Here is a 57,671-nt window from a genome sequence, read left to right as displayed (position 1 = left end):
ACTGTCATCTAAAAAGAAACTCTAGGTTAGCCAATAATTCGTATAGGGTGCAGTTTCTATTTTATTTACAATATTTATTATACTTGCTCCTCTGCAGTGTAATAAAAAAGACATTGAACAAATACGTTTAATGTCTTTTTCCCTCTAATATACTTGCCTTGTTTATCTTGTATTTATATACCAAGCAACTGCTTCTTTTTGGCGTTAAACTCATCTTCTGTAATAACGCCCATATCGTACAGCTCTTTGAACTTCTTTAATTCGTCTGCTGTTGATATTGGAGCAGATACTGCTTGTGGTTGAGTTTCATTAGGTTTGCTTTTTAAAGTATCTAGAACTTGATGAATATGATTATTAATGGATTTTGCTGAATCTTTATCTAACGCAACTTTGATCTTTTCTTGCGGAGTATCAATTGTTAGAAAGCCGAACAACATCCCTGTTTCAAAAGATATATCATTTATCTTTTCATGATCTACTGCTTTGAATTTTTCACCAGCCATTGTTTTTTGTCCAAACATAATGCGTTTATTAGTTATGGCGTAGGCATAATTACCATCATGCTTTGTTGTAGATTGATAATCATGCATTCCGATATAAGTCATATGAATTTTTTCGCCATTCATCAAGTTATCTTCTAGTACCTTGAAGTGTTTTACAGCCCACTTTTCATTAAAGCCAGAACCGAATTTATTATCTATACAGAATTGATACATTCCTTCAGCGCATGACAATGGATCCTCAGCAAGTTTTGCTATCTTTGCATCGATTGTAGCTTTCAATTCTTCGATAGTGTCCGTACTTACACTTACAACACCCAAGCCACCTGCTTTATGAAAGCAATCTGGGCATATCCATGCATCAGATTTTAGTATTTTATAACGATTTAAACCAACCTTTTTATCACAAACACCACATACTATCTTTTAAAAAAAACCATAATTCTTCCTCCAGTTATATATATCGAATAGTAGCAAACAAACCTAGCTTTCTACGAAATATTATAATTTATAAATATAAGTATAACACACCTAAAATACTATAGAATGCCAAACAAAACCTTAACCATTTGTTCCTCTATAGTTTAAAAAGAAAAAAGACATTGAAACAAACTGTTCAATGTCTTTTTTCTTTTTAAATGTTTGTATACTCAAAGTATAATTTTTCTGGTTTTCCATACATGTTAATTTCATTTTGATATACGACAGCTAATGGCTGAGACATCTCAATGCTTTCCACATAGGATAATGAAGCAGTTGCTTCTATTTTTTCTTTAATCTCATTAGGAATGTCTGAGTAAGATAAGTTATTCATTTTACTTCCTAGTTTAGTATCTGTAGCAGCTTCATAATAAATTTCGGTAATTAAGACTTCATTATCATCTGGATCATATATGTATCCTCGATTAACTGTAATCATATTATATAACTCCTCTCAAGTTTCATATTCTAATTTCTTGTGCTTTTAGCATTGCAACAAGTACTTTACATATTTAGATTCCTTTGTTCTTCTCTTTCGGATGCCATTATGAATTGATACTTATTATCTTACTTCATCGTAAACTGTTGGAATTTCCAACAGTATAAAGGAGCGATAAAGGTTTGATTTTATAGATAGTAAGTTCATAACTTTTAACGTGGTAATTAATTTTTTTCTTTTGAAAGTTTTAAATCATTTCCCCTATTGATAATGTTGACTTATCTAAAGTAATTGCATGTTCATATTTCATCATAAATATCCTCTTTTTTAAATAAAAGGCACGAAATATGTGCGTTTCATCCATATTTTTTTTATCGTTTTCCGACAGAAGACTCCTTCCTCAAAAATGTGAAGGTGTGAGATGAATGTCGGTTGGCATAAGCCAACATATTTGCTATCATTTACTTGTACAGGTTGGTTGCAGAAAAACGTTGCAACCGTAAAATCTTCAACATTCTATCGCCCCACGCTTCTCAAAATTGCGAAAACCAAGCTAAAGTAGGTAGTGTGGTGAGTCAGCGTACAAGATACTTATGTTCTCACCGTAGGGACTGCGGGTAGAGCCTGCTAAGATAACTCGTGGATGCATCGGTGTTCGCAGGAATCTCCCACTTCAAACAGTCCGTTAGGACGTTAAGTGGTGAGTAGTTCAAGCTATACTCTGTAAAAATTCATATAATCTCTCCTCTAAATTAAACAAAAAGCACAAAATATGTGTTTTCTCATTTAGCATACTTTTAGTCCTGAAGGTTTATGTATAAGTGATTCCTAACTCGAAGACAACACAAAAAGGACTTCTTCAAGTCGATTAAAATGTGCATAGCAAAATAAGCTATATATACACTAATCGGCTCAAAGAAGCCCTTTCATAATTGAAACAAGAATACAACTTGTTTCTAAAACTCAACCACAACACATAGGGTGTGGGAATAGACGGAATCAATTAAACAATAAATATAGATTTATATTAAACCATTTTTATATTATATTCAATTGTTTTCAATAGAACAGGGATAAGAAGGAAGTTTATATGCAGATCCCACATGTATTGTATAATAATGCCACTGAATCCCCTGCTATAAATCCCCTCTTATATTCAGTCCCTGGAGTTACTTCATGTACTGTATTTCAAAATATAGCTTTTCTGGCTTTTGATTTTGAACTAAATAACAAAGTATTTCCTTAATATTTTTTTCTTCTACTTCAACACTTTCCATATAGGTCATACTTTCGTTTTCCTGGACCTTTTGAAAAATAGCAACAGGTACTTTAACTGCATCAAATACACCCATTTTACTGCCTAACTTTTTTTCTGATGTACCATCATAGAAAATTTCATTTACTATTACCTCATTATCATCAGGATCGTACATGTACCCTCTTTGTATACGTAGCAATATAGTACTCCTTTCTTTTATATTCCTCCAATGAAATAACTATATTTGTATATAATGTTATTTTATTAACAGGTGTCAAAGAATATTATTTCGCAAAATCCGTGCTTTGTATAGAGGTAGATATAGGATTATTAATTTTGTTAAGTTTTTTTGAATACTCCAAGCTAATTATAAAATAAACAAGCCACCTTTAAAGCGAAAGCTTGTATGGTGGCTTAGTTTTCTATAAATAGCTTTGTATCTAATTGTTTGATCTCCCCTTCTGCAAGAGGTTGATAAAAAGCGTGTTGTAATCCTTGAAAATGTAAAGATTCCCCTATGCATAACAATACTTTACCAGGAATTAAATCAAGTAATAGTTCATTATTAATTTGCTTTGCTTGTTTTTTAGTAGAAACATAAATAACTAAGATTGTAGGGTTATTCCCTAAGTCCTGCATAATAACATCTTTTCCTGACTCTACAAAAGTCTTCCATCTAGCAATTATTCGTTTTAATCGATCCTTTTGATCAGATAATAAGGTGGAGTATACAACAAAATTAAATTTACGTTCTTTTCCTCCATTTACTATAAAACCTAAAGAAGGAGTAAAAACCCCTTTACTAATAGATGGATGCATAATATGCCCTAAAAATGAAGGAGCATAGCGTAAATGGCAAAGTAGGTCTATATCATGCCAATAACGCAGGTGAATATATTTACCATGATTGTCAAGACGCTCTGGGGCAAAGAAGAACATATTTCCTTGCCAGTATTTTAGTAGTTTAAATCCATTGTTGGATAAGGTATATGCTTCTTCAAAGATTTCCATATCAAAAATTTCTACTTGCCATTTTTCGATAAATTGATAGTAAAGTAATCCTTGAAGTGCATTATTAATTTTCTTCCGCGAAAATTTATTCTTGAATAGATATAATAAATGATTAAACCGAACGGATGTATGAACACCAATAAAATTGAGTATAGCATATTGTTCCTCTGTTAAAAGTTGCTTAAACTTAACTAATTCGTCATAAGAGTGGAATACATAGGTTTTATCCAAATCATGTATTCGATATATTTGAAGTCCTTGTGCATCCTCACTTGATAAATGAGGAATAGAAGGGATATAAGTAGACATTTGTTTCTCTATTGTATGCATAATCATCCATTAAAATTGGTAAATTGACGAATTAGATTTTTTACTTTGGCCTTGCGGATAATTTAGGATACGTACTGTTCCTCTTCTATTTTTAGCATCAATATTAAGCAGCTCACATGTAACAATTGTTTGGTTTATTGCGTCATCCATGGTTGGATTTTCCAGATTTCGACCTTTTAGTCCTTTAAACTGAATACCTGGTGCAACCTCTACGAAAATTCCAGCAATAGCATCTACACCCACAATTTTACCTACAAAGCGGTCACGTCGTTTGTTTAATTCTAATAGTTTTTCCATTGGATCCGTTTCTAGTTTCTTTTTATTTCCTCTAAACTCATAGCGCCCATCCTTTTCTACTACTTTATCGATGATAAGCTCTACAACATCACCAATAATAATATCCGCCGAGCGAACGAATGAATGAGACCATTGCGAGTATCTTACTCCTACTGTTACACCATGAACTTCAACCAGAATAGTTTGTGCAGATGGAATATGTCCAGAAACTGTTCCTGTATATACTTTATTCCCCTCTTGCTCTACTATTTCTTCATATAATTTTCTTTGTAGTGCAAGTTCTCCTGCAGTGATAGATACAACAGCAAAGTTCCCTTCCTCAGTTTTTTGGAAATGCTCAATAATAACGGGTTTTGTTTTACCTATCAGCCATTGAGGATTTTTAGGAATATTTATACCTGCCTCTGTAAGTGGACAATATGCTGTCGTATGAGTACCAATTTGCATTGTGAGCACTTGTATCCGCTCAGATGTCCCGTTTTTAGTTGGGAATAATTTTTCAGATACTATGGTAATTAAGCCTTTCCCTACAGTACGTTCACGTTTCATACGAGCTAATGCTTCTAATTCATGTTCACGTATTCTTTCAAATTGATTGAAAGTTGATTCTATAAAGATGTCCTCTAGCGTGTTATCCGGTTCAAATGCCATCCCTAGTTCTTTTGTAATATGAGTATTTACCTTATCTTCAACCATTATATTTTCCTCCTAGAACGTAAAAAAGGACACACCTGTACCGTTGGAATGGTACGTAAGGTGTGTCCTTCACGTAAGTCATGTTTTATTTATATAATTATTAATTAAAATATAACGTTTTTATGTAATTTGTGCAAGTATTATTTTTTGAAAAGGGAAAAGTTAAAATACTATATCTAACCTTTCCTCCTAATTTAAGCTAGATTTTCCCTGAAAATATAATCTTGAATAAAAAGTTATTTTAGGTTTCTATAGGTATTAATCAAAAAAATCATCTAATTCCTTACTCATTACATTAGATGTATTTTTCTTTTGGTGCTGGTTTTTATTAAGTAGTGAATTCGTATTGTTATAATTATTTTTTTGTTTGGTTTTTAAGTCCTTTTGTCGTTCTGTATAGCCCATATGTTTATATTCAGGCTGCTCTGCGTTAGTTCTAGTGTTCTCCACGATATTCTTTTGTAAGTTTTGATGAACAGTAATGCTAATAGATTCGTAAACTTTTGCAACCTCTTCATCAAGTTTATTTTCTTTAGTGGGATTAACTGTTTTTGTAGCTGGTTTCAAATTAGTTTTCATATCTATTTTTGCTTCCTCTAATACTGTAGTTATAAGTCCCTCTGTAAGAAGCTTTTTTTGCAATGGATCAGTCTCAACAGGAATTCCTAAATGAATTGGGTAATCTATATCCCTTTTTGGTTCCAACATAGTATTAGATACCTCTTTCTTCCGTTCTGCTAGCTCCATATTTTTTTTAGGACTTACAATTTCCATATGTGTCTCCTTTGTTATATTCGGCAGCTCGCCATTCCGTTGTAGGGCATCTTGTAATCTTGAAGCACGTGTATAATTGATTTTAAATGCCTTCTGTAGTGCATGTATAGAAGCATTCCCTGATTCCTTAACAAAGGCTACTACATCATCATATAGGATGTCTTTAAAGAAGCCTGTTTCTTCTTGCTTTGCCTCTGTCTCTTCGTTTGGAATGCTATTTTCTCGTGAAGTCGTATTATCTAAATCTGTATTAGATGAAAGAGTCGTATTGATTTGAGAATCCTTTGATAATATTGACGTACTATTATTTTTTGAAATTAAAACTTTACGAGGGCTATTCCCAGTGTAAGTGCTCACAACCTGATTGTGTTCTAACTTCTCAATAAATTGTACAGCCTTTATATGGCTGATTCTGAATTTTCTTTGCAAAAGAGATGGCGAGATTTGTTGTGATTCGATCACAAATGCCTTAATTTCTTCATACAACTTATTTTCAGTTTCTTCAATAACATGTCCCTGTTGACTGACAGCCGTATAATAATCAGGAAAAGTTACATTTTCTACGGTGTTTATTTCATATTCGGACTTGTGTTCTTTATAATTCTCCAACTCTACAATATGTTGGTTCTTATTGTTTGTTTCTATGGAATTGTTTTGGCCTATTTTATCACCATGCATAGGTGGAAATGATTCTATCTGTTTTATATTATTTGCATCTACATGTTTCATAGGATTTGATTTTGCGATAGATTCTTCAATGAATCGAAGACGTTCGTTTTCCCAATATTGTCCAGACTTAGTCTCTACTTGAATGATTGCTTGAGAAAATTCCTCTTTGGGTACAAAGTTACTAGTAATTTGTTGTACAGGTTGTACATGATTGTCTTGTACAATACGTGCAGCACAAATGAAGGCACCTTGTGCCATGATATCTCCTGGTGACATAACGACTTCTTTTAATTTTTGATATGTCGAACCTAAGCGACTAACGGGATTCTCTTGCATAGGAGAAATCCCTTGTTCAGATTCCGATTCTTTAAATTCCTCTGTTTCACCAAACATGTCAGAGAAAATTTTCGCATCATATGGTGTTACATCACCAAATATCATCTTGTTACGGAACGAACCTAGTAAAGTAAACATATACTGCTCTGTGAAATCCAAAGCTAATTGAGATAGTGTTTGACTTGCAATTGTCAGAATGACTTTATATTTACGAGATTGTGCAGGGAACTCTTTGAACGGGCGCACAACATAATCAGGGAATTCATCCACAATAATATGATGGTATGGTGAAATATTTGGTTCTCTTCGGAATACAGCATTTTGCATACTTAGTAATACGAATTTTCCTAGTACATTAGAAAGATCTGCAAGTTCTCCTTTGGCTGTATTTACTAGTAAAATACCACCTTGCTCTAGGTGAACATCAAAATCAAAATCTGATTTTCCAAATAAAATACGTCGTATTAAAACATTTGAGGCTAAATCTTTTAAGATGTTACGCAAACCTTTTACATATTCTTCTTCCCGGTCATAATGCATTGGTTTTCCACGATATTTTCCAGATTTATAAACGGCCGGTACCCCTTGGAAACCCATTTTTTCACGAATGGTATTATCGAACCATTCATCGATACCTTTTATAATCTTATATTCGTTTTTCTGGTCACGTGAAGCAACACCACTTTGAACAAAATCATATAATTTTTCTACCTGTACTTTTAATAGTTTGTGCATACGGTGTACACGTTCTACATCGTCGTACATATCTATTAAGTCATCAAAGGTCACATCTTTTTGTGGGTTATGTAGTTTTAATAAATAAATATGTTGCTTAAGGTGGTTCCGTTGTGCTTGTTCAAAGAATGCATTATTAGATTCCGACAAACCCTGGATAACCATTGCAAAAACCTCTGCTACCTTATCAACTGGTCCACGTAAAATATTAATGTTTTTGGTATCAGGATTTGTGGGATCGATATAATAAATTGAACTTTCAGGGATTTTGTGTGCTTGTACTAACTTAAATACCTTTTGACATAAATCATTACTCGGTTCAATAACAGTTATCCCATTTAAACATGTTCCTTTTACTTCTTCTGTATCATAATTATTCTTTTTATACGTATTTTCAAACTTATTAATAAAACGTACCATCCAGTGTAAATCTTGATTAATCATTGGAATAATTAAACTAGATGTCTTACCAGATCCAATAGGACCAATAATAATTCCATTTAGGGTTCTATCTTTCCCTTTGATTCGAATCATTTCTTTGTGCTTAATATGAGGCCCTATCTCAACATCAGGATATATTTGTTCCTCTTGGCTATTAAACCACTTTTGCAACTTATGATTTTTATATTCGTATTTTTGTACCCACTTTAAGATTTCTTCTCTGTAACGGACAATATGGCCACTATACCAAAGACTAAACAAAATTATAAATACGGTCGGTAAGAATACAAATATCATGGTGAGTGTATGGAAATTTCCTGTTAATACATCCCCTATTGCTTGATACTCACCAAAATTAACATGTTTTGCTTTATTCATGAGATAAGGAATAACTTTCGCATGGATAGGAGTAGTTGCAAACCATAAAAACTGAATATCTACTGCAATATGAGAAGCAATTAAAATTAATAACTTGCCATTTTGAAATTGTAAAGCTGGGATACGGCTGTAGAACCTAAAACTAAATTCTCCTAATAGCAAAGAGAAGAACATTAAAAATAGTGGTACATATGTAATTTCTATAGGATAAGACGGTGGTTCAAATGCATAGTAGAGTAACTGTATGTAGTTTGCTACACCAAATCCAAATGAAAGGATAAATCCGCTAATTAAGGCGATTGTAGTGTATAATGGTAATCTTTGCTTAGATGTCTCCATAAAGGTTCACCAACTTTTTAAAGACATAGTTGCGCTTTATGGTGTAATGTAAAACGATTATGAAGTTCTGGCTTGAATTGTTCCTTTGATTTTTTTAAAAAGAACTTCGCTGCATCTTCAGTTTGTTTTAAATATAAGTCAATACTATCTCCTTCACACAATTGGTTATATTCTTCTTGAGAAAGTACTGCAATATTTATCTCTAGTTTGTTATTCGTTGCAGTTTCAATTATTACATCGTACCAATAATAATTAGGCTTTCCTGGGATTTTGATATCTTGTAGGGAAACGCAAAATTTAGCTCCCCCTTCTGTAATATGTTTAAGGACTAGTTCTGGAGTTTTAAATGCTTCTCTTGCTGAGAGCACTCCCCCAGTAGTTGTTGCAAGTTGTAAGTTCATTGTCATTTTCCACTTCCACCTTTCTCCATACAAAAAAAGGCAAGCGACACCCACTGTAAAAACAGCGTGTGTCGCTTGCCTTAATTTCATATGTTCTGATTTGATTGTAGTTTTGAGTGTTTAGTTCAAATGTTATTCTATCACCTTAAATAATAAAAATCAATAAAATCATATGAAAGTATATAAAAATAAACGATTAATATAATTCTACAAGTTTACGTCTTTTCGGATTAACGTTATTTGCAGCATGTACCATGATCTGTTCATCGGTTGTTATATTTGTATTTTGAATGGATAGAAGTAGTACATTATCATAAGTATCCATCAGTAGAATATCCCTAGGATTTTCACGTTTAGGATAGATAACTACAAGCGGAACGCCTTCATCTCCATCCCTTCTTGAAAACACGACATCATCTAATCTTGCAATCATTCGGTAATCATTTTCATTTCCAAAAATAAAAAAGAAATCTTGAATAGAATCTTTATCTCTCCTGTATGTTCGTCGAAGGCCACCATCTATTGATTCTTTAAACGTTTGAATTTTTTCGACAAATGTGTAACGCCAATTGACATCTTCTACTGTACGTTGAGATAAAGGAAAAAGAATATCTTGTTCCAAGTTTTGATTATCGTCTGTTCCTAGAATGATATCTGAAATAACATCTCCAGCATCTTTCAATGAGCAAATGTGTACATTTAGATTTGGTATATTCATTAATAGTTCATGATACTTCCGCATAGAAAATAATAGATTTTTCATACGTACGTATGGCGGTTCTGCATCTTCTGCAAGGAACATTGATTTGTCGTACATAACAAAGACAACCGTTACATCTTCATTGGTTTTTTTTGTATATTCTATGTACTTCCCTACTTTTTCAACTAAGGTAGAATTGGTTTCTTTACACATATCCATCTCAATATGGATATTTTTATTTTGATATGAAATATGTTCATCAGGAATCAAGGCCAATTGGTTGTCCTCAATTTTCACATTATTTTTTTGGTAAAAAGAACGAATATCCAATTTATATAATATTTCATTGGTTTGTGTCTTCCTTGTAGTCGCTAAAAGAGTACGGATCATGACCTCACGTGAACACATTGTGTGAAAAGAAGTTGCTCTTGAATAACGTCTTTTTGAACTTTTTTCAGAAATTCTTCCTATTTCCATTAAGAATTTAATTGTCTTTTCTTTTAAGGAAAATAAAGCACGTTTCGTAATACTATCAGCCTTTTTATCTATTCTTTTAGTTAGCATAGCTCCATATTGTGAGTAGCGGTCAAGCTTTGTAAATATGCTAGCTTCAGAACATTCTCTTCCCTCAAATGCACTATATAACTGAGTGATTTGTCTTGTTGTAAGTGCTCTCTTGTAATATAAAACTGTAAAGACAAATATGTCAGCTTCTTTTAAGTGAAAATGTTTTTTGGTACCTGATCTTCTATATTTATACACTTTTCCGGACAATACATACACCTCTTATATTGAATTAAACTTAAATTAAATACTTATTATTTTTAATATACTATTACATTGATGTGATAGTTGTAAAACAAGAAAAAATGAATAAGAGATTTTTATCTTTAGAGATACCTCATTTTGTACATCGAAGTTGAGATGATAACTACTCTTATAAATCTCTTATAAATTATTGATTTATAAGGCTCTATTAAATTCTTTGTTTTGTTAGGACGAGCTACTACTAGACACCTAACAATAGTTATAATGAAATTCCATTTATAAAATAATGTTATGACGTCCTAACATTTATTAGATAGTAAAAATATTATTTTAATTGATTAAAATTATTCAAGAATTATAAAAAGGCTTATTGATACTAAAGAGTAATTTTCTCTATCTTTAACTCGAAATTCAACTTTTTATATGTGATGAAGCACTCTTTTCGAATTCTGATATTGGCTCAATTTAAAATTCCAAATTTTTCTTTTAGTTGTTTTTTTATTGTATAGAATCACAAATTCACTTAGATAAATATTATTAATTGTTTCTACCAAATCAAAAATAAGTTAGAAATATGTCTACAGGTACTTAACATATAGGTTTTAGTCACTTGAACTACTTCCCCTTTTGCTTCGTTGAAAAGGAGTAATCCTAACTGAAAGGATAATATTAACCAATTGTTAATTTTATGTAAGGTTATAATTGCTATCATCATTTCTACTACATTACAAAAGTTTTTATTGTAATGTAGTATCACTTTGATGTTAATAAGATGAGATCTCACTTTTAATAATCTAGTTTGAAGAAATGTTTCTTTTTCATAGTAGTAATGTGATTGTTAGCCTACTACTTTTAGAATGTCACAGTTGATTTATCTTAGTATTCTCTTTTTAATATGTTGAATATTGAGGGTATTGATGCTGTTTATATGAAATTAACAACCTCTTCTACTGGTTTTCAAGGAATGAATGAAATTGACAAGGAATTGAATTCAAATGAGGAACAGAGGGTGATTTTTCTTATAACATATATAATAATGTGAACGAACAAGTACTAAGTGAAGAACAGTGCATTAACATAACATTAACAATGAGCGGTCTTATAAGTAAAAAATCCTGTTAAAACAGCTAGTTAATAAAGCAAACCTTAGTGTGAATTGCTATAAGAACGTCTTGAAATCTCCCTAGTAATATAAATACACACGACCAATACAAAATGTTAGAAAATTACAAAAATTGAAGCTGGATTATGTAAGCTGTATAAATACATCTTATATAAAAGTTGTATATAAGAGACTTATATACAACTTTTATGTTAATTGGATAATAAGATTTTTGTTTTAATATTGATATAAAAGCATTTTTTTATACATCGTATATATAAAACTTATATATACGATGTATAAGTTTTTCTTGGATTTTTATATTGAAAAAATAGGCGATTTTTAATCGTTTTTTTGAAATTTTAATCTAGATTTTTTAATGATCTTTGTTGAAATGTAAATCACATGAAATTTAAGATTGATATAACATGTATACGCATTATATATACGTCGTACATTTAAACCCTTATAAAATATAGATTAATTCTAATTTTATCTTTATAAAACTTATATATAAGTCCTGTATATAAGTTTTATTTATAATGACTTGATATACGACGTGTAATGATGTACTATGTTTCTAGGAATAATTAACCAGTGTTTTAAGGGGGTGACAACTTGAACGAAGTTTTAAGTGAAAAATATCAAACAATCAAGTTTGCAGATGAAGTAGTAAACATGTTTGCTGATATACTTGAACAAGATGAGATACTCTATAGTGTATTTCTATACATAGGAAACATAGTAAATAAACAATTTCAAGAGACGAAGTACATGAGGGGCATATCTATTAATGAAATAGTGGAAAATGTAGTTATTGATAGGAGAGTAAAGAAAAAAAAGGGAAAATCCTATTCATTAGAGGTTGAACGTACGAATATATCTAGACGTTCAGCTGAAATAAGTGTAAGTACGCTATCATCAATGTCTTTAATCTATGAAAAAACCATGCACCCATATAAATTTTTGATCTCAACTTATAGAGGGCAACAAGTACTGATTGAGTTAGGGAAAAGAAAAAAGATAAATAAGGAGAGATAAAATAATGGCAAAAAACTTCTTAAAGAATGAAGTGGCAGTTAAAATGACGATGATCGGTTTTGGTCAAGCTGGTACTAGAATGGTAGATAAATTTGCGGAATATACACATACAGATGGCACAGCAGTATATAATTGCTTAGCACTAAATAGTAATGATGGAGATCTAGCTGAATTAAAAAATGTACCAAAAAGTAATCAAGTTTCACTGAAATTAGGCGGTTTAGGTAAGAACCCTGAGCGTGCAGTAAAAGTCCTTGATTCAAATGAGGAAGCAAAAGAAAAGCTAAAAGAATTTATTACTGAACGTGTAAGACCTTCGGATGAACTTGTTTTATTTTTTGCAGGTTTAGGTGGAGGAACTGGAACTTCTACCATCATTAAGGCTATTGAAGAGTTTTCGGCTTTTCATAACAAGCCAGTAATCAGACAAGAATTACAAAAGGTCGCGCAGTTATATCCAATGGCTGAAATTAAGGCGAATCAGGCAAAGTTTGCAAGAATAGCCTTTGAAAATGCTATTGAGCGCAAAGACTTTATTAAAATGGGGATTGTTGTAACTCTTCCCGTCCGAGCGGATGGGCCTGATGTATTACGACAAGTAAATAAATTTTCACAGGAAATTTGGAAATTAGCAAATGATAAATCAAAAGGTGTAGCATTTGTAGTATTTGCTGATAACCAGCATTTTTACGATGAATTTAAGGAATTAAATGAAAATGAGAAAAAGGGTGTCGCTAATTCACGAGATTATGCAAATCAACGTATTAGTGAAATTATTCATGAGTTAAATACCGCTGCTAATGGATCTGGTACATCTGTAATACTGGATTCTCAAGACTTTAAACGTATTTTACTTGAGAAAACGGGCTGTTTAGTAATTAATAAGGTTTCACGTAATATGAATCAAATAGAAAATAGCCATGCAATTATAGAAATGTTTCAAGAATCATTAAGAGGAAGCTCTTTCCATCCCCCAATTGATTTGATGAAGAAGAACGATGATGGTTCTGTTGAAGCATCAAAAGTACATCATTTTGGTATGCTTGCTATCCTAGATGAGCAAAAGAATATTAATGATTCCTTTATGGATGACGCTAAGGTAGAAGTTTCAAATAATTTACCTATAAATGGCACAGTCTTTAATGGATATTTGGTGAGTAAGAATGATTTCTTAGGAAGTGTATATACGTTCTATAAAACTGATGCATTACCATCGAGATTGTCTAAAGGTTTAGTTGAAGAATTTAATGAGTTTAAAGAAAGACAAAGCCAAATTCAGTATAAAAAGTCTCAAATTAGTACGATTGAAAGTATAGATGAGGATGAAGATTTAGGTTTTGCATTTGGAGATTTTATCGATATGGGTAGTGACGAAGAAAATAATAATGCTGGAGCAAATGAAGATGAAGATCTAGCAGATTTTTTAGATCCAGATAAGATGTTTGGTACTACAAAATAATAAAAAAGTCTGGACTAAGTTCCAGACTTTTTTATTATTCTACTGAATTCATAAGAGATTTTATATGCTCAATAATATTATCTTGTATGTACTGCTCTATGAAGAGTTGTTTTTTACTCAAATCTTCCTCTTTTTTAAACCAGCCTGCTTTTCTAGTACGCTCTTCCTCAGGTTTATTATTCCATAAGCTCTCTGCTTGTTTTCTTAATTCCTGGCGTGCTCTATGCTCAATAATAAAATTATCAAGCCTATCTTGGCGTTGGCGTAATTTTAGCGCTTCTACATCCTCAGGTTGTGGTAACTGCTTTAATATACTCTCCACCTTCTCTTCATAATGAGATTCAATATGTTTTATTTTTTCTTCTAACTGTTTAGTTACCATTTTTTCAATAATTTCTGCAGTAGCTTGAAGGTTTAATTCAGTGGATACCTCATTTGTTTGATGTTCTGGTGACACTGGTCTTAAATCAAACTGGTGTGGTAAAAGGTCAATAATTGCATCTAAAGACCATTTCTCATCCCTTTTCTGCTTTATAAATAGAGCAATTTCAAGGTCTAAAGCATTATAGAGTTTTTCATTTGTATTTTGAGTTCTTAAAGTTTCATGAAGTCCCTTTTCTTCTAGGATATTGAACCAATTATAAACTGTATTATGATGACGTCCTACTAGTTTTGAGAATTCTGTTATCCGCCATGCTTTTTCGAAAACATTATCATCTAATATATCATCATCGTTAATTTGATGGTCTTGTTTTTCATTTTTTTGCTCAATCATTGTAACTACCTCCTCAAAAATCAACTCATAAACAACTAATTATAATTAACATGTGAGCTGAAATTAACATGTTAGCTAGTATTTCGATAATATTTGTAAAAATTCCTACCAATCCAGTGAATTACATGAAATATGAAATTAACATGTAAACATATACTTGTTAACAAAACATTAACGTTTGGTATAAAATTCAGTTGAATTAGTAACTTTATTACCAATTTGAAATGTATAATTGGTAATGTTTTGTTAATGGGAATATATATATTATGTTAGTAGCACTACTGATAGTTGCTATGAGATTAACAAATTAGGCTACTTAATATTAATGATAAGGAAATAAAGCTATTTTGTAAATAAGTTATAAGGATATAATCCAGGTATATAACGGAAAATACACATAGTAACGTCCAAAATGTAATTATCATGTATAAAAACTAGTAAAAAGTAAATAATGTTAATGTAGATTTAGCATTGTTCAATAAACAAAACGGTATTTAAGGATATAGGAGCACAATCATAATACTTCGAAGAGGTTCGTTCCTACCCCCTATTTACTTGCTACGGATCTACTTATGTATATTAATTTAGTATAGAATGTACAATTTAAGCTGTATATTGCATGTCATGATAGAAATTTATGTAGTCAGTATCAACAAAACGATCTTTATCAGTATTTAAGAACAAACTGAGCCCATGAATTAACATTGATATAAAATGCGACATTGACATGAAATCAACACTAAAACAACCTTCTAACAACACACAAGCGCATATTGTTAATGTTTTGTTAACTATAATGGACATATTAACCCTATGTTTACATGTTGATCTAAAAAGATTACCTTTTAACATGAAATGTGAATCGTAAACGAAGAATTTTATGGGGAATTTTGAGGAAGTTTTTAAGATACTAAAGTTTGATTTAGAATAATCCTGATGATGTGATTGACATGTTAACCAAAATTAGATAAGTATACTTCGAATATCCATAAAGATAACATTGACATGAAATAAGAAATCGCTATGAGATTAATATAACATTAACAAAAGCCATTCAAACTAAGGACGGATCATCCTAATTGTTAATGTCATGTTGATCAGAGATAGAAACTACCATTTAGACTTAGAGATACTAGTTATTCTAATGGGTGTTTATGACTTAAACCTCTTAAAAAGTTAATAAAAGTAATTGGTAATAAAATATAGCATGCGCTGGTTTGCTAGTTGTTACATTCCATTAACTTAAATGTAGATCTACCAAATAGTTTTGCGTTGATTTATATCTGGGTATCATCAGAGTGATATAACATCTTAAATATTGATATGAAATTAACATCTACACATTTTCTTTTCGTTTCATATCAATATCAATTGATATGTCAATCTCAATCATAGGCATTAGTGTTAGTTAATTGTTTGTATAACATTAACAAAAGCTACTCAAACTAAGGACGGATCATCCTAATTGTTAATGTCATGTCGATCAGAGATAGAAACTACCATTTAGACTTAGAGATACTAGTTATTCTAATGGGTGTTTATGACTTAAACCCCTTAAAAAGTTAATAAAAGTAATTGGTAATAAAATATAGCATGTGCTGGTTTGCTAGTTGTTACATTCCATTAACTTAAATGTAGATCTACCAAATAGTTTTGCGTTGATTTATATCTGGGTATCATCAGAGTGATATAACATCTTAAATATTGATATGAAATTAACATCTACACATTTTTGTTTCATTTCATATCAATATCAATTGATATGTCAATCTCAATCATAGGTATTAGTGTTAGTTAATTGTTTATATGACATTAACACGTCTGGGTTGTGTACTTCAAATTGTGTTGAAAATTAAATGGAGATAGATTTTCTTATAAACCTTCTTGATCAAGGAGGTTTATAAAAAGAATGGTGTAGCATATTTGAAATTTAGTTATAAATAGCAGTTGTAATGTTCAGGTATAAGACTTATTTAATTGGGCATACTATAAGTATGAGTTCTTTTTTATGATAAAAAGTGCAGCTAATATCTTTATAATCTATAAATATAGATTGTAGTTTTTATAGTATTTGAGTGGAAGAAATGGTTTTGAAACTTAGCTTTAATAGAAATGATTTTGTACATCATTCAAATTTAAGTATGCGCAAACTAAAAGTCATTTTAATTCTTACGAGGAAAACATGGTATGGATGTATATTCATCATTTGCATGCTTTTTTGTCTAATAATTAAATTAGGAACTCAAAAGTTATTTTATAATCTTTGTTTGCGAAATATGTAATTAATAAGTTGGCTTAGGTATGAACTGGATGGGTTAGTTTAACTTATATTCATCTCTCAATATGTAATTTCATATCAATGTCAACTGAACGTGTTTGTACTACCTTACTGTTTACATAACATTAATATGTTTTAGTTGTTTGCTGTTAGTTATGCTATGAGTACTATAAAGATTGTTTTGTATCTAAAGTTCTCTAAGTAAGGAATATATTAAATGAATGGTTTTTTACTTTTGAAATTTAGTTGTAAATATAAATCGAAATTTTGGTATGAAAACCCTGTACTTAGATATACTAATAGTATTAGCTGAATTAGGTGATTAAATGACATATGCAAAAAAAGAAAAAGGTTAATCAATTAGAAGCATTATTTTTGTGAGTTTAATTAATAGTTGCGAAGTAGTATTGACATTTAGATATTATAGAGATAATCTTATACATAAGTTTTATTGTTTAAAATTAATATACGAATCGAGAGATATTTAATTCTTGCTAAACGGACACACCGAGGGCATATACCTGCCATTGGTGTGTCTTTTTTTATTTAATAACTAGAAAATGATAAGGAGAGTATTAAAGAATGAATGAAATTATTAGTGAAAGTAAAAGAAGATTTGATAAATATTGTAAAGATAATCAAGTTTTTGAGGAGAGAATTAATTCTCTTATTAACTACTATTTTTTACTGCTTGCTGATCGTGTAAACATTTTACAAGATAGAGAATTTAATAACGAGGTCGAAGAGAAGCAATTTAAAAGCAGTCTCAAAAGATTTGAAACATTATTCCCAGCTGCTGCTAAGAATGCATTTCTAAAAGGATATCAGCTTGGTTTAGAGTTTTTCAAACATCCAGAGACAGTGATTCCGGATTCGCTATTTACAAATCCTAATTTTGTACAAGATATTCCTTTTGCAATTGTAAATGCAGCGGAATTTAGCATTTATGAATTAGTTCGAACGGATGAAACACAAGAATTTAGTGTATTTGCTGTTCGAACGTATGAAGGCATTAAACCCATAATGGAGCAAGTGTTTTGTGAAATTGCATTGTTTGGTGCGGAAATTGCATTTGAGCATGAACGTGAGGAAAGAGGACTGAAAGTAGTAGAAGGAAAAACAACTACATTTACAAATGTTCCAGTAGATCGTTTATTTACAATTACTCCATCTGTAGCTGCTAATGTTGTGCATGCAGACGGTCGTTGTGAAATCTGGAGTCTAAACTGGAATACGAAATTAACTTTAGATAACCCTTTTATTGAATTAGCACAAGTAACCATTGTTTACAAAGACAAGACAGAAATACAAAAAAATCTTCGAGATGGATTTATATATGAACAAAGTTTATTTAGTGCGGTACCGTTAGAAGAAATCGAGGATCGTTTAGAGGTTAGAGTCAAATACAACCTTATTGATAATATGCCATGTAATTTGGAGGGATTTGAAATAGAATCACTTCTCACCGAACTATTAACAAAAATACAAAACGCAACAAAAGTGCCTTTTGAAAACATGCTATTACTTTAAAGTGATTTTCTATCAAAGAGGAGTTTTTCATAATGAAAAAGATTGTATTAGCTATTAGTGATACTGTGTATACGGCATATTTACGTGAGGATTTTGTTGGTGCAGGATTTGAAGTGGCTGATAGTGATGTCATGCACATAAAGTATTTAGATGAAATTCTAGATACGGAGCAACCTGATATTCTATGTATTAATGACAAACGATTAAATATTGATGCGGGACACGAAGATAAGCGAGAATTAATTATTTTACAGAAGTTAAGAGACATTCGCTTTCAGCGGGATATTCGCATTGTAGTATTTACAGAGCGTGAAAATAATGATGAATTTTTAGCGAAACTGATTTATCTAGGTATCTATGACATTTTTAACTCTCGTAAAATTGACATTGATAATAAAGTCATCCCGCAGCTGCTACAGGAATCGGATATTAAAAATGTAGTGGAAATTGTAGGAACAAGTCAAGCACCGCAACAAACAAAGGTGCCCAAGGTTCTTGTTGATGAGGAAGAAGAGAAAGTATCAAGTGAATTAGAGGAAGGTGGCAAAAATGAACCTTCTTCTAAATCCAATAAACTATTTAAAAACAAACAAAATCGTAAGTCTATTCAGAAGGAAACGTCAAAAGCGCCAATTATTAAAAAACAGTATAAATTGGCTTTTGAGCCAGTATATGAAAAACAAATTGGTATTGCTATTCCAAGACGAACAATTGTTGTGGCCAGCATGAACAGGAGAAGTGGTGCCACTTTTGTTTCACATCTTTTAGCCGCTTACTTAAATGAACTACAGATTGATGTGAATTATATAGAGAACTTATATGATGATGGTTATACGTATCCGTTATTAAAGGGATATACAGAAGCGCCAGAAAACTATCGTAGTGAATTTATGTTGCAGCGATATAAAGAGATGCTACAGAAGGAATCTGATATATTATTAATTCCAAAATGGAAGCAAGGAAGAATAAATTATATTGTAAAGAATCCTATAGTTGACCAAGAGCTGAAAAACGAAACAGAGCAGGACTTCGACCATTTTATTAAGGTTTTATTGGCCAACCAAGAAGCACCTATATCTATTATTGATGCAGGGAGCGATTGGGATAAAGATTTATACCATGAGATATGTGAAATGGCGGATTACATATTCTTTGTAGCGGAACCAGATCTGCATCAATTGCTAAAGATAGCGCATCCTCTTACACAAAAAGAGAGAAAGCTCGTTTCTTACTTAGGTTTAGAGAAAGTGAGGATCATTGGGAATAAGTTTTCTCCTGTACTTTTAAAGCATGAAATAGTAGAAGAATGCTTTGGAGATAAGGTATTAACTGCTTTACCACCATATGAAATAGAAGATGTGTTCGAGTCACAATTGAATAGTAGTACGTTACTATCAAGTCGCAACTATTATAAAGAGTTAGAAGGAATAATGAAGGAAATAGCAGAGTTATTGCTGCCAAATCAATTGTTGAACCCCAAAAAAAGTTCTATTTTAAGCGGATTTCGATTTCGAAAGTCTGAAAGTTAAGGAGGATGAAGAGGAATGCAAAAGTTTATTGTTGCAGCAAGTATGTTGCTGTTATTTGTAGGTTGTCTATTCTTTGTAACTGATATGGTGATTGGAGATACAACACATACTGATAATAAATCGTCTTTAGAAAGGGGAGGCGAGATAGCTGTGGCTAAGTCTGTAAAAGTTGGTACTCTGCGTGCAGAAGAAGAAATAGCTATTGATCCAGAAAAAGCGAAACAAGAGTTTGAAAAGGCGTATAACGGTAATGCGGATTTTAAAGATCCCGCTTCAAAACGTAACTTCACTGTACATGATGTACAGGAAAAACCAGCAATGATTGCTGTCGAAGGTGATGTAGAAGCTGCTAGTTATTTTAAGCAATTTGATGAAAAAAAAGAAACGATAAAGAGTAAAGCGAGAAGTATTATTATTTATGATGCGAATGAAAAAGAAAAACAATTAGGTGGAAACGTAAAATAAAGAAAAAGAGTAGGTGCATTAAAAATGCAAAATACAGTAACTACGGCTCTATTCCTTACCTTTTCTTTATTATTAATTAGCCTTTTACCCGAAGGCGTTTTGTATGGAATACAGTTAGTGAAAGCACATAACTTTGCTGCTGATATAGTAGAAATCGCAGAAAATAAGGGTGGATTTCAATATGATTATAATGGAAAAAGGGTGGATTTAGTCCCTGGGATAGAGAAAAGAATGAAAGAAGAAAAGATGGATGGATGGAAGTATGAGTATACAAAGGGACGCATCGATCATAATCAATCCCTTTCTTTTAAGGTGAAAGCAGAACACCATTTCTTCATATTTAAGCTGATTGGTGTAGATGGCATAAAAGCTCCGATATGGGCGAGTAAAGAGGGATTGGGACAAGTATATTTTAAGTAATGAAAATTCTAAGATTTGTACTATAAAAGACTATGCTGAAAAGTATAGTTTTTTTGCCAGGAAAATATACCTATATAGAACAGAAGTTATAAAAAAATTAATTAATTAATTTATATGTTAAATTATCTGGATTTTACGTTTAAATTAGGTACAATAAAAGAATCTATGAAAAACTAATATATTTGGAGGAACAAACAATGGCTAACAAATTTTTAAAAACAGCAACAGCATTAACAATTATGGGTACATCATTACTAGGAGCAGGAGCATTTACTGCTAAGGCTGATAACACAGATTCACTAAAGTTCAATGATGTTCCAGCAAATCACTGGTCTACAAAAGCAATTTATGATTTAACAAATCGTAAAGTAGTGCAAGGGTACGGAAATAATATCTTTGGCTTTGGTGACAATGTAACTCGTGGGCAAGTTGCTCGTATGATTTATATGTACGTAAAACCAGCAGATGCAGATGCTAGCTTCAAAAATCCTTTTACTGATATTAAAGGACATTTGTTTGAAAAGGAAATCTTAGCACTTGCTAAAGCAGGACTTGTAAATGGATTTGGTGATGGGAAGTATGGTCCAGATGATATTTTAACTCGTGAACAAATGGCACAAGTACTTACAAATGCTTTTAAATTTAAGGCAACGAAAACAACAAAATTTGCAGATGTTGATAAAAATTCTTGGTCTTACGGTGCAATTAGTGCATTAGAGGAAAATAGGGTTACAATTGGTACAGGAGATAATATGTATTCTCCAAAAATGTTTGTAACACGTGAAGCGTATAGTCAATTCTTATATAACTCTATTAATGCAGTTGAAAAAGAAACAAAACCAGAAGTGAAGCCAGATCCAAAGCCTGAAACAAAACCTGAAGAAAAACCAGAAGTGAAGCCAGATCCAAAGCCTGAAACAAAACCAGAGGAAAAACCAGAAGTGAAACCAGATCCAAAACCTGAAACAAAACCAGAGGAAAAACCAGAAGTGAAGCCAGATCCAAAACCTGAAACAAAACCAGAAATTAATTTACCAACGAATTTAGACAAAGGTTTAACTACAGAAGATATTACTTATAATCCAGTTGCTATGAACGATCCAATTGCTCAGAAATCTATTTCTACAGAAGCGCAAAATCTTATTAAGAGTGTGAATAGTAAACACGGCACTAATCTTAAATATGCAGATTTAAATGGAACTATTAGAATACTTGATAAGAATATGTACTTACCAGCAGGTACAATAGGTGCTCAAGTTTACATTGATGCAAATAATGAAGATGATTTTAAAATTATTTTCCTAGACAATAATGAGGCGACTATTGAATTAGCTAAAAAATGGGTTGCTATGTTAAATTCAGCTTTAGTTTTAGATAAAGAAATCCAGGAAACAGTAGATGCTCAAGCGATTAATAATTATGAAAAAGGTAAATATAAAATTCGTGTAGGTCACTCTACAGCAGAACACATGATGTATGTAGAAGTAGAGCCTAAGTAATCATTTAGTGTTTACAGTCGAAATGCATTATTGTATAATTTTATAAGATTAATATAAAGATAAATACGTAAAGGACAAACCTTACGTACCTTACCAAGGTACAGGTTTGTCCTTTTTTGCGTTTAAGGAGGAGAATTTTATGAGAATGCGAAATAGGTTGTTCTTAACTTGTACCTCTTTAATGTTAGCATTGCCGTCAGTAGCAAGTGCATCGAATAATGACATACCTTTTTTCGATGGTAGTAAAAATTCGCTATTAAAATCTGATGAATTGCAATTAAAAGGTAGTTTACTTAGACCAGGAAGCGATTATAAAGCAGTAGATTTTGCATATAAAGCTGATTTGCATTATCCAGCTGTCTACAATGGATCATTCAATTGGGAAAATCCAAGAGAAAATCTAGTTCAAAATGAAGACTTATCAGATCCGTATGTACGAATTTCAAATGATGGGTATGTCAACAGTTCAGTCATAGTTGGGGATAGAATGGTAACAGAAGTTGAACGAGTTACAAAAACTGTTGTTAAAGATAAATATTGGGGAGAGCCGGATTTTGTTTTGAATAACATGAAGAAACATAATATTAAAAGATTAGATGGCCCTAATAAAACTCTAGGAAAGTTTTATTGGATACGAGACATTGCCTATCTCTCTGGCGGATATGCAGGGGCTAGTGGTGTAGATGGTGTGAATAGGTATAGCTTGTGGTATGTGCGTACAAGTAAACCTCAAATAAAAGATTTTAAAGCTACGAGTGGGAAAAAAGATATACCCGTAAAATTTAAATTTAACGGTTTTGAATATGTAAGTAAAAATAAAGGATACAATGACCGAGATCCTAATGGAACAACAGTAAACCCTTATCAAAAAGCTGCTGGAGAACGGAACCGAGTTAAATGGATGTTAGATATTACAAAAGATGGCGAAACCGTGTATCATCAAGAAAATTATCTGCGTTCAATTCCACAAAAAGATAATCAAAAACCAAATGAAGGTGATGCAGGGCAATTTAAGTCAGAAGAACTAAGGTGGCAGCCACAAATGTGTGGTCGATATACTGCGAGAATTAAAGTACTTGATGCTGTTCAGAGGGGATCAAACGAGGAAACTGTTGATTTCACCATAGATGGTAACTGTGGTACTGAAGTAACACCTAACCCAGATCCAGGCGATAAAGATGACTTTAAATATAAAATTGACTTTTCTAGTGATAGAATTGAAGGAAAAACAGCAAGAGAAGGAAAGAATATAAAAACAAGGGTAGATGTATCACGTGATAATTTTAAACCAGAGCGTGATCAATATAGAGCAAAGGTAAATAACAATATTAATAAGTCTCAACAAGAAGTAAATAGCTCTGAATTGGAAAGAGATAGCGCTCAATCTAGTCTAAGTTATTGTCGTCGTAATCCTATCCATGAAGTAGATGCAGAAGGGAATGACCACTACTATGACAAGGATTGCTCTTGGGAAGAAAATAAACTAGATAGTGCGGCAAGTAAGCTAGATAATGCAAGACAGAAACTAGAAAAAGAGAAGAATAAAATTAAAAAGTTAGATGTATTAGAAGAAAAATATAAGAATCCTGAAACAGTAGTTGTGTTAAAACATAACGGACAACAAGTATCATCACAAAAGGTAAAATTAACTGAGGGAGAAAGGAAAACCTTGAACCTTGACTGGCAACATAAAGGGAAAGGAACAATTCAGTTAGAAATTAACCCTGATGGTAATCGCATAGACATAGAGGAAACTACGTATAAAAATAATCCTATTAAAACCGCTATCTATGAGCCTTCAAAAGAAAAGGCAATGTGTGGTGTAACGAGTGTGAAAGGTGTAGTAGAGACAGTAGGTGAACGTGTGTCAAAAGAGGATACGGTGGGAGAAATATTCTATGAAACACTAAGTGGAAGTATAGATAATTTGGCACCATCTAAGTTTCATTCTGGCTATGGGTTTTCGTATGAAGTAAACGGAACATATAAAAATCAGTGGAATGAAAATTATCCTGGTGTATTTGCAAAAGCAACGGCACAATATCCGTTTGCTGATGAGGGATTAAAATCTAAACAAGATTTAGAATCTAAGAAAAATATAGGTTCTATATCAAGTTTTTCTCCAAAAAATATGTATCTATCGGAGAAAACGGGCCATGTCTTTGATAGTAAAAGACCAACGAAGTCTTTATACTGGGATGGACAAGAGAAAATCATTGATGGTGGGCAAAAATGGTATACCCCAATGAAGACAAAAGATGGTGTATATACCTTTAATGTAGAAACAGCTCCAGCAGGCATCAATGAAATGAGTCTATGTTTAATTGAGCAAGTAGAGATTAAAGGTGTTGCGTATGATGATTTCATAAAAAGAAGAGTATTTCCTGACGATCCATTCCCTGGAGGAAGTGGAGTTGGTTGGAATTGGGCTGGTAAGGAAGATGTACTTTATAAATTAACAGATTGGTATTATATGAGAAATAGGAAATGAGAATAAAATATAGTATAATTAGATGAATCGACACAATAAGATATCCTTCTTAAACTAGTAGCTGAATGGATAAACCAAAGGCACATCCCTTAATGGGATGTGTCTTTTTTCGTAGAAAGGGGAAGTTTGAATGGATAAAAAGAAAAAACAACGTATGAAATGTGTAATTTTTATTGGAATTATCGCAATGATTGTATCGTTATATATTGGAAGCGAATTTCAAGATCGGAATGGGAAAGGTTATGCTCCTGCAAAGTATTTTGAAACAGGAACAAAATTGATTTCCTTTTAATAATAATTTTGTCTCTTTCATCAACTGTCGTGAAAAGTATTTCCATGCGAGCACTTCTTTTCTCCATAAAATGAAAAAGAAAGAATAGCAACCGACCACCTTGGAATATTCAGTTGCTTTAGATTAATTACAACATATTTTCGGGATGCTTAATAGGTTAGAAACCTTGTTATAACAGAGTTTTTGGAGGTTTTTTAATTTATGATTACGTGTTTTTAAATAGAAAAAACAGATATTTTTTAGAAATGATTGACATGAAACTATATATATCATAATATTAAGATTGTAATATTAAAGAAAATAAATCCAACATTTTCATATAGACTTTAGATTAGCTAAAAGGACACACCTAAGGCGCATTATGCCATAGGTGTGTCCTTTTTTTGCGTTTAAAGGCTACATAAGGAGGAATACAAACATTGAAGCCATCTAAGTTTCAAAAGAAGCAGATTGCTGCGGTAGGTTTAGCTGCTGCAACAGTAGCGGGTATCTATGGGTACAATCATTTCGCAGTCGAAAATGCAGTAAAACCAACAAAGATTGTTGTAGCCGCAAAGGATATACCTGCGCATACAGAGATTAAAGAAGACATGCTAGTGGAACGAACATTACCTGGTGATGGGATTCCTCCAAATGCATTACGTGTAAGTAAAAAAGAGGTTATAGGTAAGTGGACAAATGATGGGCAGCCCATCACCGAAAATAGCTATCTTTTTAAAAATAAAGTAGTAAAGAAAGAGGAGTTACCTGACTCTGCAATTTTAAATTTGAAAGATGGAGAAGTTGCATTCCCGTTACTCGTTGATTTGGAAACAAGTTCAGGTAATAGTATCATTCCTAACACGTATGTGGACTTATATTTTAAGCAGATTGTGAAGGACGGGGACAATGAGAAGGTAGTATTCGGTGGTCTTTTCCAACGTGTACGTGTTACGGCTGCAAAGGATAGCAATACAGAAGATGCATTTGTATTAGAAAAGAAAGAATCAAAAGAGGAACAAGAAGGAAAACAAAAGCCAAAGGTAACGCGATTATATACACTGGCTGTTTCACCTGAACAGCTTCAATACTTAAATCGTGCAAAAACACTTGGAGATGTAATTCCTGTTGCAGTCGGACAAAAAGTAGAACAAACAGGGAAAGAACTAGAACCAGCTGAAGGATTCTCGCAAATATCTGATCAAAAGAACATTTTAGACTATGTAGAGAAGCATTCGACCAATCCAATTTCTAAAAATGTAAAAGAGTATGTAGCGCAGTATCTGAACGGATCTAAGTAAGAAAGGAGTTTTTAGGATGGATCGGCAAGTAAGAATTATTGCTTTTTATGCCACAAATGAAAACGTAGGAAAAAGCACATTAAGTATTACGATGGCAAATGAGTTAGCTCATCTAGGGAAAAAGGTGCTTTATGTAGAAGCGGACCAAGTAAGACCAAGTTTTGCAATTGGAACTGGTCTTAGTCATGAGAGTAAAAATATCCTAGAGCTTGTAAGAAAAGAATATGAATATAATCTTTCGCAGTATATTTGTACCAAGCGAGATTTATTAGAGAAAAAAGTGAATCCAAGGCTGATGCAAAAATTGCACGATAAAATGGATTTTCTGGTATTTCCATCAGGTTATAGTTTAGCTCAATTCCCTGAGATTCAAAACAAAGAATTGTTTGTAACGACATTTATCGAATCACTTGTAGACACAGAATATGACTACATCATTTTATCGGTACCAACTGAATTATCAGAGATACTGAGTTATCCAATCCTATACCAATCAGACATTGTTGTTCATGTGCTAAATGGCAACCCTCGTGGTGCGCTAGCAATTAAAAGAGAATTACAACTAATAGAAGAAGCAAAGCTAACATTGCCTTGTATGATTCATGTTTTAAATATGGGAGATGAGGACTATGTAGAAGATATTGAAAGGCTTTCTTCCCAAAAGATTGCGGTCACAATTCCGTATGACAGAGATCGTACGAGTTATGAATGGGGGATGCAATTTGGTTCCCCGCAAATTAATGCTAAGGTCCATCACATTATGGAAGCAGCTGGTCTTAATATTCCATCCCAGCAATCCTCTATGAAAAAGGGTCTCTTTGGTTTACGAAATTAAAAAGGAGGCAGGTAATATGTGGGGCTATTTACAGGGAAAACAAGTTACCTTAAAGAGAAATCGAGTGGATTTATATCACTTTGGTTATATGATTCGTTCCAAATCAGCTCGAAAGTTAGGAACAACTACAGCTCAACAAATTAAAGACATTACAGATGAAATTCGTGCATTTTTAGTAAAGGAACATCGTGATATCTTAAGTGAATCCTTTATGAATAAAGAGAGAAGAACAGGTGTGGAGCAAATTATTAAAAGCTTTTTACTAAGCAATCAAGTCGTTGTTTCAGATGTACCTTCTGAACAGTTGCTAAATATGGTGTGTGACGAAATTGTTGGATTTGGGATTATAGAACCTTTAAAAGAAGATAAGGATGTAACCGATATTTATATCAATGGCACAAAAGAAATTATTTACGAAAAAATTGGAGAGGGAGAATGTACATTTCCTTACCGATTTGAGACGGAAGAAGAAGTGAAAGCTCTAGCTTATAAGATGGTAAACAGTACATCAGAGTCATTAAATACAGCAAAGCCGTATGTGGACTGCGTATTTCCGTATATACGTATCAATATTGCGTTAGATGAACTTGGGGGACTCGGAACAACGATAACGATTCGTAAGAATGCGGATCACCTTCGTGCTTCTGAAGAGCGGATGTTATCTACCAATCAAGCATCGAAAGAAATGTTGAACTTTTTGGCTGCAGCTGTGAAAGCCAAAATGAATATTTTAGTTGCTGGAGCTACGGGTACAGGGAAATCAGAGTTTATGAAATATCTTGCTTCTCACATTCCGAAAGGAAAGAAAAAAGAACGTACTCTTGTAGTAGAAGATAACCCTGAATTATATTTGCATCGCATTTTTCCAGAACATCATTTTGTTCCGATGCAGTGTAGGGCATCGGAAGTAGAAGAAAATACAATCGACTTTGATAGATTGTTAACAAATGCTTTACGTCAAGGGCCAAAGCGATTAATTGTAGGGGAATCGAGGGGGAAAGAAGCGTTAAAAATGATTAACTTTTTCCAAACAGGACATCCTGGTTTCACCTCTGTCCATGCAAGAAGTGCAAAAGAAGCAGTTAGGCGTTTAATGCTTATGTGTCTGCAAAGTGGTGCGAATATTGATGCCCAGTATTTATATGAATTGATTTCACAGACATTTGATGTAATTGTCTTTTTGGAAAAGAAAGATGATGGAAATCGTTATATTACAGAGATGATTGAACTATTGGATTATCAGGAAGATATACAGTTTAATCCATTGTCTCAGTTTATGCCAACATATGAGAAACAAGATGAAATGAATGAAAGAATAGGGAAAATTCATGGCCAACATATTATTACAGGAAGAATATCAGCTGATATGGAGAAGAAATTCCGTTCTTCTACTGTAAATCCAGCTCTTTATGCACCATTCCTTTCAAAACGGGAGGTGCAATATGCATAGTTTATTAGCCTATGGATGCATATTCTTGATATTTATTAGTGTAGTATTGCTCGTTTTACTTTTTGCAAAATCTAAGGGTTCTGCTCTTTCTCAATTTGTACAAGAAAACGAGAAAGAAGAAAGGCGCTTGGAATTAAGGGATATTAAAGGGATACGGATGTATTTGCCACAATCCGTTATCCAAGAAGCCCAAAAGTACGAGTGGAAATTGACAAAAAGCATGTACTGGGTATATACGATTCTTTCCGGAATGAGTATTGCAGCAGTATTCTATTTTTCCTTTGGTAGAGATCCTTTTACACTGGTTACTGTTTTATCTGGATTTTTAGTTCCAAGGTTTCTTCTTTATCGAAGAAAAAAACGTTACTACTTGATTGTCATTGACCGTCTTTCTATCTACATGAAGGCAGTAGCAAATGCACTTCAAATTAGTAACAATGCAAAACGGGTGTTAGTTCAGGTGAAACCAATGATGCATGAAAGCATTCAAGAAGAAATAGAAAAAGTTTCTCTTTTATTAGAAGGTGGAACCACAATGCATCGTGCATTTAGAGGATTCAATGAAACGTTTAACTTTAGAGAATTGGTTTTCTTCCATGAAATGTTGGAAGTGTGCAGTCGAGAAGGTGGAACAAATTCAGTACAAGTCTTACTAGATATTGCAGAAGATTTTGAAAAACAAAAACTATACCTGGCAAGATTGCGTTCTAGTTTGTCGCAAGCACAACGTGCTTTTGTACAGAACTGCTTAATCGTCATCGCTATGCCGATTGTTATTATGTTGATGTCAAAAGAAGCATATGGATTTTTAGCAGGTTCTATGATGGGGAAAATCGCGTTATCGGTAAATATGTTAATTGTCTTTTTCTTAGCAACCCGTGTAGAAAAGATTGCAAATTATAACCCAACAGAAAGAGGGGAATAAGGTGGCTACGATTTTAGCTGTAGTAGTATTCGTTGTCATGTACTGGGTATTCTCTACCTTTCTACAAAGTAAAAAAGATAGCGGTAGCTTACTTACGAACTATGTAGAAAATGCAAAACGAATTGAAAAGAAGAATTTAAATCAAATGATGCTTGCTCCCTTCCAGTCGTTATCACATAAGTATCTGACAGAAGAAAAGAAAGAGCAGATCCAAAAAAAGTTAGAAGAAGCTGGCTTGGATACGAAACCAGAAGAATATCTGAAAATGAAGGTTGCATATCCCATCATTTTCACCTCTGTTTTCTTAATATGTACTGTGTTTCATGATTACTATTTATTTAAAGCGGGCGTTTTGATTTCACCACTGCTTTATCTCTATCCTGATTATCTATTAAAGAAAAGAATCAAGCAGGCGATAGAAGCAAGGAAGTTCGAATTACCAGAGTATCTAATTCCTATGCTGCAGTTGTTAAAAACACATACAACATTAGAAGCAGTAAAAAAAGCGCAGGTATATGCCGGGAGACACCTTCGACCGTATGTATCTACACTTACAGCGGAATTAGAAATGTATGCGGGTTCAGATCAACCATTTAGAAACTTTGCGGCAGCCTTAAATAGTCCAGAAGTAAATACCTTTACGATTGCATTGCAACAAGCACAAAAAACGGACAAGGTACAGAGTCTTCGTATTATGGATGCACAGATTAAAATGATGCGTGAGTTAAAACATGAGAACTATAACCGTCTCATTCAAAATAAGCCAATGGAAATGAATAAATTTAACGTTGCAGTTATTGGATGTATTGTGATTTATCCAATGGTTATTGTTATTCAATCTTTAATGCAAGGATTTGCAAGTTTATAGAAGACATTATCAAAAATGGAATAGGTAAAGGAGCAAAATATATGTTAACGAAAATGAAGAATTGGTTAAAAAATGAAGAATCACAATTATCATCAGAAAATGGTATGTTAATCGCCTTGGCGGTCATTATCGTATTAGTGATTGGCCCGTTTGTATGGAAAGCGATCCAAGGTGGTTATGATACGATTCTAGCTCGGTTCACAAAAGCATCAAGCAATGCAGATGTGAATTCTTGGAACAAGTAATAGAAGTTTTAGATTAATGATTTTTTTACGTATAGCTCAAATAAATGGATAAGGGAGATTCAATCATGTTAGCAAAAATGAAAAATTGGTTAAAAAACGAGGATTCGCAACTATCATCAGAAAACGGCATGTTAATTGCCTTAGCGGTCATTATCGTATTAGTAATTGGCCCGTTTGTATGGAAAGCAATCCAAGGTGGTTATGATACGATCCTGGCAAGATTCACAAAAGCATCAAGCAATGCAGACGTAAATTCTTGGAATAAGTAATAAAAGATTTAAATAGATAAATTTTTATTTTAGTAAATTCTAAAAATTCTTATGTATAAAGGAGATAAAATTCAATGTTAGCAAAAATGAAGAATTGGTTAAAAAATGAGGATTCACAGTTGTCATCAGAAAACGGAATGTTAATCGCCTTAGCGGTAATTATTGTGCTAGTAATTGGGCCATTTGTATGGAAAGCAATCCAAGGTGGGTATGATACAATTCTAGCTCGATTCACAAAAGCATCAAGCAATGCAGATATAGATTCTTGGAATAAAAAATAAATATAAAAATAAACGAGGGGGCTACTCTAAAAGTGGTTCCCTTTTTTACACAGCATTTTTTATGAAATTAAGAGGGGAGTAAAGAAAATGGGTCTGTATATTGTGGGATTATTACTAAGTTACATGTTCCTAAATGTATTTACTGATTTGAAATATAGAAAAACGAAAAATATATGGCATCTATTATTCTTAATTGTCGGTATAGGAATCACGTATTTTGCCGGAATAAGAACAGGAAAAGAGATTGTAATTGTACTAGTTATGGCCTTAGCATGCGGTTTATTGCTAGAGACGTTTAAATTCTCTTCACCCGGTGATACGAAAATGCTTGTGGTGGTAGCTTTATATGTTAGTAATGTAGTAGAAGAATCGGCTATGCTTACCGCAATTACATTAACAGCTTTCCATTTACTATTCTTTTGGATTGCTAGTGTTTATCGATTAATTAAAATTTTAGGATTTTTAGGAGCGATTAAAGACCAATTAGAGCATGCTGCTTCTATATTTGGGGCAAAACTACCAAAGAAAGAAATACAGCTAATACAAAGCTTTCCAGGGGCTTGTTCTATTTTATTAGGAGCAATTGTGTATATTACTTTCACTATTTATCAAAACGGAGGTATGTTAGCTTGAATAGTAGAATCATTCATCAAAGAGAAACGTATATTTATTTTACGATATTCGCAATAGTAGGGGTACTTATTGCAAATATGTTTATTCATATGGTGTTTATACTAGCGTATCCGTTACTTATCGGATTAATTGTACAGGTTGTTCTGCTTCAGAAGATAAAAAAACCTTTTTATCGGAGTGGAAAAGAATTAACGGAACAGTTAAAACTAAAAAATATATTTCTAGTAGAATCAAACATTTTAGGAGACGAAGAAGGAACTGTCTATGAGGTGCATCAAATGCCTTTTTCATTTTCGAATGGATTAATTAATAAAGATAAGAGTTATAAAGTCATAAAACAAGAGTATGATAGAAAAGTTAAAGAGGATTTAACGAAAATTGCAAAATGGCAAGTTACAACAAGAGCTAGACTAGTTACGACAACACATTTTCGTTTATATACAATTTGGCAGAAAAATAGTACCGGTTATCAATTGAAAAAAATTGAGGAGTGTGTTGACCCATACGCCAAGATGAACCTTATACAATGGATGATTGCTTCATTTTGTACGACTGGTCGTATTAAGTACGATAAGAAACCAAAAGAGTGGGCAAGCTATGAATGGATTACTCTAAGGTAAATAAAAAAGACAGAAAATAATAAAATGTACCCTATAGAATTGACACTCGAAAAAATTCTATAGGGTACATTTTACATTGTATGTGTTTTTTCTCTTTGTATAGTTTTTCAACAAAAAGGGCGCTTTTAAAGGCGCCCAATGAACAAGATTTATATAAAAAAGGTGCACAAGATATGGTATGTATGCTTCTTAAAATTGGTGCAGATTTAATACAAAATCCTTATTTGAAAACAAGAAGCCCTAGAGTTAGGGCTCTAGGGCTTCTTGTTTTGGTATTCTCACATGGTTTTTCAAAAAGAATAGAACATATTGAAGATAACATGTGAATGTTTCATAAATGTATCAAAAAAGTGAAAAAAATTGCTATTGCAGAAGAAGCAGAAATGAAGTATCTAATACGTAAGTACCTGAAAGGTATTATTTCCAGTGGATAAAATGCGCATGGAGCACCTAATCATTATTTTATCAGAGGAAAAGAATATGTTATGAACTTGGTTGAATGAAAAAATGAAAATTTTACTTTTAGAGTGAAACTAAACAAAAACGCTATTTGACACAACAAAGCAGCTAGCTGAAGTAGCTAACTGCCTGCTGTAAATACTATTCCACATGAATACGCAAATTGTAACCACAAGTTACAGTTATAGTATAAACAGAGTTGAAAATGTTATGCAGGAAAGAAAACTAAATAAAAACTTCATTTTATACAATAAAACAGCTAGCGTGATTAGCTAGCTGTCCTGGTAAGAAAAGAAAACGGTGCTTATTAAATGTTGCTTTTGTAATTGCGAGTTACAGCTATAGTATGAACAGAGTTGAAAATGTTATGAAAAAATAAACTAATAAAAATTTCATTTTGTTGAAAAGGGGAATTGATATGGATTTTGTAAAGCTTGAAACACAAGAGCAGTTTGAACAGTTGCAAAAAAGTGACGTTGTAATTGTGAAATGGAAACAAGGGTCAAGACAGTACAAGGAGTTAGGAGAAATCACACAGCATGCTTCTTGCACAATTAATCGTATAAATGAATTGATTTTGAATGTATGTAGAAATGATTATTTGTCCATCAATAATTATTTAACAGGAAGATCATGGGCAGAAGAAGTTTATGTAGTGAATCCATAAAAAGAGCAGCTAGCAAAAGCTAACTGCTCGGTTCTCCAAGGGGGAACAAGGAGAAAGTAACTTAATGGGTTGTCTACAGTATTGACGGAATATTGAGTTTTATTCAGGGGATTTATTAATTATGTAGGTTACATAAGAAGCCCTATTAACATCCAAGCTGCCCCGATTAGAATTAAAATTTCGAATGTAATCCAAAATTTTCTCTTTTCTGGTTTTTGAAATTTTTTAATTACAGAAAATACGGCACTTATTCCTACAAGAGTGAAAAGAGCAATTCGGATTGTATCATTCATGTGTATCACCACCTAAGATTTGAATAGTTTAATTATAATGAAGATGATGTTTTATTTAAAGGTTTTGATTTAAACGATGGAATACAGGTTAAATACTTCAGTTTTTATAAGTTCTTAGTTGAACAACTTGGAAGGTATGGGGAGATAAAAGAACTGATAGAAGCTGGTAAAATAGAAGATTATAATTCTCATGGTTTTGGTCCGAGCATGCAGAAATTAACAGCTATGATAGTTAAAAGAAAAGAAATAATAAACAGGGATGAAATTAGTAGACCTGATTATTTAACGATTGAAAATATAACTGAAGTATTAACTGCATAATTAATTCAAAGCATCCAAAACGGGTGCTTTTTTCTTTGTTATATAGAAATTACACATTAAACGTATCTAAATACTGTTTTAGGTATAACATGAATCGACATCCAACATCCAATGGTACAGATAACGGATATTTTTCTATTTAGATTAGATGTTAAATGTACCGTGAAACTCTTGGAAATACAATGCTGGAAAAATATAATGATATTGGTATATTACAGGAGAAGGTGCAATTGTAGGAGTAAAGGGGGTATGCCCAGGTTGCATACCATATTGACCATATGAAGGATGGTGAAGTAAATGTTGCCAAGTCGAAGTTGGAGCTACAACAATCCTCATCGGGAAAGGATTCATAATATAATCACTCCTAAAGTAGTATTCATGTAATAGGGTATGCACTTACTGAATATAGATGTGCATAATCTTGGTCTATAAACATAATAATCAACGGAAAGAAAATAGGGTTACTAATCTTATGATGTGTTCATTATGGGTGTTTTATTTTACTATGTAGATAGAACAAACATGTGTATAGCAATTATCGTAGGCGCTGCCGTAATCTGGGTGGCGTCTTATTTGCTGTTAAGGAAAGATAAGGCGTGAGATAGACTGGCAAATTGAAATATTATTTGTTTGAAACATAGACTAGTAAACAAACTATTTCTACCTTTTAATCATAGAATATGATGAATTCTATTTTAGAGGAGGGAATCATATCTATGGGATGGGATAATAATTTTGGACATTCTCGAGATTGTAATAGATTTTGGGATGATTTAGTATTTTGCGGATGCGGTCGTAGACGTAGAAGAAACGATTTTAACGACTGTCATTGTAGACGCGACTGTGACTGTGATGAGTGTCGTCGCAGACGCAATCATGACCACGATCGTGATCATAATCATGATCATGGTGATCATCGAGATTGGTAAAGTCTTTTGAAAGAGTGCATATCTTAATCGCACTCTTTTTTATTATGTTTTTATTAGTACTTATTAATTCGAAGAATACAGTTTCAATTTGAATAAATATCTAACAAAACAAACGAACATAATGAACGTTATTAACGTCCTGATTAGGTCTACCCTACGCGGATATGAAAGAGCAAACGAATTTATCATACTTTTCAACGTCATGAGAGAGCGAAAGAAAAAGAGATTATGTAGGAGGGGAAAGGTATGGGAGAATTGCAATTCATTAGTTTAAAATCGTTTCGCAACAACATTAAAACACATCAAAGTGGAGTATACTTGCTAAATGATAAAAACGGTCGAGTTATTTATGTAGGGCAAGCTGTAGATTTGAGAAGACGTATAAATGCTCATTTTAACGGAGAAACAAATACAAATGATTTCTGTTATTTGTTCGAAAAAGTAGCGTATATACTTGAGGAAAGTTCAATAAAGCGTTCTTTGTTAGAAATGGAAATGATGTTAAAATACAAGACTGTGTTTAATAAAGAGGTGCAAGAAGAATATCCCGATTTATATAATGAGTACATCCAAGAAAACTGTAACGTATACAAACAATTTGATACCATTCAAGACTCGATTCGTAAGTCAGATAAAGAACAACAAAAAACAGAAGCCCTTAAAAGAGAGAAGTTACGCAAAGATTTAATAAATATGGTTGGTGGGAAAGCTGTATTTTATGATATTATCTCGTATTTAGATAATGGATATAACCCACATTTCTTAGCTTCTTCATTCAATATAAGTAGTGATACTATTAAAGAAATACAAAAGATAAGAAAGTATCTACGTATACCGAAAACGCATAAAAGAACAGTGAAGCATGTAGATTTAATTCATGCTGTTACTGGAAAAGAAGGTATAAAAAACGAACGATTAAATCATTTACTTTAAAGTAGCCTAACAGCTGCTTTTTTATTTTACAAAAAAGAACCTACAAACTTGCAGAATATTCTGATAATTATTTATAGAGCAAGACCCGAAAATATAATACAATAATTCGAAAATGAGTTCAAGTAAATAAAAAGAACCCGCTGGAGTTCGGGTCCTTTCAGAAGTGATGATGTATTCTCTGCTTGGGAACTGAGAAAAACACAAAAATATAATACATCGAGTTTTAGAGAATTTCAATATTAAATTAAATATTATCGTGGGGGGAGTTATATCATTTGATGAAGAAACCAAGGTAGTGATAAAGCATATGAATTTTAAAAAAATGAGCGGGATATCTTAAGAAAACATAAAATTATTGAAATTTTTGTATGAATTCATTAATATAAATATATATTTAATGTTTAATTGATTCCGTTTATTCCCACACCTTATTGTGTTGTGGTTGAGTTGTAGAAGCAAGTTGCGTCTTGTTTCATTTATGAAAGGGCTTCTTTGAGCCGATTAGTGCATATATAGCTTTTTTTGCTATGCACATTTTTAATCGACTTGAAGAAGCCCTTTTTGTATTGTCTTCAAGTTAGGAATCATTTGTAAAAAGGTCTTTAGATTTAGGTATACAAATAAAAAAGGGGGAATCTATTTGTATCATGCCTATTTCAATAGATGTATACGAGATTTCCTTTTTTATTGGAGAGATGCTTTAGAGGGAAAAGTTATCGTTTTACTGCAATCCGTGATTTTCTAGAAATGGAAGCCGATTCTACACAGCTATCATGTAAAAACTGCAGATGTGGATTGTCTTTTTAAGAAAGATGATCTTGCAATGATTGTGCATCATGATGGAGTGTTAGAAGTGGTTAAGCGTGCAGAAAAAAGTAAACTTTCTAAAGGTAGATTGAAAAAGATAGAGTTTGTAATTCTATCTTTTTCTTATATTCAATTACTACAGAGGATTTAAGTTAACTAAAAGAAAGGTAGAAGAGAATATGAATCCATCTATGAAAAAAAATCTAGTAAATTTACGAGTTGATTTTGCTTTCAAGCGCTTGTTTGGGGTAGAAGGAAACGAGGATATACTCATTGGTTTTCTTAATGCGGTATTACAATCCTCTTTAGATGAGGAAATTATTTCTTTGCATTTAGATGATCCACATCTTTCAAGGGAACAAAAGGATGATAAATTGTCTATTTTAGATTTGCGAGTGACCCTTAATAGTGGTATAAAATTAAATATAGAGATACAGGTTCGCGACAAAAAAGACATGATCGAGCGATCTTTGTTCTACTGGGCTGGCATGTATTATTCTCAAATGACTCAGGGGATGAAGTATACAGAATTAAGACCAACTATTTGTATTAATATAGTGGATTTCATTCTGTTTTCAGGAGAAGAGAACTTTCATAATGTCGGTGTAGTCATGAACAAAAAATCGGAGCACATAATTTCAGAGAATATGCAATTGCATTTTCTTGAGATTCCAAAGGTTATTCGAGAATGGCAAGAAGATCGAATGGATCCATGGGAGGATATATTAGCGCGTTGGCTATTATTATTTCCTGCATATGAAGATGAGAAATTAACTACAATCCTGGAGGGAATCGCGATGGAAAAAGATCCAGTTTTGAAAAAGGCAATGGAGGATTGGGAGCGTTTAAGTAGCGATAAAGACTTTTTACGCTTATATGAGGCGAGAGAGAAGGCAATAAAAGATAGAATATCAGAAATAGAGACGGCAGAAGAAAAAGCTGCAAAAGAAGCTAGAATAGAAATGATTCACAATTTAATTAAAGTAGGTGTACCTATAGAGAAGATAGCGGAAGCCACTGAATTAAGTGTGGAAAAGGTTAATGAAATTTTAAGAAACAAAGAGTAGATAGAAGTAGTGAAAAACAGGTAATTGTGATTACGAACAATTACCTGTTTTTTATTCTTTTTGTTTGATGCCCAGTTTTTGATTACAACTATATTTGTTCTTGTTTTAGAGTTCCCTCTAATTCATAAAGAAATTTATTATGTTGTTATTATATAAGAAAAGAAGGCATCGATTAAGATGTCTTCTTTTACTTGTACATTTGGTGTCAAGAAGGTATTGTATTGCTTAAAAACCATAAAAAAATATAACAATCATCGAGTAAGTCTATTATAGCATCAATAAATAAAGTTTTATATGATATATTGCATATATATAGATTTATTTATATTTTATCTATATAATTAAATTGTCTGTTTCTTGTTTTAATTCGTTTGTTTATTTTATTTTGGAGCGCTCCAGCAATGGAGCCTTTTTTTATGTAATAAAACATTTCCTTTGGATTACTTAGTTGATCTATATTAACTTTATCTTCTTAAACAATATCTATATTTTACCAAATCTTGATATGGATAACCAGTTTTTTCTAATAATCTAATGGATTGATAATTTTACTGTTATTTGTTAATCCTTATAGGGAAATTTATCATGCAATGAAGATTGAGAAATCAATAATTATAAAAAACTTATAGTATCTTTTGGGAAAAAATATTTATAATTTATATATTAATATGTTATAATTTTATCTCTAAAACTACCCAAAAAGGACTGCCAGTAATGGTGGTCTTTTTTATATTGGTGAGATTGTACTAGTATGATAGAAGAGGATTAACGGTATATTGTGAGGGTGATTGGTTATCCCTTCTTTCCATTTGGAAGGAAAGGGGGGTGATATACCTATGGGGTTTTTGTTTAAGCTTCTAAAAGAATTTGTGAAAGCCATTGTACGTGAAGTTTCTGCGTATGTTTTTAGGAAACAAATTTTAGAAAAAGATAACAAAAAACCCACTCCTCGTCGCCGTCCAAAGCAAAAGGGTGGGTTTCGTAAAAAATAAATGATATAACCACCACCCTGACGGTAGCAGTTATTAGAAGAAATGTTAGCGCATCTCTTCTTTTATTATATACACAAGCAATTACTGTAATACTACTACAGTAATTGTATCATACGTACATAGAAAATCAATGAGCACGTAATAGATATAATGTACAAAAGAAAAGACAACCAAATGTGCCTTCCTTCAACTTGAATCACTTTAATTCTAAGAATATGTATTGGACTCCCATTCAAGTATCATTTTTCTCAATGAATAATTGGTATATTTTAGGTTGTTTTTTACTATTTTTATGTTAAGATATTTTGGTTGATATTCATCTTATTTTAGGAGGTTGGAAGATCTGTTACATGCTTTTCATATGGATTTTAGTTTCTATACAGAAAATATAAAAGTTTTAGGGTTATTAGGGAATTCTACTCGATTATCAATTGTTTGTAAATTGATTACATATGGATCGTTGTCGGTTTCTGATTTAAGTAAGCAAACAAGAATTACAGAGGATTTAATTGTACAACATTTGCGTAAATTAGCCTTTGGAAATACTGTAATTAGTGAACGTATAGGGAAAAGGCTTTATTTTAAAATAAAAGATAATAAAACAATTGAGATTATTAGGGTATTAGGGTTACAAAGTTAAATTTAATTACTTTCGCTACAAGTGATTTTGCTATAACTTAATTGTGCAAAATCATTTGTAGCCCAACTACGGAAATAGGTATTCCTTTTGGGGATACACCAAAATCCCTGTATCAACTTTCACTTAAAAACACAGGAATACGCTTTCAATTTTCTTACAATTCTGTATAAATATTTATAATCGCGGAAATAGTTTGAAAATTTTGGATTGATATGTAAAGATTAGAGAGGTAATTTACAAAATCGAAAGGGGATTTGATATGAATACAAAGTATGTTATTAACCCAAAATGTTTTCGGTTTAAAGTATTAAGTTTAGTTGCAGTTTTAATGATTACTATTTGTACATTTTTTGTAAGTGGAAATACAACCACTTTAGCTGCTACATCTGTACCTGTATATTTAAGTGATACGTTGACTCCGATTTCTGTTGTAGGAGATATAGAGAAAATAAATCCTAATTATTCTTCGTATAATAAAAACCAATCATTTTATAAAACGAAGTTATCTATTAATGGTGTGCAATATGACAAAGGAATTGGCTCACATGCAAATAGTACAATTAAGTATAATTTGAATGGACAGTATTCTAAATTTACAGTAGATGTTGGAATAGATGATCAAGTAGCAGCTGGTCATGGTTCTGTGAATTTTGTGATAATCGCTGATGGTAAAATTCTGTATATAAGTCCGGTTAAAAAATCTCACGATCCAGCTGAACATGTAGAAGTAAATATTGCAGGAAAAAATACACTTGAGTTAGTTTCCTATAATGCTAATGATAATATTGACAATGATCATGCTGACTGGGCGGATGCAAAATTATTTACTCAATGAGTACAATATATTACTAAACTATAATTTACTAAAAAAGTCGAGTTCCTAGCGTATAGGAAATCGGCTTTTTCTTTATAAAATTTTGCTTAGCGTACAAAATTCCCGAAATGTAGGTGCTACCCCATGCCCATCAACTTAAGAGTGTAAACAAACTGAACTTTCGTTCAGCAGGTTTAAAACATTCTTAAAATAGAAGTATATTCTTAAAAATGCACATACCAAATAAACCCTAACGGGTTTCACTTTTTTAATTATGCAATTTTCTTTTGTTTTCTCAATCCATTATACTCATACACAACACCCATAATATCAAAGACAGTCTTCTTCTCATATCTGTGAGATTTCCGTCCATTCTTCTGTAGAAGATGGAACAGGAGGATTAAAATCTTTGTTATTTCTTGGGTGCTTTGCTGTATAGCTTGATAAAGAATGTATAGATGGTCTTGAATCATTCCAATGGCTTTATATTCGCTTAATTCTCTTTTCTTTTTTTGTAAAATTAATTGTCGCATCTTAAACATAGTAGAAGAACATAAAAAAATGGCAATGAGTTTTCCATAAACATGGCATTCCAATCGCTCCTGTTTAATATTTTGCCAATGATGAATTTGAAATAAGGATTTCCAAGTTTTAAAGATTATTTCGACTTGCCAGCGGAGAGAGTAAAAATCATGGATTTGTTCCATAGGAATAACCTCCCAAGGTATATTAGTAACATATAGGTTCATGCCGGCCAATCGTTTACTTTTTTCCGAATATCTAATGCCTTTTTTATTTTCCGTATACACTTGTTTTTTCATACGCTCACGAAGTTGTTTTTCTGTTAATCGATACATAATTACCCGAGTAAACAGTTTTTTATCCTTTCCAATATAAGCATCTTTTATTTCATAGACCTGGCCTGGTTTTAGGGTATCCATAATGTGTTCTAAATCAACTTTGATGTACTGAGACTGTTTTTTTATTGTCCCATTTTGAAAGTATTCAGGAAATTCGTTTTTGATATACACCCTATTGTTTAATTTGAGCCGTGATATATAATACACACCACGTTGATCCATTTGATCTAAATCATCCAGTGAATAATAGCCTAAATCCCGAATACATAGATCACCAGGACGTAATGTCGATAAACACTCTGTTCCAAAGGTTTTATCATTATTTTTCCCCGGTTCAACTTGAAAGTTTAAAAACTGTCCACTATGTAAATCATATTCTAGTTGAATTTTTATACCCGCTGTTTGTGCACACCCTCCTGAACCTGGATAGACACTAGCTAAATGTTTCGGTACTTGGAAAATGGTTGCATCTAAAATACAAATTCGTTGAAAATAAGCGATTGAAGAGCTTAGAATCAGTGAGGTTTCACAAACTTTATTTTTTAATAATGCAGAGAAAACATGTTTTAAAAAGCAAACAGCTTTTTTATTGAACCGTTTATTTAGTCCTTCTGGACTAATAAGAGTTCCTGTAGCTGCATGTAGTTGACTACACAGTCTAACTAAAGAATCACTCGATATCCGTTGACTCACCCAAACACAGATAGCGGCTAAGTCATGTCCTGAAAATTTACGCTTTCGTTGAACAAAATCTAATTCTTTAGCAAGCTCTTCTAAAAATGAAGGGGTAAAATATTGATATAATTCCTCAGCAAATAATTGAAGTTCATCTTGAATCGAAAGATTCATAAAAAATGCCATCCTTTCTGTGTATTTCTACAAAAAGAATAACGATTTTTTCGCTATATGGATACAAATTTATCTTGACTTGATAGTGAAGTATGGTGCCCACTAATACCTTATATAAAGTATAATTAATTGTAAGACTATTTGTATTAGTTCTTCATTTCAATACAGATACCATTTAAAGGAGAGATAAAGCAATGAAACTCAGCAAATTACAAAAAGGGGATCTAATTGGAATCTATTCCCCTTCATCACCAGCAACTTATACAGCGCCTAAAAGATTTGATCGAGCAAAAAAATTTTTGATGAGCAAGGGATTTAATATAATAGAAGGAAATTTAACTGGGAAACATGATAACTACCGATCTGGAAGCATTAAAGAGAGAGCAGAAGAACTTAATAAATTAATAAGGAACCCTAACATCAAATGTATAATGTCAACCATTGGTGGAATGAACTCAAATTCAATATTACCTTATATTGATTATGAGGCATTTATAAAAAATCCTAAAATAATGATAGGTTATTCAGATGTTACTGCGATATTACTAGGAATATACGCAAAAACTGGGATAAATACATTTTATGGGCCTGCACTAATCCCTTCATTCGGTGAATTTGAGCCATTTGTTAATTTTACATACGAATATTTTAGCGACATGTTGGAAAAAACGCAGAAACTACCATATAATATTAAAAAACCACCCTACTGGACGGATGAATTTATCAATTGGGAAGAAAAAACTAGGGAAAAACAACGAACGGAAAATGATTGGATTTGCGTAAATAGTGGAAAAGCAACAGGTAGATTCATTGGAGGGAATTTAGATACTTTAACTGGCATTTGGGGTAGTGAATACATGCCTGAGATAAAAGAAGGAGATATCCTTTTTATCGAGGATACAACGAAAGATGCTGCTACTATTGAAAGAAGTTTTTCATTACTCAAAGTCAATGGAATATTTGATAAAATTTCTGGTTTAATCCTTGGAAAACATGAGCAATTTAACGATAATGGTACAAATAAAAAACCATATGAGATTCTATTAGAGGTTTTAAATGGTATAAACATACCCTTTATTGCAGAATTTGATTGCTGCCATACTCACCCGATGTTAACTGTCCCAATTGGTATTAAAATAGAGATGGATGCAACAAATAAAACAATAGCAATTCTTGAAGAATGGATAAATTAACCCCATTAAATACTAAAAGACTGATTAATCTAAACATGGATTAATCAGTCTTTTTAATATCCAAATTTGTTTGGCTTGTTTTTTTTCTAAAATGCTGGTGGTACTCCATGCCTATCAAGCTAAGGTTTTGTAGTATCCCCAAAAATGAAAATTTTCTTGCTCTGCAGTTAGTTATTTGGGAAATTCAGCTCTTTTTTCCCTTTTGGGGGTGTTTACTTTTCTTAAGTTGATGGGCATGAGGTGCTACCCCTATAGTAATGTTATATTTATTAGTAAATTAAATTATAAAAATAATTTGTTATACTTCCATGTACCCTAGCTGATATAATGTATAAGGAAATTATTGGTTAATTAAATGTACATATATATTAGGAGGTACACAAGTCATGGAGCTAATAATTTCTTCATTTGTATTAGTGGTAATATTCTTTATTCTTTCGATATCTTTAAGTGGGAGAGGTCAGCGAATAGCAAAAGAAGTTTTAAAAGAGCTTATTAATGGTCCTGAGGGAAAAATGTTGGTAGGTGCTGCTATGGGACTTGTAATTTCTGTTATAATCTTTGGTTATTTTTTTATGAATCTATAGATGTTCAATCAAGAAGAAAGTATTAGAGAAAACAAGATACTGAATAATATACATAAGAACCTAACCATTGGGTGGTGAGGTTTTTTTATGTACAAAAGAAAAGACACTCAAATAAGAGTGTCTTTTCCCATAGTTTTTAGCAGAAGCAAGAAGCTCCAACAATAATTAATAAAATAAATAATACAACTAATAAAGCAAATCCTCCTGCAAAGCCACAGCTGCCACCGCAGCTACCACCAAAGCCCATAATAATTCCTCCTTTAAAGAGTAGGAGAAAAATAAGGAGTCACTCATGTATTTTAATGGATTCAAATTACTTTATGTTTTTATGGATTAAATGAGCATGGCCTTTTGAAAATAAAAAAAAGACGCCATAAAGCGCCTCCCATTTGGGTAAATAAGAAGTAAGGTTTCTAAGATAACTGAAAAAATAGAACAGGTGCTTAGATTTTATCACGATTTTTTGCTGAATGAACATGCATTATTACATATCATCGCAAATCCCTCTATTTTCCATTTGATAAAGTATATTACCAATATTAACAAAATTTAAATAAATATTTCTACGAATTCAAAATATTTACAAAAATACAAAAGTGATACATTTAAGGTGCAAGTTATAAAAAATATTTAAGGGGGATTTATTATGTTTAAGAAATTAGTAGTTGGAGCATTAGCAGCTGGTATTGCAATTACAGGGGGAATTGGGTCTGCATCAGCTCACGGTCCTACATGTAATAATCCAGAAAAAAACATTTATTACGACGACCAACATGGAAAGTTTTACATGACTGTTTTTAGTTCTAAAAATGTATTTGCTAATGTATATAAATCAGGTGGAAAGGATTTTTATTTCAAAGGTTCTTCTAAAACAACTGATTGCGGTGGTGGTTATTATGCTCATTATGAATATAAAGGGAAATTGTGAAAATATAACGGTATAATATTTTATAACTCAAAAGCCCCATTATCAGGGGCTTTTGAGTTATATCTTGTCAGAATGAAAAAAGACACCCTAAGGTGCCTTCCTCCGACTTGAACCACTTTAATTTTAATAATATGTATTGGAATCCCATCCGAATATTATTTCACTATGTTAAGTAATTTTGGTCATTGAGTAATATTAGCGGTATCACATAATGATGTGATGACATCCTGATTTAGTTTTTTGATTATATAAAAGAGGAAATATTTAGAATAAACTTGATAAATATACCAATATTATCCATATAAAGAGATGGATATAATAATATTTAAATAAATACATAAAAAGGAGTGAAAACTTTGAAACATTTAACAAAATTAGTATTAGTATTAGGCTTAATATGTAGTGGATTTTTTATTACATCCAGTAAAACTGAAGCAGCAGAAGGAGGTTGGTATAAAGTAACAGCGGGAGGAACTAATTGTCAGGCCAGAGTTTCTACCGATCGCACCGAGTATGCAAAAACTCATAAAACGGTGAACGCTAAAATTGAAACGCGTGGAACATGTAGTAAATTATATTATGATATGGATCTTCCGTATGCTGGTTTAAATTCTGCTTCTCATGATATGACCAGTGGATATTTTTCTTCTAGTACACCACTAAAATCACTAAATATAGGTCACGCATGGAAGGATAGTAAGGAATATACATTTGTACATGTTCAACTTTTCAAAAATGCAGCACATACCGAACATGCCGGAGAATTACGTTCGTCAGAAATCATTATTCACCCTAGATAATTTATAAAAAGACGCTCACCACTAGTTTGTATCTCATATGGGGGGAAAAACAGAGTAGCATTTGATACTCTGTTTTTTTTATTAGGGGAACTTCCAGAATTTCAAAATACACGCTAAGCAAAAAAATTGAGATAAGCTGTCCATATGGACAGTTTATCTACATAATTATCGGTAGCGAAAAAAAAGCAACCATACCCTCGCAAGGGAACCCACTTTTTTTGTTCTATGAATCTATGCATTTTTTTATACATCCCTATTCTGGCGCAGCCTTAGGTTTCGCTTTTGTTATTAGATTTTCCGAAAAATTGTATGTGGCGTATCCCTTAATGAGCATAATCACGTTCTGATTTTAGAACGAGGTTTAAATAAAGTTATTTAATGTTTGATGTTTCCGTTTCTGAATATTCAAATATCATTTTATCAAGTTTAATAAACTAACATTATTTGTAAAATGTGTTAAGTTTGTTGTGTAAGATATAAAAATACTTGAGGGGGATGTTTAATATGAGAAAAATGAAAAGAATTAAAGGGTTAGCTTTAGCTTGTGCAATCGGTTTAAGTTCATTTAGTTTTATTGGCGTAACAAGCGCTAGTGCGGCAGAAAACACCAATTTCACATCAAATAAAGCAGCTAAGGGTCTTGCAGTCTGTAACGCAAAATATGAAAATACAAAAGTACGAACTGACGCAAGTACGAGTTCAAAAATAGCTTATAATGTTGCTAATGGAACTAGATTTACTGGTGAATGGGTAAAAGGACAAACTGTCGATGGAAATAATCAATGGTTAAAGTTTTACGACTCAAACTGGAAAACCTATTTATACGTTTCAAAATCAGTATGTAACTAAGTACAAAATATAAAAATACTTGAGGGGGGAATTTTGATGTTCAAGAAATTAGTAGTTGGGGCATTAGCAACTGGTATTATGTTATCTGGTGCAGGTGGAGCGATGGCTGCAACACCTAATACTGAAAGTCCAAAGCAAGAAAAGGTTACTATGGCAGTGCAACCGATTGAAAAGATTGGGATTTATAAACATGGATATGCTTCTAGAGAAGATATACCGAACGTAGTAAAAGACTCTAGTACCGGTATCACGTGGTACTTGAAAAACGCATATATAGGTTCGGGTGGTAGATGGACAGCTTATTTTGAAGGCTGGCGTGTGTAAGATATAAAAATACTTGAGGGGGAATTTTGATGTTCAAGAAATTAGTAGTTGGAGCATTAGCGACTGGTATTATGTTATCTGGTGCAGGTGGAGCGATGGCTGCAACACCTAATACTGAAAGTCCGAAGCAAGAAAAGGTTACTATGGCAGCGAAAAAGCTTGTGATGATGATACCAGGGTATCCTACTAGATATTCTATACCGGACAGCATTTATAAAAATCGTATTAATTGGACCTTGAAAGAAGCATGGCAAGAACCGGATGGTACATGGGTAGGTGCTTTTGAAGGTTGGGGTAATATTATTAAAAAGTAAATCTATTTATAATAAAAAGCTTCTTATAATGAGGCTTTTTATTTTTGTAAAAACATAAAGGGGTACCGCCAACATTTTAACGAAAATATACGCTAAGCAATTTTCGACATCAAAAAACGTTGATTTTACTACTCTAAGCAAAGCATTTAATCTCAATTCAAATTGTGTTATTGAGTTTTGAGAATCCCTTAGAGTATAAAATCGTTACCCCTATATAAAGGTCTTATCTTTTTTATAGGAAGATAAGTCTTCTTTATGTATAAAGAAAAGACACCCTAAGGTGCCTTCCTCCGACTTGAACCACTTTAATTTTATATAAATATACACGTATTACCCCTTTGTTATACGTGTAAACACATCCTATAAAACAGAATCGTCTATATACACCAGATTGTTAGTTCACAAAGTACAAGAGATTTGAGATCAGTATTAGAGTGACGCCACACCTTTTATAATTATCGATATGTTACGCCTTTCAAAAGAATCTGCTTTATAGAATGTATCTACAATTTATATTTTACTATATGTAATATTTATTTGATGTAATTTTTATGAATATGTATAATTGCATAAAGTTTATGAAAAAATGAGAGTATAATTTGGTATTGTGTAATAAAGATAAAACCCACCTACGGAAATAGGTGGGTTTTATCTTTATAGCTCTTAAATTGAGAAAAAAGAAAAGACACCCAAATAAGAGTGTCTTTTCCCATAGTTTTTAGCAGAAGCAACTGCATCCGATAATGATTAATAGTATAAAGAGTACAACTAGTAAAGCAAATCCTCCAACAAAACCACAGCCTTCGCCGCAACTACCACCATATCCCATAATAATAGTGCCTCCTTTAGATCAGAGGGTAAAACTAGGGTTCACTTCATGGATTTTAATGGGTTCACTTTACCCTATATATTTACGAATGAATTGAGCAGGTCCTTTTGAAATTAAGGGAAAGACAATATAGGTTGCTCTAGCCGAATATTAATAAATAACATATTTCTTAAAAACAAATTATTTAATTATATAAATAATATAACTATTTAATATAATGTATTAATCCTACCAGAAGGGAGGAATAACCATGTAATTAGTTTGTTTTAAATTAGTAAGTGGACAATACTTCTTAGTTGTAGAAGGTATTAAGATTCCTATTCCAACGTTTGCTGCAGCTTTATTAATAGGTTTAGGAGTAATCCCGCTTTGTTCTTAATTTAAGGAATTTCAACATTCCTATCTTTCAATCGATAAGCCCTCAAGTGTATGAATGTTGGGGTTTATTATAATAAAAAAAAGACGCCATAAAGCGCCTCCCATTTGGGTAAATAAGAAGTAAGGTTTCTAAGATAACTGAAAAAATAGAACAGGTTCTTAGATTTTATCACGATTTTTTATTGAATGAACATGCATTATTACATATCACAATAAATCCCTCTATTTTCCATTTGATAAAATTAATTACAAATATTTACAAAATTTAAATAAATATTTCACAAATTCATAATATTTACAAAAATTACAAAAGTGATACATTTAAGGTGCAAGTTATAAAAAATATTTAAGGGGGATTTATTATGTTTAAGAAATTAGTAGTTGGAGCATTAGCAGCTGGTATCGCATTAACAGGAGGTGTGGCTGCGTCAGCAAGTACAGAGAATACAGCAAGTGCACTATCTACGCAATGCAAAAATACGCCAGCTCAAGAAACTCAGAAAGGCAGTGGTATATACTATAAATATGAATGTAAGAGCCAAAACGCATTTGCAAATTCCTATACTGATAATCAAGGGATTACATGGTACCTTAAAGGTATCCAAGTAGTAGGCGGAAAATATGAAGCTTATTATGAAGGAAGAAAATATTAAAATATTTACTGAAAAGCCTCCAATAATGAGGCTTTTCTATTTTTTAGAATCATTCGTAACTGTTTATTACCTTGCTTATAGATGTAAATTTGAGTCCCACCAACTCCCACTTGTGCATCCGAGGGTAATGGAAGAATACTGTCATACTTCTTGAACTACTCACCACTTAACGTCCTTACGGACTTTTTGAAGTGGGAGATTCCTGCGAACACCGATGTATCCACCAGTTATCTTAGCAGGCTCAGCCCGTAGTCCCTACGGTGAAAACAGAAGTATCTTGTACGTTGACTCATCAGGCTACCTACTTTAGCTTGGTTTTCGCAACTTCGGCAAACGTGGGATGGTAGAACGTTGAAGATTTTACGATTGCAACGTTTTTCTGCAACCAACCTTATATCTTCAGTTTTCAAAGAGTGATCTGTACAAGTATAAGTATATAATAGCAAACATGCTGGCTTACGCCAACCGACATTCATCTCCCACCTATTTGCTGGTGCTATCTCACCTTCACACAAATTGAGGAGGGAGCCTTCTGTCGTAAAACGATAAAGATGCTCAGGATTCCATTGTATGTATGTCTTTTAGATATGTGTAGGTTTAGACAAAACCGTTATCTTGTAGTAAGCAAAAAGAGCATACATGTAAGTATGCTCTTCGATAAGAAAGGTAGATCTCTATGAGCGGAGAGACTACATACAAAAGCATATGTTTGTTTCCTTTAAATGTGAAGAAAAAATCAACAAAAGGTCAACGTAAACTCAATAAAAATTCAACAAAAACGCTATTTTAAATAAAAGAACAGTTAGTGAGATCTAACTGCTCAGTTTTTTGAAAAATAAGAATTAGAATTTGTTTTTTTATGTTTTACATCAATTAACGAAATTGCATTAGAGAGGTTAATAAATTTTTATGGATACGCAATAATGTTTGAACATCGTCTTCTTGAAGCTGCTGTAATGCTAGGGACATCGCTTTGTAGGAAGTAGAGTTTTCAATGGATTTTTTCGATGCCTCTTGTCCTTTGGGTGTTACTTTTAATTTTATTTCTCTACGATCTTCATCTGATTGTTTTCGTTCGATGAACTCTAGACTAACTAAATCATCTACATTTACACTCACTGTACTTTTAGGAACTGAAAGACGTTTTGAAATCTCTTTCAGAGTAATATTAGGGATTGTATAAATTGTATTTAAAATACCCATTTGTTGTACTGTTAGCCCTATACTGGAGGCATTTTGATGTGTGAACTTTATAATTTCTTTGTTAATGGATACAAATGACTGAACAACTTCTCCAGCTAGTTTGAAATTGTTGTCTTTTAAACTCATGATACTCAATTCCTTTCTTTTTTAATTTAGCTTAATATAGGATAGTTCAGTGTTGAACTATTTATTTATAAACTAATTCAGAAAAGAAAGCACCATATTGTATTGATAGAAAACTTAATGAAAATTTCATTTTGTATTAAGTTGGAATATAAAAAGAGCACTTAGTAAAGTGCTCTCGTGACGAGCCTCATTTTATAACGACTATTTTATAAAGAAAGGAACTCAGAATATTATATGTGCGCCAGTCAATTGAGTACCTTGTACAAATAAAGAGCAGCTAGCAAAAGCTAACTGCTCAGGTAATGGGATATGGTTCGAAATGGGTTGTCTACAGTATTGACGGAATATTGGTTTTTATTCGTGAAGAATTACGTTAAACTTAATGCATAGCCAACGGTCAAAGTTAGTGTTAAAAACACTGATAATAAAAGTGTTGGTAGAACGGTTGCTATGCTTCTAAGCATCGCAACCCAATTACTTATTTTAGAAAATCCTTACATGCCAGCAAAAAAGCACCTATTGTTAAAACTAGTAAAACAATAAAGGGTGGATAGGTAGCGAATTCATAATAAACATTTTAACGATTAGGCATATTTAAGAATTTCGAACATAAGATGGTAATGACACCGAGAAGAATTCATTGTGTTCGCTACTCGCGTTAATACGTTTCGAAAAGGCACCTATTTAGGTGCTTTTTGTTTGCATCTTTCGAGATGGATGGGCATATATTGGAATGTGTGGATGGAAACCACTTTATATATCAGAGCACCTATCAATTATGGTTGTTCTTTTTTTATGTAAAAATTTTATAATTTGTGTGAGAGTTGAAAAATAGTATATTATCTTTCTCAATGTACATATTAAGAAAAGTTTTTAATATCATACATAAAAGGCGGGATAATATGAGTGAAAATAAGAAAAATGAAGAATTGAATAAGATAAAGAAGTATTATTTTAATGAGGACAATCAACCAGTAGCTGGTATAGAGTTAATTTTGCCGCCGGATATAGGAATCATGTTAGACCCGAAATCAGTTAATGATGAAAGTAGAGATATTGATAATGAATAAGTTTAATTTAAGCATCCATTCGGGTGCTTTTTTCTTTGTTATATAGAAATTACACATTAATCCCCTTTAATACATGACTTAGGCATAGTTGGGAATGAGATATCATATAATGATACTGAACGGTTTCCAACATGTTCCCCTATATTTTTTAAAGCGAGAGCACTTATTGGGGGAGTGCTCTCTTTCGTTTGCACATAAGGAGGCTTTCATCATACAATATCGAGTCAATGCCAACCAACTTATTCCTTTTCCGAGAGCTATATATATTCCGCTATTAAGCTCTTTTAGGTTGTGTCATTAGAACGGGCAAGGCATTGTCGTATATTTTATACTCAGAAGCTTAGGGCACTTTATAGTGTTCTTTTTTTTGAACAAAATGGACATTTGAATAGAAAACATATCCTTAAAATAACCTTAATTTAACTATGGATTTAATAATACCCGAAAACTAAATGGTATAATTTTCTAAAGAAACTCAAATAAAGTTTATTTTAGAAAAGGGGTAGAGAGAAAATGTTTCAGAAGCTTAAATTTTATTTAATGAGCATATTAATTAGTGCATTTTTAGGTGGGATTATCATAGGTGCTAATTTCTTGGTCCATAACATATATAATTTAGTTGCAGGTAAAGAATATCATTTTAATATGTGGTCTTCTATTATTATATTTAGTGTTGTATTTATTTCGGGTTTCTCGTACATGTTGAAGAAGGGACCAGATATACTTGTTAATGATTAAACCAATAGCAATTATCGTAGGCGCTGCCGTGATCTGGTTGGTGTCTTGTATGTTTTTAAGGAAAGATAAGGAGGTAGACTAGGAACTTGAAGAATAAATAAGAATATTATTAGTTTGAAACACAAAACATAGACTAGTAAATAAGCGATTACCCCATTTTATTCATAGAATATGATGAATAAAATGGGATAATCATATTTATGGGATGGAATAGTGATTTCTGAAATTTCTGAGATTGTGATGAGTGTCGTCACAGACGTAATCATGATGATTGTCGAGATTGGTAAAGTCTCTTGAAAGAGTGCATTTCTTCATAGCATTCTTACAGAAAGTCATATATTTATATTCATAACCAATTAACTGTAAGATAATGAATTTTATATTGTAACTAATTATTATTCTTGAATATATGTAAATAGCATTTTCTTATCTTGGGAATAGCTTCACATTCCTATCAAGCTAAAAAAAGTAAATACCCCAAATCGGAAAAAACGAGTTGAATTATCATAAATAACTGTAAAAAGAATAAGATTTTCGTTTTGGGGGTAATTCAAAATATTAGCTTGATGGGTATGGGGTAATATACCTATGGAGTTTTTGTCCGAGCTTCTAAAGGAATTTTTGAAAGTCATTGTACGTGAAGTTTCTGCGTATGTTTTTTAGGAAATAAATTTTAGAAAAAGATAACAAGAGCCTCACTCCTCGTCGCTGTCGGAAGCAAAAGGGTGGGTTTCGTAAAAAATAAATGATATAACCACCATCTTGACGGTAGCAATTACTAGAAGTGATGTTAGCGCATCTCTTCTTTTATTATATACATAAAGTATTGCTGTAATACTAATACAGTAATTATGTCAAATGTACATAAAAAATCAATGAGCACGTAATAGAAATAATGTAAAAAAGAAAAGACACTCAAAAGTGTTTTCTTACGACGTTAAATAATTTGGGTTATTGAGAAAGAATAAAAGCACTCTTTCGAGTGCCTTATTCCTAATCTACTTTTAACTTAATTTCTTTACCTGTCATACCGCCACTAGCTTTTAAGAAAAGGCCTTCAGCATCTTTTGGTATATCAAATACAATTTTACCTGTCTGTGTTAGACCAGGATTCAATTGTTTTAAGAAGAAGTCAGTTTTCCCACCATTAGCTAAGTCAAAAGATGTTTGACCTTGTGTTGAATATGTGAATTCACGACCTTTGTTATCTACTAATTTAAAACTATTAGCATCAACAGTAATAGCGTCTTTTTGATTATTAGTAAGTGTAACTTCTAAAATTTTAAAGACACCTTGTGCTTGTTCTTTTGTATATTCATTACCCACAGAATCTACTGTTTCCATAGATCCTACAGCGATTTTTACATCAGAAGATACACCTTCTTTTGATACTGCTTTAGTGTCTGTTGAAGTTTTTTCTGTTGAGTCTCCACCACCAGCGACCATAGCAATTATTCCGATTACAAATAAAGCTATAATGCCTAGGCATCCAAATTTAAATATTTTTCCCACGTTTGTTCCTCCAATTATGTAAAATATAAGATTGCCAAGCTAATAATAACAAACTATATATAAAGATATTGTCATATTATGTCGAAAGGAAATAAAAAAGATAGTTTAGAATTTTCAGGCTAAAATTCCGTCTTATGACCTATTGTTCCTCGCATATTGACAGTACTTCTTACTCATAAAAAAAGACACCCAAAGGTGCCTTCTTCCTACTTAAACAACTTTAATTTTTGGACTTTCATCCTTATCGAATGGAAAGTAGAGATGATTCAATTATGTACCGATCTGGAGCGTCTCCTATATAGTCAAAAGGATAACAAGTTGTTAATGTTAATGTTGGCTCACTTTTTTCTACAATAACTGTTCGATCTTCTGAATCTGTTATCCAATGCTTGTTAATTTTATATGTATATGTTTTATTTTCATATTCCACAATAAGTTGGTCATTTTCCTTTAGTTGACCAAGCTCGGTAAAAACAGTATCTCTATGTCCACTTAAAACTGTATGACCATTTCCAGATGGTGTAGTAGTTAAGTCACTAACAAACATACCTACACCCTTTTTTAGTACTTTATCATCAGCTCCCCAATATACAGAGTATTTCTTTTGTATTTTAGGGATAATTAAATACGCTACTTTATCTCCTAACTGATGGTTTACCTTTGAAGCTGGAATTTGTACAGATCCTTCAGGTTGTAATGAAGTTTCCGTCTCTGTCTCTGTTTGATTGATATTTTGCGTTTCATTTTCTTTAGAAGGTGTTGAGGGCTCATATTGTTTAGCCTCGTTAGTTGTTAACGACTCTGCTGATTGTCTAGCACTATACCATTCTAGAAAATAATAGGAAAAGATAGTAAGTCCAATAACAGTTAAACATAAGCCAATCCATTGTTTTTTATTCACTTTTATCACTCCATTTGAAAACGACAGGATTTCTCCTGCCGTTTTAAGGAACTATTTTATGCGTTTGTCTTTTTACGACGGAACATTAATACAGATCCAGCTAATGCTAATCCTAAGCTTGCTAACATCATTGTAACACCGTTTGATGCTGTATTAGGTAATTTTTCACCTTGTTTTTTCGTTTCTTTTTTCACAACTGTATTAGTATTTTTCTTTGTTTCTTTTGCAGTTGTTTGAGGCTTAGTTTGTTCTTGTTTATTATTTGTTGTTTGGTTATTTTGTTTTGAATTCTCTTGCTTAGTGTTTTCTTGTTTAACAGGTTCTTGTTTAGTATTTTCTTGTTTAGGTTGTTCTTGAGGTTTAGTAGTTTCTTTATTTTCTGTTGTAGTATTTGTGCTCTTTGGATATTTATAATCTTCACATGGAATGCCGTCTTTATCATTATCTAAACGGTGCGGATCATTTCCAACACCATATCCATTTTGATCCCAGAATGCTTGAGCATCTTGTTGACTTTTAAAATGGCCACAGTTTTTTGTATCATTTGGACTCTTAGCTGCAAATGCAGAAGAACTGTACCCCACTGTTAATAGTGTTACCGCTGTTGCTGAAGCTAATAATTTTTTCATAATTTTCTCCATCTCCCTAAATGGTATGTATTTACATTGAAATATTTTACATTCAAAAAATTAAAAATACAATAATAATTTGTAGATAAATGTAAGATTTCTAGATAATAATAGCAAATTATTAATTCGTATATTGTCATATTATGTCGAAGAAAAAAAAAAAAAAGACAACCTAAGGTACCTTCCTCTGACGTGAACCAGCTTAATATTAATAATATGTATTAGGACTCCTATCCGAATATTTTTTAACATGTTAAGATAAAAGGTGACATTAATTCTAGGATGATAACACCAGCTGAACGGAATGGAATAAGCCAGTCGGCCTTCTTCAAACAGGTCAAAAATGGTATGAATTCATATGAAACAGCAAAGAAGGGAAAAGTGTACGCAGTGCATTTGGAATTAGTGAGAAAGAAAGGCAGTAAGAACGTTACTTTTTACTCAAGGGTTAAAAGAGGAATGAAGATGCTACCTACTAGGAATAAAGCTCCAAGCAAAATTAAAGAATCAACTAAAACCAAGAACCGGTTTATCTGAGGCTTTCGGAATTTCTTTAGTATGCTAAAAACTGCACTCATTCCGAAACAAATATATTACAAAATCATTATTGTCTCTAATATATTGATAATTTAATTATATGCTGAAAAATATGTACATATAAATTTTAAAAAGTCCTTATTTGAATAAAAAATGGTCCTTACATTACGTAAGAACCCCATAATCGAAGAAAAAAGTCGTATGTGAAACCACGTGGGAATCACAATAATATTTTAACACCTAAATATATAGTTGTCTATACATGATTGAACAAAATAGTTATTAAAACGAAGAAGCTCTAGATTTAGGGATCTAGAGCTTCTTGTGTTGGTATAACCCACACGGTTTATGAAAAGAAAAGAACTTACTGAAGATAACACATGAATGTTTCATAAATGTATCAAAAAAGTGAACAAAATAGTTATTTTATGTAGTTGATTAGGTAAGATGAGGAAAACGTCCATAACGGTTGCTTTTTTCCTAGTTATATAGAAATGACACATTAAACTTATTTAATGAGCCATCTAGGTATAAAGATAATCGATAATCATACAATGATATGGAAGGGTCTTTTCTAACGTGTTAGTTACCTCAAAGTATATGTATCTTTTGGCGCCTGGGCGAGGGTGCTTTTTTTTTGCACATTATGATAAGGACAAGCATATAATGTAATAGGACGAGTTCTTCGTGTCCTATTCAATGCTCAGAATAAACCCCAATTCACATTGAGAGCGCCAATAGCGAGGGTGCTCTCTTTATATTGAAAATAAAACATAAATATATATATAATATGATTAATGGATTTTTATTTTAATCTGAGGTGTACAAATTCGATGCGACGTAAAAAGGATTTGTTGAAACAATGGAAGGTAGATTTGCAGGCTGTTCAAGAAGAAAAGAGGATGAAGAAAAAGACTAAGAATAAGAAATATAGCATCCCTGGTAATACAGCTGGATTCATGAATGGGAAGAATACTTATCGTAAAGAGAATGGGGTATGGAAGCAAAGAAATAAATGATGTTAGGTTAAATATTTTTGATTAAGTGTATAGGAATTATCGTGGGCGTTGCCATAATTGGGATGGCATCTTGTTTGCTGTTAAGGAAAGATAAGGCGTGAGATAGACTTGCAAATTGAAATATTATTAGTTTGAAACATGGACTAATAAACAAACTATTTCTACCTTCTAATCATAGAATATGATGAATTCTATTTTAGAGGAGGGAATCATATCTATGGGATGGGATAATAATTTTGGACATTCTCGAGATTGTAATAGATTTTGGGATGATTTAGTATTTTGCGGTTGCGGCCGTAGACGAAGAAGAAACGATTTTAACGACTGTCATTGTAGACGTGACTGCGATTGTGATGAGTGTCGTCGTAGACGTAATCATGACCGCGATCGTGAGCATGATCATGGTGACCATCGAGATTGGTAAAGTCTTTTGAAAGAGTGCATATTTTAATATCACTCTTTTTTATTATTTTTTTAACGAATTTCCGGAAAGAATTCTCCTTCCTCAAGCGTGTGAAGGGCGTAGCCCAACGGTAGGTGGGAGATGAATTTCGGTTTGGCGTAGCCAAAAGGTTTTCCTTTTTATTTTGCCTCTGATATAATCAGTCTTA

At 32.3% G+C, this 57,671-nt stretch carries 57 protein-coding genes and 1 pseudogene; 40 read left to right on the top strand and 18 right to left on the bottom strand.

Going from position 1 to position 57,671, the window contains the following annotated elements:
• Positions 1–173: 173 nt before the first annotated feature.
• The 8 genes from ACTJJY_RS23815 to ACTJJY_RS23780 all read right to left on the bottom strand — a co-directional run bounded on the left by ACTJJY_RS23815 (position 174) and on the right by ACTJJY_RS23780 (position 10,558).
• Positions 174–821, bottom strand: a complete 648-nt coding sequence (locus tag ACTJJY_RS23815; protein ID WP_440606714.1) for a PH domain-containing protein — start codon at positions 819–821, stop codon at positions 174–176.
• Between the two features lie 313 nt (positions 822–1,134).
• Positions 1,135–1,419: a hypothetical protein gene (locus ACTJJY_RS23810; RefSeq protein WP_043936475.1), complete on the bottom strand. Its 285-nt coding sequence runs from the start codon at positions 1,417–1,419 to the stop codon at positions 1,135–1,137.
• Between the two features lie 1,169 nt (positions 1,420–2,588).
• The gene (locus ACTJJY_RS23805; RefSeq protein ID WP_002083359.1) at positions 2,589–2,876 is read right to left on the bottom strand and encodes a hypothetical protein; all 288 of its coding nucleotides are present in this window, start codon (positions 2,874–2,876) and stop codon (positions 2,589–2,591) included.
• 215 nt (positions 2,877–3,091) lie between these two features.
• Positions 3,092–4,018, bottom strand: coding sequence for a hypothetical protein (locus tag ACTJJY_RS23800; RefSeq protein ID WP_440606719.1), 927 nt, complete (start codon positions 4,016–4,018; stop codon positions 3,092–3,094).
• A 9-nt stretch (positions 4,019–4,027) separates the two neighbouring features.
• Positions 4,028–5,011, bottom strand: a complete 984-nt coding sequence (locus ACTJJY_RS23795) for an RNA-binding protein (protein ID WP_440606713.1) — start codon at positions 5,009–5,011, stop codon at positions 4,028–4,030.
• Between the two features lie 258 nt (positions 5,012–5,269).
• Entirely contained in the window at positions 5,270–8,683 is a 3,414-nt protein-coding gene (locus ACTJJY_RS23790) for a DNA translocase FtsK (protein ID WP_440606712.1), read from the bottom strand.
• A gap of 17 nt (positions 8,684–8,700) precedes the next feature.
• On the bottom strand, positions 8,701–9,174 hold the full coding sequence (locus ACTJJY_RS23785) for a hypothetical protein (protein ID WP_440606711.1): 474 nt from the start codon (positions 9,172–9,174) through the stop codon (positions 8,701–8,703).
• A gap of 106 nt (positions 9,175–9,280) precedes the next feature.
• Entirely contained in the window at positions 9,281–10,558 is a 1,278-nt protein-coding gene (locus ACTJJY_RS23780) for a replication-relaxation family protein (RefSeq protein WP_440606710.1), read from the bottom strand.
• Positions 10,559–12,272: 1,714 nt separating this feature from the next.
• On the opposite strand from ACTJJY_RS23780, the gene ACTJJY_RS23775 reads away from it, so the two are divergent.
• On the top strand, positions 12,273–12,695 hold the full coding sequence (locus ACTJJY_RS23775; RefSeq protein WP_001006726.1) for a hypothetical protein: 423 nt from the start codon (positions 12,273–12,275) through the stop codon (positions 12,693–12,695).
• Positions 12,696–12,699: 4 nt separating this feature from the next.
• Entirely contained in the window at positions 12,700–14,154 is a 1,455-nt protein-coding gene (locus ACTJJY_RS23770) for a cell division protein FtsZ (RefSeq protein WP_440606709.1), read from the top strand.
• 34 nt (positions 14,155–14,188) lie between these two features.
• Here ACTJJY_RS23770 and ACTJJY_RS23765 read toward each other — a convergent pair whose 3' ends face one another.
• Positions 14,189–14,929 carry a MerR family transcriptional regulator gene (locus ACTJJY_RS23765; protein WP_000572533.1) on the bottom strand — a complete coding sequence of 247 codons (741 nt, stop codon included), beginning with the start codon at positions 14,927–14,929 and terminating at the stop codon, positions 14,189–14,191.
• Positions 14,930–17,789: 2,860 nt separating this feature from the next.
• On the opposite strand from ACTJJY_RS23765, the gene ACTJJY_RS23760 reads away from it, so the two are divergent.
• The 19 genes from ACTJJY_RS23760 to ACTJJY_RS23670 all read left to right on the top strand — a co-directional run bounded on the left by ACTJJY_RS23760 (position 17,790) and on the right by ACTJJY_RS23670 (position 33,965).
• Positions 17,790–18,737, top strand: a complete 948-nt coding sequence (locus tag ACTJJY_RS23760; RefSeq protein WP_440606708.1) for a hypothetical protein — start codon at positions 17,790–17,792, stop codon at positions 18,735–18,737.
• Between the two features lie 32 nt (positions 18,738–18,769).
• A complete protein-coding gene (locus ACTJJY_RS23755; RefSeq protein ID WP_252210130.1) occupies positions 18,770–20,266 on the top strand; it encodes a hypothetical protein in 1,497 nt (498 codons plus the stop codon).
• 15 nt (positions 20,267–20,281) lie between these two features.
• The gene (locus tag ACTJJY_RS23750) at positions 20,282–20,731 is read left to right on the top strand and encodes a hypothetical protein (RefSeq protein WP_001168898.1); all 450 of its coding nucleotides are present in this window, start codon (positions 20,282–20,284) and stop codon (positions 20,729–20,731) included.
• A gap of 24 nt (positions 20,732–20,755) precedes the next feature.
• Positions 20,756–21,151, top strand: coding sequence for a DUF4320 family protein (locus tag ACTJJY_RS23745; protein ID WP_001181726.1), 396 nt, complete (start codon positions 20,756–20,758; stop codon positions 21,149–21,151).
• A gap of 197 nt (positions 21,152–21,348) precedes the next feature.
• On the top strand, positions 21,349–22,650 hold the full coding sequence (locus tag ACTJJY_RS23740) for an S-layer homology domain-containing protein (protein ID WP_440606707.1): 1,302 nt from the start codon (positions 21,349–21,351) through the stop codon (positions 22,648–22,650).
• A 139-nt stretch (positions 22,651–22,789) separates the two neighbouring features.
• The gene (locus ACTJJY_RS23735; RefSeq protein ID WP_440606706.1) at positions 22,790–25,141 is read left to right on the top strand and encodes a hypothetical protein; all 2,352 of its coding nucleotides are present in this window, start codon (positions 22,790–22,792) and stop codon (positions 25,139–25,141) included.
• A gap of 130 nt (positions 25,142–25,271) precedes the next feature.
• Complete coding sequence (locus ACTJJY_RS23730; protein WP_000358414.1) at positions 25,272–25,433, top strand: hypothetical protein; 162 nt, start codon at positions 25,272–25,274, stop codon at positions 25,431–25,433.
• Positions 25,434–25,852: 419 nt separating this feature from the next.
• Entirely contained in the window at positions 25,853–26,713 is an 861-nt protein-coding gene (cpaB, locus tag ACTJJY_RS23725) for a Flp pilus assembly protein CpaB (protein WP_064531684.1), read from the top strand.
• A gap of 16 nt (positions 26,714–26,729) precedes the next feature.
• Complete coding sequence (locus ACTJJY_RS23720; RefSeq protein ID WP_440606705.1) at positions 26,730–27,548, top strand: AAA family ATPase; 819 nt, start codon at positions 26,730–26,732, stop codon at positions 27,546–27,548.
• 16 nt (positions 27,549–27,564) lie between these two features.
• A complete protein-coding gene (locus tag ACTJJY_RS23715; RefSeq protein WP_440606704.1) occupies positions 27,565–28,998 on the top strand; it encodes a CpaF family protein in 1,434 nt (477 codons plus the stop codon).
• Positions 28,991–29,923: a type II secretion system F family protein gene (locus tag ACTJJY_RS23710; protein ID WP_440606703.1), complete on the top strand. Its 933-nt coding sequence runs from the start codon at positions 28,991–28,993 to the stop codon at positions 29,921–29,923. The genes ACTJJY_RS23715 and ACTJJY_RS23710 overlap by 8 nt, the downstream gene beginning before the upstream one ends.
• Before the next feature lies 1 nt (position 29,924).
• Positions 29,925–30,791: a hypothetical protein gene (locus ACTJJY_RS23705; protein WP_440606702.1), complete on the top strand. Its 867-nt coding sequence runs from the start codon at positions 29,925–29,927 to the stop codon at positions 30,789–30,791.
• A gap of 41 nt (positions 30,792–30,832) precedes the next feature.
• Complete coding sequence (locus ACTJJY_RS23700) at positions 30,833–31,036, top strand: hypothetical protein (RefSeq protein WP_065230088.1); 204 nt, start codon at positions 30,833–30,835, stop codon at positions 31,034–31,036.
• Between the two features lie 65 nt (positions 31,037–31,101).
• Positions 31,102–31,305, top strand: coding sequence for a hypothetical protein (locus ACTJJY_RS23695; RefSeq protein WP_000879955.1), 204 nt, complete (start codon positions 31,102–31,104; stop codon positions 31,303–31,305).
• A 74-nt stretch (positions 31,306–31,379) separates the two neighbouring features.
• Entirely contained in the window at positions 31,380–31,586 is a 207-nt protein-coding gene (locus ACTJJY_RS23690; RefSeq protein WP_000879952.1) for a hypothetical protein, read from the top strand.
• Between the two features lie 87 nt (positions 31,587–31,673).
• Positions 31,674–32,219, top strand: coding sequence for a hypothetical protein (locus tag ACTJJY_RS23685; RefSeq protein ID WP_098836892.1), 546 nt, complete (start codon positions 31,674–31,676; stop codon positions 32,217–32,219).
• Entirely contained in the window at positions 32,216–32,839 is a 624-nt protein-coding gene (locus ACTJJY_RS23680; protein ID WP_440606701.1) for a hypothetical protein, read from the top strand. The genes ACTJJY_RS23685 and ACTJJY_RS23680 overlap by 4 nt, the downstream gene beginning before the upstream one ends.
• A 95-nt stretch (positions 32,840–32,934) precedes the next feature.
• Positions 32,935–33,165, top strand: a complete 231-nt coding sequence (locus ACTJJY_RS23675) for a hypothetical protein (RefSeq protein WP_141528479.1) — start codon at positions 32,935–32,937, stop codon at positions 33,163–33,165.
• Positions 33,166–33,716: 551 nt separating this feature from the next.
• On the top strand, positions 33,717–33,965 hold the full coding sequence (locus tag ACTJJY_RS23670) for a hypothetical protein (protein ID WP_088020023.1): 249 nt from the start codon (positions 33,717–33,719) through the stop codon (positions 33,963–33,965).
• 128 nt (positions 33,966–34,093) lie between these two features.
• On the opposite strand, the gene ACTJJY_RS23665 is transcribed toward ACTJJY_RS23670, so the two are convergent.
• Both ACTJJY_RS23665 and ACTJJY_RS23660 read right to left on the bottom strand, forming a co-directional pair.
• Entirely contained in the window at positions 34,094–34,258 is a 165-nt protein-coding gene (locus tag ACTJJY_RS23665) for a hypothetical protein (RefSeq protein ID WP_440606700.1), read from the bottom strand.
• Positions 34,259–34,723: 465 nt separating this feature from the next.
• Positions 34,724–34,930 carry a hypothetical protein gene (locus tag ACTJJY_RS23660; protein ID WP_088020019.1) on the bottom strand — a complete coding sequence of 69 codons (207 nt, stop codon included), beginning with the start codon at positions 34,928–34,930 and terminating at the stop codon, positions 34,724–34,726.
• A gap of 365 nt (positions 34,931–35,295) precedes the next feature.
• Between ACTJJY_RS23660 and ACTJJY_RS23655 the strand changes: the two genes are divergently transcribed.
• The 7 genes and pseudogenes from ACTJJY_RS23655 (at position 35,296) to ACTJJY_RS23625 (ending at position 40,782) form a co-directional block, all read left to right on the top strand.
• Entirely contained in the window at positions 35,296–35,508 is a 213-nt protein-coding gene (locus tag ACTJJY_RS23655) for a hypothetical protein (RefSeq protein WP_088020017.1), read from the top strand.
• A gap of 246 nt (positions 35,509–35,754) precedes the next feature.
• The gene (locus tag ACTJJY_RS23650) at positions 35,755–36,441 is read left to right on the top strand and encodes a GIY-YIG nuclease family protein (protein WP_088020015.1); all 687 of its coding nucleotides are present in this window, start codon (positions 35,755–35,757) and stop codon (positions 36,439–36,441) included.
• Between the two features lie 610 nt (positions 36,442–37,051).
• Positions 37,052–37,399: pseudogene (locus ACTJJY_RS23645) on the top strand (hypothetical protein); the annotation flags it as partial.
• 28 nt (positions 37,400–37,427) lie between these two features.
• On the top strand, positions 37,428–38,315 hold the full coding sequence (locus tag ACTJJY_RS23640) for an Rpn family recombination-promoting nuclease/putative transposase (RefSeq protein ID WP_440606699.1): 888 nt from the start codon (positions 37,428–37,430) through the stop codon (positions 38,313–38,315).
• Between the two features lie 836 nt (positions 38,316–39,151).
• Positions 39,152–39,307 carry a hypothetical protein gene (locus ACTJJY_RS23635; protein ID WP_440606698.1) on the top strand — a complete coding sequence of 52 codons (156 nt, stop codon included), beginning with the start codon at positions 39,152–39,154 and terminating at the stop codon, positions 39,305–39,307.
• A 361-nt stretch (positions 39,308–39,668) separates the two neighbouring features.
• On the top strand, positions 39,669–39,947 hold the full coding sequence (locus ACTJJY_RS23630) for an ArsR/SmtB family transcription factor (protein WP_440606718.1): 279 nt from the start codon (positions 39,669–39,671) through the stop codon (positions 39,945–39,947).
• A 259-nt stretch (positions 39,948–40,206) separates the two neighbouring features.
• Positions 40,207–40,782, top strand: a complete 576-nt coding sequence (locus ACTJJY_RS23625; RefSeq protein ID WP_163092953.1) for an NPCBM/NEW2 domain-containing protein — start codon at positions 40,207–40,209, stop codon at positions 40,780–40,782.
• A gap of 251 nt (positions 40,783–41,033) precedes the next feature.
• On the opposite strand, the gene ACTJJY_RS23620 is transcribed toward ACTJJY_RS23625, so the two are convergent.
• A complete protein-coding gene (locus ACTJJY_RS23620; RefSeq protein WP_440606697.1) occupies positions 41,034–42,470 on the bottom strand; it encodes an IS4 family transposase in 1,437 nt (478 codons plus the stop codon).
• Positions 42,471–42,664: 194 nt separating this feature from the next.
• On the opposite strand from ACTJJY_RS23620, the gene ACTJJY_RS23615 reads away from it, so the two are divergent.
• Entirely contained in the window at positions 42,665–43,663 is a 999-nt protein-coding gene (locus ACTJJY_RS23615) for a S66 family peptidase (protein ID WP_440606696.1), read from the top strand.
• Between the two features lie 386 nt (positions 43,664–44,049).
• Entirely contained in the window at positions 44,050–44,250 is a 201-nt protein-coding gene (locus tag ACTJJY_RS23610; RefSeq protein WP_440606695.1) for a hypothetical protein, read from the top strand.
• Positions 44,251–44,386: 136 nt separating this feature from the next.
• On the opposite strand, the gene ACTJJY_RS23605 is transcribed toward ACTJJY_RS23610, so the two are convergent.
• On the bottom strand, positions 44,387–44,497 hold the full coding sequence (locus ACTJJY_RS23605) for a YjcZ family sporulation protein (RefSeq protein WP_098346325.1): 111 nt from the start codon (positions 44,495–44,497) through the stop codon (positions 44,387–44,389).
• Between the two features lie 399 nt (positions 44,498–44,896).
• Here ACTJJY_RS23605 and ACTJJY_RS23600 point away from each other — a divergent pair, with 399 nt between their 5' ends.
• The 5 genes from ACTJJY_RS23600 to ACTJJY_RS23580 all read left to right on the top strand — a co-directional run bounded on the left by ACTJJY_RS23600 (position 44,897) and on the right by ACTJJY_RS23580 (position 47,465).
• Complete coding sequence (locus tag ACTJJY_RS23600; RefSeq protein WP_440606694.1) at positions 44,897–45,178, top strand: LCI fold-containing protein; 282 nt, start codon at positions 44,897–44,899, stop codon at positions 45,176–45,178.
• Between the two features lie 356 nt (positions 45,179–45,534).
• Positions 45,535–45,978 (top strand): hypothetical protein, encoded by a 444-nt coding sequence (locus tag ACTJJY_RS23595; RefSeq protein ID WP_440606693.1) that lies wholly within the window; start codon positions 45,535–45,537, stop codon positions 45,976–45,978.
• 504 nt (positions 45,979–46,482) lie between these two features.
• Positions 46,483–46,827 carry a lysin gene (locus tag ACTJJY_RS23590; RefSeq protein ID WP_098005833.1) on the top strand — a complete coding sequence of 115 codons (345 nt, stop codon included), beginning with the start codon at positions 46,483–46,485 and terminating at the stop codon, positions 46,825–46,827.
• 36 nt (positions 46,828–46,863) lie between these two features.
• The gene (locus tag ACTJJY_RS23585) at positions 46,864–47,151 is read left to right on the top strand and encodes an LCI fold-containing protein (RefSeq protein ID WP_050845466.1); all 288 of its coding nucleotides are present in this window, start codon (positions 46,864–46,866) and stop codon (positions 47,149–47,151) included.
• A 29-nt stretch (positions 47,152–47,180) separates the two neighbouring features.
• Positions 47,181–47,465, top strand: coding sequence for an LCI family antimicrobial peptide (locus ACTJJY_RS23580; RefSeq protein WP_440606692.1), 285 nt, complete (start codon positions 47,181–47,183; stop codon positions 47,463–47,465).
• Positions 47,466–48,183: 718 nt separating this feature from the next.
• On the opposite strand, the gene ACTJJY_RS23575 is transcribed toward ACTJJY_RS23580, so the two are convergent.
• A complete protein-coding gene (locus ACTJJY_RS23575; RefSeq protein ID WP_088325598.1) occupies positions 48,184–48,294 on the bottom strand; it encodes a YjcZ family sporulation protein in 111 nt (36 codons plus the stop codon).
• A 740-nt stretch (positions 48,295–49,034) separates the two neighbouring features.
• Between ACTJJY_RS23575 and ACTJJY_RS23570 the strand changes: the two genes are divergently transcribed.
• Positions 49,035–49,325, top strand: a complete 291-nt coding sequence (locus ACTJJY_RS23570) for an LCI fold-containing protein (protein ID WP_046956572.1) — start codon at positions 49,035–49,037, stop codon at positions 49,323–49,325.
• An 873-nt stretch (positions 49,326–50,198) separates the two neighbouring features.
• On the opposite strand, the gene ACTJJY_RS23565 is transcribed toward ACTJJY_RS23570, so the two are convergent.
• A complete protein-coding gene (locus ACTJJY_RS23565) occupies positions 50,199–50,654 on the bottom strand; it encodes a MarR family winged helix-turn-helix transcriptional regulator (RefSeq protein WP_440606691.1) in 456 nt (151 codons plus the stop codon).
• A 902-nt stretch (positions 50,655–51,556) separates the two neighbouring features.
• Here ACTJJY_RS23565 and ACTJJY_RS23560 point away from each other — a divergent pair.
• Entirely contained in the window at positions 51,557–51,724 is a 168-nt protein-coding gene (locus ACTJJY_RS23560) for a hypothetical protein (protein WP_001293569.1), read from the top strand.
• Between the two features lie 513 nt (positions 51,725–52,237).
• Positions 52,238–52,462 (top strand): hypothetical protein, encoded by a 225-nt coding sequence (locus ACTJJY_RS23555; RefSeq protein WP_017656451.1) that lies wholly within the window; start codon positions 52,238–52,240, stop codon positions 52,460–52,462.
• Positions 52,463–53,455: 993 nt separating this feature from the next.
• Here the strand turns inward: ACTJJY_RS23555 and ACTJJY_RS23550 are convergent.
• The 3 genes from ACTJJY_RS23550 to ACTJJY_RS23540 all read right to left on the bottom strand — a co-directional run bounded on the left by ACTJJY_RS23550 (position 53,456) and on the right by ACTJJY_RS23540 (position 55,504).
• Positions 53,456–53,974, bottom strand: a complete 519-nt coding sequence (locus ACTJJY_RS23550; protein ID WP_440606690.1) for a DUF4352 domain-containing protein — start codon at positions 53,972–53,974, stop codon at positions 53,456–53,458.
• A 241-nt stretch (positions 53,975–54,215) separates the two neighbouring features.
• Positions 54,216–54,875 carry a class D sortase gene (locus tag ACTJJY_RS23545; RefSeq protein ID WP_440606689.1) on the bottom strand — a complete coding sequence of 220 codons (660 nt, stop codon included), beginning with the start codon at positions 54,873–54,875 and terminating at the stop codon, positions 54,216–54,218.
• A gap of 56 nt (positions 54,876–54,931) precedes the next feature.
• Entirely contained in the window at positions 54,932–55,504 is a 573-nt protein-coding gene (locus tag ACTJJY_RS23540; RefSeq protein ID WP_000734538.1) for an excalibur calcium-binding domain-containing protein, read from the bottom strand.
• A 1,370-nt stretch (positions 55,505–56,874) separates the two neighbouring features.
• Between ACTJJY_RS23540 and ACTJJY_RS23535 the strand changes: the two genes are divergently transcribed.
• Positions 56,875–57,060 carry a hypothetical protein gene (locus tag ACTJJY_RS23535; RefSeq protein ID WP_001253140.1) on the top strand — a complete coding sequence of 62 codons (186 nt, stop codon included), beginning with the start codon at positions 56,875–56,877 and terminating at the stop codon, positions 57,058–57,060.
• 217 nt (positions 57,061–57,277) lie between these two features.
• Positions 57,278–57,484, top strand: coding sequence for a hypothetical protein (locus ACTJJY_RS23530; RefSeq protein WP_002164663.1), 207 nt, complete (start codon positions 57,278–57,280; stop codon positions 57,482–57,484).
• Positions 57,485–57,671: the final 187 nt, after the last annotated feature.

It is taken from the genome of Bacillus sp. 22475 (assembly GCF_052044835.1).
Lineage (GTDB): Bacteria > Bacillota > Bacilli > Bacillales > Bacillaceae_G > Bacillus_A > Bacillus_A cereus.
This window is presented reverse-complemented; position numbering and strand designations above follow the sequence as displayed.

Excerpts from the sequence above, each read along its gene's own strand:
- ACTJJY_RS23720 (WP_440606705.1), top strand. The coding sequence starts at position 26,730 with ATGGATCGGCAAGTAAGAATTATTGCTTTTTATGCCACAAATGAAAAC.
- ACTJJY_RS23760 (WP_440606708.1), top strand. The coding sequence starts at position 17,790 with ATGAATGAAATTATTAGTGAAAGTAAAAGAAGATTTGATAAATATTGT.
- ACTJJY_RS23665 (WP_440606700.1), bottom strand. The coding sequence starts at position 34,258 with ATGAATGATACAATCCGAATTGCTCTTTTCACTCTTGTAGGAATAAGT.
- ACTJJY_RS23615 (WP_440606696.1), top strand. The coding sequence starts at position 42,665 with ATGAAACTCAGCAAATTACAAAAAGGGGATCTAATTGGAATCTATTCC.
- ACTJJY_RS23750 (WP_001168898.1), top strand. The coding sequence starts at position 20,282 with ATGCAAAAGTTTATTGTTGCAGCAAGTATGTTGCTGTTATTTGTAGGT.
- ACTJJY_RS23765 (WP_000572533.1), bottom strand. The coding sequence starts at position 14,929 with ATGATTGAGCAAAAAAATGAAAAACAAGACCATCAAATTAACGATGAT.
- ACTJJY_RS23580 (WP_440606692.1), top strand. The coding sequence starts at position 47,181 with ATGTTCAAGAAATTAGTAGTTGGAGCATTAGCGACTGGTATTATGTTA.
- ACTJJY_RS23770 (WP_440606709.1), top strand. The coding sequence starts at position 12,700 with ATGGCAAAAAACTTCTTAAAGAATGAAGTGGCAGTTAAAATGACGATG.
- ACTJJY_RS23730 (WP_000358414.1), top strand. The coding sequence starts at position 25,272 with ATGGATAAAAAGAAAAAACAACGTATGAAATGTGTAATTTTTATTGGA.
- ACTJJY_RS23640 (WP_440606699.1), top strand. The coding sequence starts at position 37,428 with ATGAATCCATCTATGAAAAAAAATCTAGTAAATTTACGAGTTGATTTT.
- ACTJJY_RS23655 (WP_088020017.1), top strand. The coding sequence starts at position 35,296 with ATGGGATGGGATAATAATTTTGGACATTCTCGAGATTGTAATAGATTT.
- ACTJJY_RS23800 (WP_440606719.1), bottom strand. The coding sequence starts at position 4,018 with ATGCATACAATAGAGAAACAAATGTCTACTTATATCCCTTCTATTCCT.
- ACTJJY_RS23785 (WP_440606711.1), bottom strand. The coding sequence starts at position 9,174 with ATGAAATTAAGGCAAGCGACACACGCTGTTTTTACAGTGGGTGTCGCT.
- ACTJJY_RS23790 (WP_440606712.1), bottom strand. The coding sequence starts at position 8,683 with ATGGAGACATCTAAGCAAAGATTACCATTATACACTACAATCGCCTTA.
- ACTJJY_RS23685 (WP_098836892.1), top strand. The coding sequence starts at position 31,674 with ATGGGTCTGTATATTGTGGGATTATTACTAAGTTACATGTTCCTAAAT.
- ACTJJY_RS23560 (WP_001293569.1), top strand. The coding sequence starts at position 51,557 with ATGAGTGAAAATAAGAAAAATGAAGAATTGAATAAGATAAAGAAGTAT.
- ACTJJY_RS23660 (WP_088020019.1), bottom strand. The coding sequence starts at position 34,930 with ATGAATCCTTTCCCGATGAGGATTGTTGTAGCTCCAACTTCGACTTGG.
- ACTJJY_RS23745 (WP_001181726.1), top strand. The coding sequence starts at position 20,756 with ATGCAAAATACAGTAACTACGGCTCTATTCCTTACCTTTTCTTTATTA.
- ACTJJY_RS23755 (WP_252210130.1), top strand. The coding sequence starts at position 18,770 with ATGAAAAAGATTGTATTAGCTATTAGTGATACTGTGTATACGGCATAT.
- ACTJJY_RS23630 (WP_440606718.1), top strand. The coding sequence starts at position 39,669 with ATGGATTTTAGTTTCTATACAGAAAATATAAAAGTTTTAGGGTTATTA.
- ACTJJY_RS23810 (WP_043936475.1), bottom strand. The coding sequence starts at position 1,419 with ATGATTACAGTTAATCGAGGATACATATATGATCCAGATGATAATGAA.
- ACTJJY_RS23605 (WP_098346325.1), bottom strand. The coding sequence starts at position 44,497 with ATGGGCTTTGGTGGTAGCTGCGGTGGCAGCTGTGGCTTTGCAGGAGGA.
- ACTJJY_RS23635 (WP_440606698.1), top strand. The coding sequence starts at position 39,152 with ATGGGGTTTTTGTTTAAGCTTCTAAAAGAATTTGTGAAAGCCATTGTA.
- ACTJJY_RS23740 (WP_440606707.1), top strand. The coding sequence starts at position 21,349 with ATGGCTAACAAATTTTTAAAAACAGCAACAGCATTAACAATTATGGGT.
- ACTJJY_RS23585 (WP_050845466.1), top strand. The coding sequence starts at position 46,864 with ATGTTCAAGAAATTAGTAGTTGGGGCATTAGCAACTGGTATTATGTTA.
- ACTJJY_RS23735 (WP_440606706.1), top strand. The coding sequence starts at position 22,790 with ATGAGAATGCGAAATAGGTTGTTCTTAACTTGTACCTCTTTAATGTTA.
- ACTJJY_RS23715 (WP_440606704.1), top strand. The coding sequence starts at position 27,565 with ATGTGGGGCTATTTACAGGGAAAACAAGTTACCTTAAAGAGAAATCGA.
- ACTJJY_RS23535 (WP_001253140.1), top strand. The coding sequence starts at position 56,875 with ATGCGACGTAAAAAGGATTTGTTGAAACAATGGAAGGTAGATTTGCAG.
- ACTJJY_RS23555 (WP_017656451.1), top strand. The coding sequence starts at position 52,238 with ATGTTTCAGAAGCTTAAATTTTATTTAATGAGCATATTAATTAGTGCA.
- ACTJJY_RS23620 (WP_440606697.1), bottom strand. The coding sequence starts at position 42,470 with ATGAATCTTTCGATTCAAGATGAACTTCAATTATTTGCTGAGGAATTA.
- ACTJJY_RS23625 (WP_163092953.1), top strand. The coding sequence starts at position 40,207 with ATGAATACAAAGTATGTTATTAACCCAAAATGTTTTCGGTTTAAAGTA.
- ACTJJY_RS23575 (WP_088325598.1), bottom strand. The coding sequence starts at position 48,294 with ATGGGATATGGTGGTAGTTGCGGCGAAGGCTGTGGTTTTGTTGGAGGA.
- ACTJJY_RS23690 (WP_000879952.1), top strand. The coding sequence starts at position 31,380 with ATGTTAGCAAAAATGAAGAATTGGTTAAAAAATGAGGATTCACAGTTG.
- ACTJJY_RS23570 (WP_046956572.1), top strand. The coding sequence starts at position 49,035 with ATGTTTAAGAAATTAGTAGTTGGAGCATTAGCAGCTGGTATCGCATTA.
- ACTJJY_RS23565 (WP_440606691.1), bottom strand. The coding sequence starts at position 50,654 with ATGAGTTTAAAAGACAACAATTTCAAACTAGCTGGAGAAGTTGTTCAG.
- ACTJJY_RS23795 (WP_440606713.1), bottom strand. The coding sequence starts at position 5,011 with ATGGTTGAAGATAAGGTAAATACTCATATTACAAAAGAACTAGGGATG.
- ACTJJY_RS23695 (WP_000879955.1), top strand. The coding sequence starts at position 31,102 with ATGTTAGCAAAAATGAAAAATTGGTTAAAAAACGAGGATTCGCAACTA.
- ACTJJY_RS23670 (WP_088020023.1), top strand. The coding sequence starts at position 33,717 with ATGGATTTTGTAAAGCTTGAAACACAAGAGCAGTTTGAACAGTTGCAA.
- ACTJJY_RS23540 (WP_000734538.1), bottom strand. The coding sequence starts at position 55,504 with ATGAAAAAATTATTAGCTTCAGCAACAGCGGTAACACTATTAACAGTG.
- ACTJJY_RS23710 (WP_440606703.1), top strand. The coding sequence starts at position 28,991 with ATGCATAGTTTATTAGCCTATGGATGCATATTCTTGATATTTATTAGT.
- ACTJJY_RS23590 (WP_098005833.1), top strand. The coding sequence starts at position 46,483 with ATGAGAAAAATGAAAAGAATTAAAGGGTTAGCTTTAGCTTGTGCAATC.
- ACTJJY_RS23700 (WP_065230088.1), top strand. The coding sequence starts at position 30,833 with ATGTTAACGAAAATGAAGAATTGGTTAAAAAATGAAGAATCACAATTA.
- ACTJJY_RS23610 (WP_440606695.1), top strand. The coding sequence starts at position 44,050 with ATGGAGCTAATAATTTCTTCATTTGTATTAGTGGTAATATTCTTTATT.
- ACTJJY_RS23650 (WP_088020015.1), top strand. The coding sequence starts at position 35,755 with ATGGGAGAATTGCAATTCATTAGTTTAAAATCGTTTCGCAACAACATT.
- ACTJJY_RS23600 (WP_440606694.1), top strand. The coding sequence starts at position 44,897 with ATGTTTAAGAAATTAGTAGTTGGAGCATTAGCAGCTGGTATTGCAATT.
- ACTJJY_RS23530 (WP_002164663.1), top strand. The coding sequence starts at position 57,278 with ATGGGATGGGATAATAATTTTGGACATTCTCGAGATTGTAATAGATTT.